General features: G+C 73.0%; 57 protein-coding genes (2 of these 57 cut by a window edge). 23 read left to right on the top strand and 34 right to left on the bottom strand.

What is annotated here, in order from left to right; genetic code table 11:
* A protein-coding gene (locus ABEB12_RS35490) for a TIGR03084 family metal-binding protein (protein WP_185065182.1) crosses the window boundary here: on the bottom strand, positions 1–157 show its 5' portion. 632 nt of this gene lie to the left of the window's left edge; 157 of the gene's 789 nt are visible here — the first part of the coding sequence; the start codon lies at positions 155–157; its stop codon lies off the left edge, out of view.
* A gap of 27 nt (positions 158–184) precedes the next feature.
* Complete coding sequence (locus ABEB12_RS35485) at positions 185–460, bottom strand: hypothetical protein (RefSeq protein ID WP_185065181.1); 276 nt, start codon at positions 458–460, stop codon at positions 185–187.
* Positions 461–682: 222 nt separating this feature from the next.
* Between ABEB12_RS35485 and ABEB12_RS35480 the strand changes: the two genes are divergently transcribed.
* On the top strand, positions 683–901 hold the full coding sequence (locus ABEB12_RS35480) for a hypothetical protein (RefSeq protein ID WP_185065180.1): 219 nt from the start codon (positions 683–685) through the stop codon (positions 899–901).
* A gap of 460 nt (positions 902–1,361) precedes the next feature.
* On the opposite strand, the gene ABEB12_RS35475 is transcribed toward ABEB12_RS35480, so the two are convergent.
* The 3 genes from ABEB12_RS35475 to ABEB12_RS35465 form a co-directional block, all read right to left on the bottom strand.
* Positions 1,362–2,603 (bottom strand): class I SAM-dependent methyltransferase, encoded by a 1,242-nt coding sequence (locus ABEB12_RS35475; protein ID WP_185066124.1) that lies wholly within the window; start codon positions 2,601–2,603, stop codon positions 1,362–1,364.
* Between the two features lie 5 nt (positions 2,604–2,608).
* Positions 2,609–4,021, bottom strand: coding sequence for an FAD-binding oxidoreductase (locus ABEB12_RS35470; protein ID WP_185065179.1), 1,413 nt, complete (start codon positions 4,019–4,021; stop codon positions 2,609–2,611).
* 79 nt (positions 4,022–4,100) lie between these two features.
* A complete protein-coding gene (locus ABEB12_RS35465; protein WP_185065178.1) occupies positions 4,101–5,150 on the bottom strand; it encodes an alpha/beta fold hydrolase in 1,050 nt (349 codons plus the stop codon).
* 37 nt (positions 5,151–5,187) lie between these two features.
* On the opposite strand from ABEB12_RS35465, the gene ABEB12_RS35460 reads away from it, so the two are divergent.
* Positions 5,188–6,339 (top strand): acyl-CoA dehydrogenase family protein, encoded by a 1,152-nt coding sequence (locus ABEB12_RS35460; protein WP_185065177.1) that lies wholly within the window; start codon positions 5,188–5,190, stop codon positions 6,337–6,339.
* Positions 6,339–7,085, top strand: coding sequence for a dihydrofolate reductase family protein (locus ABEB12_RS35455; protein ID WP_185065176.1), 747 nt, complete (start codon positions 6,339–6,341; stop codon positions 7,083–7,085). Before ABEB12_RS35460 ends, ABEB12_RS35455 begins: the two co-directional genes overlap by 1 nt.
* Here the strand turns inward: ABEB12_RS35455 and ABEB12_RS35450 are convergent.
* Complete coding sequence (locus tag ABEB12_RS35450) at positions 7,049–7,399, bottom strand: DUF1330 domain-containing protein (protein WP_185065175.1); 351 nt, start codon at positions 7,397–7,399, stop codon at positions 7,049–7,051. The two genes, ABEB12_RS35455 and ABEB12_RS35450, sit on opposite strands and share 37 nt — an antisense overlap.
* Before the next feature lie 227 nt (positions 7,400–7,626).
* On the opposite strand from ABEB12_RS35450, the gene ABEB12_RS35445 reads away from it, so the two are divergent.
* Genes ABEB12_RS35445 through ABEB12_RS35435 form a run of 3 tightly spaced genes read left to right on the top strand, consistent with a single transcriptional unit; the run spans position 7,627 to position 9,827 of the window.
* The gene (locus tag ABEB12_RS35445) at positions 7,627–9,204 is read left to right on the top strand and encodes an alpha/beta fold hydrolase (RefSeq protein ID WP_185065174.1); all 1,578 of its coding nucleotides are present in this window, start codon (positions 7,627–7,629) and stop codon (positions 9,202–9,204) included.
* A 32-nt stretch (positions 9,205–9,236) separates the two neighbouring features.
* Entirely contained in the window at positions 9,237–9,443 is a 207-nt protein-coding gene (locus ABEB12_RS35440) for a ribbon-helix-helix protein, CopG family (RefSeq protein WP_185065173.1), read from the top strand.
* Positions 9,444–9,827: a type II toxin-antitoxin system death-on-curing family toxin gene (locus tag ABEB12_RS35435; protein WP_185065172.1), complete on the top strand. Its 384-nt coding sequence runs from the start codon at positions 9,444–9,446 to the stop codon at positions 9,825–9,827.
* Here the strand turns inward: ABEB12_RS35435 and ABEB12_RS35430 are convergent.
* Positions 9,824–10,663 (bottom strand): NAD(P)H-binding protein, encoded by an 840-nt coding sequence (locus ABEB12_RS35430; RefSeq protein WP_185065171.1) that lies wholly within the window; start codon positions 10,661–10,663, stop codon positions 9,824–9,826. The two genes, ABEB12_RS35435 and ABEB12_RS35430, sit on opposite strands and share 4 nt — an antisense overlap.
* Positions 10,660–11,097, bottom strand: coding sequence for a nuclear transport factor 2 family protein (locus ABEB12_RS35425; protein ID WP_185065170.1), 438 nt, complete (start codon positions 11,095–11,097; stop codon positions 10,660–10,662). The genes ABEB12_RS35430 and ABEB12_RS35425 overlap by 4 nt, the downstream gene beginning before the upstream one ends.
* 101 nt (positions 11,098–11,198) lie before the next feature.
* Between ABEB12_RS35425 and ABEB12_RS35420 the strand changes: the two genes are divergently transcribed.
* Complete coding sequence (locus tag ABEB12_RS35420; protein WP_185065169.1) at positions 11,199–12,023, top strand: MmyB family transcriptional regulator; 825 nt, start codon at positions 11,199–11,201, stop codon at positions 12,021–12,023.
* Here ABEB12_RS35420 and ligD read toward each other — a convergent pair.
* A complete protein-coding gene (gene ligD / locus ABEB12_RS35415; protein ID WP_185065168.1) occupies positions 12,020–13,045 on the bottom strand; it encodes a non-homologous end-joining DNA ligase in 1,026 nt (341 codons plus the stop codon). The genes ABEB12_RS35420 and ligD overlap by 4 nt on opposite strands.
* A 23-nt stretch (positions 13,046–13,068) precedes the next feature.
* Here ligD and ABEB12_RS35410 point away from each other — a divergent pair, with 23 nt between their 5' ends.
* Positions 13,069–13,374, top strand: coding sequence for a hypothetical protein (locus tag ABEB12_RS35410; protein ID WP_185065167.1), 306 nt, complete (start codon positions 13,069–13,071; stop codon positions 13,372–13,374).
* A gap of 107 nt (positions 13,375–13,481) precedes the next feature.
* Entirely contained in the window at positions 13,482–13,892 is a 411-nt protein-coding gene (gene msrB / locus ABEB12_RS35405) for a peptide-methionine (R)-S-oxide reductase MsrB (protein ID WP_185065166.1), read from the top strand.
* A gap of 11 nt (positions 13,893–13,903) precedes the next feature.
* Here the strand turns inward: msrB and ABEB12_RS35400 are convergent, their stop codons facing one another.
* Genes ABEB12_RS35400 through ABEB12_RS35385 form a run of 4 tightly spaced genes read right to left on the bottom strand, consistent with a single transcriptional unit; the run spans position 13,904 to position 17,494 of the window.
* The gene (locus ABEB12_RS35400; protein WP_185065165.1) at positions 13,904–14,188 is read right to left on the bottom strand and encodes a hypothetical protein; all 285 of its coding nucleotides are present in this window, start codon (positions 14,186–14,188) and stop codon (positions 13,904–13,906) included.
* Positions 14,189–14,193: 5 nt separating this feature from the next.
* Positions 14,194–15,675 carry an MFS transporter gene (locus tag ABEB12_RS35395; RefSeq protein ID WP_185065164.1) on the bottom strand — a complete coding sequence of 494 codons (1,482 nt, stop codon included), beginning with the start codon at positions 15,673–15,675 and terminating at the stop codon, positions 14,194–14,196.
* Entirely contained in the window at positions 15,672–16,916 is a 1,245-nt protein-coding gene (locus ABEB12_RS35390) for an MFS transporter (RefSeq protein ID WP_185065163.1), read from the bottom strand. Before ABEB12_RS35390 ends, ABEB12_RS35395 begins: the two co-directional genes overlap by 4 nt.
* Before the next feature lie 5 nt (positions 16,917–16,921).
* Positions 16,922–17,494, bottom strand: coding sequence for an NAD(P)H-dependent oxidoreductase (locus ABEB12_RS35385; RefSeq protein WP_185065162.1), 573 nt, complete (start codon positions 17,492–17,494; stop codon positions 16,922–16,924).
* Positions 17,495–17,599: 105 nt separating this feature from the next.
* Between ABEB12_RS35385 and ABEB12_RS35380 the strand changes: the two genes are divergently transcribed.
* Complete coding sequence (locus ABEB12_RS35380) at positions 17,600–20,839, top strand: AAA family ATPase (protein ID WP_185065161.1); 3,240 nt, start codon at positions 17,600–17,602, stop codon at positions 20,837–20,839.
* A 185-nt stretch (positions 20,840–21,024) separates the two neighbouring features.
* On the opposite strand, the gene hemQ is transcribed toward ABEB12_RS35380, so the two are convergent.
* The 4 genes from hemQ to hemE all read right to left on the bottom strand — a co-directional run bounded on the left by hemQ (position 21,025) and on the right by hemE (position 25,377).
* Positions 21,025–21,720, bottom strand: coding sequence for a hydrogen peroxide-dependent heme synthase (hemQ, locus tag ABEB12_RS35375; RefSeq protein ID WP_185065160.1), 696 nt, complete (start codon positions 21,718–21,720; stop codon positions 21,025–21,027).
* A 27-nt stretch (positions 21,721–21,747) separates the two neighbouring features.
* Positions 21,748–22,578: an isocitrate lyase/phosphoenolpyruvate mutase family protein gene (locus ABEB12_RS35370; protein WP_185065159.1), complete on the bottom strand. Its 831-nt coding sequence runs from the start codon at positions 22,576–22,578 to the stop codon at positions 21,748–21,750.
* A 130-nt stretch (positions 22,579–22,708) separates the two neighbouring features.
* Positions 22,709–24,211, bottom strand: coding sequence for a protoporphyrinogen oxidase (hemG, locus tag ABEB12_RS35365; protein WP_185065158.1), 1,503 nt, complete (start codon positions 24,209–24,211; stop codon positions 22,709–22,711).
* Complete coding sequence (hemE, locus tag ABEB12_RS35360) at positions 24,208–25,377, bottom strand: uroporphyrinogen decarboxylase (RefSeq protein WP_185065157.1); 1,170 nt, start codon at positions 25,375–25,377, stop codon at positions 24,208–24,210. Before hemE ends, hemG begins: the two co-directional genes overlap by 4 nt.
* A 62-nt stretch (positions 25,378–25,439) precedes the next feature.
* Here hemE and ABEB12_RS35355 point away from each other — a divergent pair, with 62 nt between their 5' ends.
* The 3 genes from ABEB12_RS35355 to ABEB12_RS35345 all read left to right on the top strand — a co-directional run bounded on the left by ABEB12_RS35355 (position 25,440) and on the right by ABEB12_RS35345 (position 28,320).
* Positions 25,440–26,027 (top strand): DUF3000 domain-containing protein, encoded by a 588-nt coding sequence (locus ABEB12_RS35355; protein WP_345703424.1) that lies wholly within the window; start codon positions 25,440–25,442, stop codon positions 26,025–26,027.
* 344 nt (positions 26,028–26,371) lie between these two features.
* Positions 26,372–27,025 carry a response regulator transcription factor gene (locus ABEB12_RS35350; RefSeq protein ID WP_221498753.1) on the top strand — a complete coding sequence of 218 codons (654 nt, stop codon included), beginning with the start codon at positions 26,372–26,374 and terminating at the stop codon, positions 27,023–27,025.
* A gap of 29 nt (positions 27,026–27,054) precedes the next feature.
* A complete protein-coding gene (locus ABEB12_RS35345; RefSeq protein ID WP_185065154.1) occupies positions 27,055–28,320 on the top strand; it encodes an HRDC domain-containing protein in 1,266 nt (421 codons plus the stop codon).
* On the opposite strand, the gene ABEB12_RS35340 is transcribed toward ABEB12_RS35345, so the two are convergent.
* The 5 genes from ABEB12_RS35340 to dxs all read right to left on the bottom strand — a co-directional run bounded on the left by ABEB12_RS35340 (position 28,317) and on the right by dxs (position 33,338).
* Positions 28,317–29,444, bottom strand: a complete 1,128-nt coding sequence (locus tag ABEB12_RS35340) for an ATP-binding protein (RefSeq protein WP_185065153.1) — start codon at positions 29,442–29,444, stop codon at positions 28,317–28,319. The two genes, ABEB12_RS35345 and ABEB12_RS35340, sit on opposite strands and share 4 nt — an antisense overlap.
* A 4-nt stretch (positions 29,445–29,448) precedes the next feature.
* Complete coding sequence (locus ABEB12_RS35335; RefSeq protein WP_185065152.1) at positions 29,449–30,114, bottom strand: response regulator; 666 nt, start codon at positions 30,112–30,114, stop codon at positions 29,449–29,451.
* Positions 30,115–30,136: 22 nt separating this feature from the next.
* The gene (locus tag ABEB12_RS35330) at positions 30,137–30,619 is read right to left on the bottom strand and encodes a hypothetical protein (protein WP_221498752.1); all 483 of its coding nucleotides are present in this window, start codon (positions 30,617–30,619) and stop codon (positions 30,137–30,139) included.
* Between the two features lie 68 nt (positions 30,620–30,687).
* Positions 30,688–31,356, bottom strand: coding sequence for a cyclic nucleotide-binding domain-containing protein (locus ABEB12_RS35325; RefSeq protein WP_185065151.1), 669 nt, complete (start codon positions 31,354–31,356; stop codon positions 30,688–30,690).
* Positions 31,357–31,394: 38 nt separating this feature from the next.
* Positions 31,395–33,338, bottom strand: a complete 1,944-nt coding sequence (gene dxs / locus ABEB12_RS35320) for a 1-deoxy-D-xylulose-5-phosphate synthase (RefSeq protein WP_185065150.1) — start codon at positions 33,336–33,338, stop codon at positions 31,395–31,397.
* Positions 33,339–33,424: 86 nt separating this feature from the next.
* Here dxs and ABEB12_RS35315 point away from each other — a divergent pair, with 86 nt between their 5' ends.
* Entirely contained in the window at positions 33,425–34,444 is a 1,020-nt protein-coding gene (locus tag ABEB12_RS35315) for a UbiA family prenyltransferase (RefSeq protein ID WP_185065149.1), read from the top strand.
* A 396-nt stretch (positions 34,445–34,840) separates the two neighbouring features.
* On the opposite strand, the gene ABEB12_RS35310 is transcribed toward ABEB12_RS35315, so the two are convergent.
* A complete protein-coding gene (locus ABEB12_RS35310; RefSeq protein WP_185065148.1) occupies positions 34,841–36,010 on the bottom strand; it encodes a TRAM domain-containing protein in 1,170 nt (389 codons plus the stop codon).
* Positions 36,007–38,073: an amino acid permease gene (locus ABEB12_RS35305; RefSeq protein WP_185065147.1), complete on the bottom strand. Its 2,067-nt coding sequence runs from the start codon at positions 38,071–38,073 to the stop codon at positions 36,007–36,009. The genes ABEB12_RS35310 and ABEB12_RS35305 overlap by 4 nt, the downstream gene beginning before the upstream one ends.
* 98 nt (positions 38,074–38,171) lie before the next feature.
* Here ABEB12_RS35305 and ABEB12_RS35300 point away from each other — a divergent pair, with 98 nt between their 5' ends.
* Both ABEB12_RS35300 and ABEB12_RS35295 read left to right on the top strand, forming a co-directional pair.
* Positions 38,172–38,834 (top strand): NAD-binding protein, encoded by a 663-nt coding sequence (locus ABEB12_RS35300; RefSeq protein WP_185065146.1) that lies wholly within the window; start codon positions 38,172–38,174, stop codon positions 38,832–38,834.
* A gap of 4 nt (positions 38,835–38,838) precedes the next feature.
* Entirely contained in the window at positions 38,839–39,495 is a 657-nt protein-coding gene (locus ABEB12_RS35295; RefSeq protein ID WP_185065145.1) for an NAD-binding protein, read from the top strand.
* Positions 39,496–39,635: 140 nt separating this feature from the next.
* Here the strand turns inward: ABEB12_RS35295 and ABEB12_RS35290 are convergent, their stop codons facing one another.
* Positions 39,636–39,947: a hypothetical protein gene (locus tag ABEB12_RS35290; RefSeq protein WP_185065144.1), complete on the bottom strand. Its 312-nt coding sequence runs from the start codon at positions 39,945–39,947 to the stop codon at positions 39,636–39,638.
* A 188-nt stretch (positions 39,948–40,135) separates the two neighbouring features.
* Between ABEB12_RS35290 and ABEB12_RS35285 the strand changes: the two genes are divergently transcribed.
* Complete coding sequence (locus tag ABEB12_RS35285) at positions 40,136–41,755, top strand: DHA2 family efflux MFS transporter permease subunit (protein WP_185065143.1); 1,620 nt, start codon at positions 40,136–40,138, stop codon at positions 41,753–41,755.
* Between the two features lie 55 nt (positions 41,756–41,810).
* On the opposite strand, the gene ABEB12_RS35280 is transcribed toward ABEB12_RS35285, so the two are convergent.
* Both ABEB12_RS35280 and ABEB12_RS35275 read right to left on the bottom strand, forming a co-directional pair.
* Entirely contained in the window at positions 41,811–42,506 is a 696-nt protein-coding gene (locus ABEB12_RS35280; protein ID WP_345703423.1) for a DUF3159 domain-containing protein, read from the bottom strand.
* Positions 42,503–42,880, bottom strand: a complete 378-nt coding sequence (locus tag ABEB12_RS35275) for a single stranded DNA-binding domain-containing protein (RefSeq protein ID WP_185065142.1) — start codon at positions 42,878–42,880, stop codon at positions 42,503–42,505. The genes ABEB12_RS35280 and ABEB12_RS35275 overlap by 4 nt, the downstream gene beginning before the upstream one ends.
* 105 nt (positions 42,881–42,985) lie before the next feature.
* On the opposite strand from ABEB12_RS35275, the gene ABEB12_RS35270 reads away from it, so the two are divergent.
* The gene (locus tag ABEB12_RS35270; protein WP_185065141.1) at positions 42,986–43,756 is read left to right on the top strand and encodes an alpha/beta hydrolase; all 771 of its coding nucleotides are present in this window, start codon (positions 42,986–42,988) and stop codon (positions 43,754–43,756) included.
* Here ABEB12_RS35270 and ABEB12_RS35265 read toward each other — a convergent pair.
* Both ABEB12_RS35265 and dut read right to left on the bottom strand, forming a co-directional pair.
* Positions 43,701–45,779 carry a DUF3710 domain-containing protein gene (locus ABEB12_RS35265; RefSeq protein WP_185065140.1) on the bottom strand — a complete coding sequence of 693 codons (2,079 nt, stop codon included), beginning with the start codon at positions 45,777–45,779 and terminating at the stop codon, positions 43,701–43,703. The genes ABEB12_RS35270 and ABEB12_RS35265 overlap by 56 nt on opposite strands.
* The gene (gene dut, locus ABEB12_RS35260; RefSeq protein WP_345703422.1) at positions 45,780–46,316 is read right to left on the bottom strand and encodes a dUTP diphosphatase; all 537 of its coding nucleotides are present in this window, start codon (positions 46,314–46,316) and stop codon (positions 45,780–45,782) included.
* Between the two features lie 25 nt (positions 46,317–46,341).
* On the opposite strand from dut, the gene ABEB12_RS35255 reads away from it, so the two are divergent.
* Positions 46,342–46,848 carry a DUF3093 domain-containing protein gene (locus tag ABEB12_RS35255; protein ID WP_345703421.1) on the top strand — a complete coding sequence of 169 codons (507 nt, stop codon included), beginning with the start codon at positions 46,342–46,344 and terminating at the stop codon, positions 46,846–46,848.
* Positions 46,849–46,881: 33 nt separating this feature from the next.
* Here ABEB12_RS35255 and ABEB12_RS35250 read toward each other — a convergent pair whose 3' ends face one another.
* Entirely contained in the window at positions 46,882–47,181 is a 300-nt protein-coding gene (locus ABEB12_RS35250; protein ID WP_185065138.1) for a DUF4193 family protein, read from the bottom strand.
* A gap of 266 nt (positions 47,182–47,447) precedes the next feature.
* Here ABEB12_RS35250 and cei point away from each other — a divergent pair, with 266 nt between their 5' ends.
* A complete protein-coding gene (gene cei, locus ABEB12_RS35245) occupies positions 47,448–48,077 on the top strand; it encodes an envelope integrity protein Cei (protein ID WP_185066120.1) in 630 nt (209 codons plus the stop codon).
* 50 nt (positions 48,078–48,127) lie between these two features.
* Here the strand turns inward: cei and ABEB12_RS35240 are convergent, their stop codons facing one another.
* Complete coding sequence (locus tag ABEB12_RS35240; protein WP_185065137.1) at positions 48,128–48,952, bottom strand: inositol monophosphatase family protein; 825 nt, start codon at positions 48,950–48,952, stop codon at positions 48,128–48,130.
* A gap of 234 nt (positions 48,953–49,186) precedes the next feature.
* Here ABEB12_RS35240 and ABEB12_RS35235 point away from each other — a divergent pair, with 234 nt between their 5' ends.
* Entirely contained in the window at positions 49,187–50,557 is a 1,371-nt protein-coding gene (locus ABEB12_RS35235) for an RNA polymerase sigma factor (RefSeq protein WP_185065136.1), read from the top strand.
* Between the two features lie 78 nt (positions 50,558–50,635).
* Positions 50,636–50,833: a DUF7455 domain-containing protein gene (locus ABEB12_RS35230; RefSeq protein WP_185065135.1), complete on the top strand. Its 198-nt coding sequence runs from the start codon at positions 50,636–50,638 to the stop codon at positions 50,831–50,833.
* Here ABEB12_RS35230 and ABEB12_RS35225 read toward each other — a convergent pair.
* The gene (locus ABEB12_RS35225; protein WP_345703420.1) at positions 50,811–51,713 is read right to left on the bottom strand and encodes an EamA family transporter; all 903 of its coding nucleotides are present in this window, start codon (positions 51,711–51,713) and stop codon (positions 50,811–50,813) included. The two genes, ABEB12_RS35230 and ABEB12_RS35225, sit on opposite strands and share 23 nt — an antisense overlap.
* A 305-nt stretch (positions 51,714–52,018) precedes the next feature.
* Here ABEB12_RS35225 and ABEB12_RS35220 point away from each other — a divergent pair, with 305 nt between their 5' ends.
* Positions 52,019–52,201 carry a DUF7455 domain-containing protein gene (locus ABEB12_RS35220; protein ID WP_345703419.1) on the top strand — a complete coding sequence of 61 codons (183 nt, stop codon included), beginning with the start codon at positions 52,019–52,021 and terminating at the stop codon, positions 52,199–52,201.
* Between the two features lie 39 nt (positions 52,202–52,240).
* Here ABEB12_RS35220 and ABEB12_RS35215 read toward each other — a convergent pair whose 3' ends face one another.
* On the bottom strand, positions 52,241–53,470 hold the full coding sequence (locus ABEB12_RS35215) for a cysteine desulfurase-like protein (RefSeq protein WP_185065134.1): 1,230 nt from the start codon (positions 53,468–53,470) through the stop codon (positions 52,241–52,243).
* Positions 53,471–53,688: 218 nt separating this feature from the next.
* Positions 53,689–54,416, bottom strand: the 3' portion of a protein-coding gene (locus ABEB12_RS35210; RefSeq protein WP_345703418.1) for a DEAD/DEAH box helicase. Its footprint extends 991 nt past the window's final position; 728 of the gene's 1,719 nt are visible here — the last part of the coding sequence; the start codon falls outside the window, past its right edge; its stop codon occupies positions 53,689–53,691.

Genomic DNA, 54,416 nt, shown 5'->3' with positions numbered 1-54,416 from the left:
CGAAGTAGGCCAGGTGACTCACCTGGTCACGGATCGCCCAGCCCTCGGACGGGGTCGGCCGTTCCCAGTCCCCCGGGTCCAGGCCGGCCAGCACGGCCCGCAGCTCGGCCGTCTCCTCGGCCAGGTCACCGGCCACGTGGTCGATGTTCACCGCCATGGCACATACCGTGCCACAGCGGACCGGTCACGGCCTGCGGAACGGCGGCCGGAACGGGCCGGGGCGGGCGCGCCAGTACCAGGCGAGCAGCACGCAGCCGATGAGCGATGTGGCGATCAGCAGCGGCCCGATCAGGCCGTGGCCGATCAGCGCCACGCCGACGCCGAACACCAGTGCGGCGCCGACGAGGCAGAGTACGAGGGCGAATCGGCCGCGGTGCGGCTGGATCGTGCCGACGCTGGCGTCCTCCAGACGCAGCCGCGTGACGATCTCATCGAAGTCCGCACGTTCCTTCGGGCTCAATGGCATTGCGTCGGAGCTCCTCGAACTCGTAAATGATTACACCCAATCGGGTGGTTTCACACTGGTAGCCCCTTCACCACCAGCATCGATGGCCGCAAATTAGGTTACCTGACCGTGATGCGGGCTCGATTTGGGGGACCCCCTATCAGGTGGCGATCACACCCGAACGGGTAAGGGTGGACCCGGATGCGGCCGCCCGCCCCGCCCTGTCAAGCTGACCGGGTGCGAAACAACGCCGCCGAGCCCACCCTCGGGCACGTGATCATGACCGGCGCGATGGCGGCCGGCTGGCTGGTGCTATTCCTGATCAACCTGGCCGCGTTCAGCCCCACCACGAAGTGGTACCTGCTCGCGGTGTTCAGCGGGGTGGCGATGCTGGGTTCCGCCGGGTTCTCCGTCCTGCTGTGGGTGCGGATGAACCGGCGGAAGACCGGTTCCTAGCACGGCGGTCCGCTGGCCCGGGTACCGCCGGCCGCGGCCTTCGGGTCTCTCACCGAGCGTGATCGCCGCTCGGCATCGAGGCCAAGCTCAGTCCGCTCATTCCATGATTGAAACCGGACCCACCTTGCGCTCGGCGTGGGTAACCGCCCTACACAGCCGGCTCACCGTCTCAATCGTCCCACCCGCACCCCGATGGTCACTCAGGGTGAGTGTCGGGCGGTCTGCGCCGGTGGTCCCCGGCGTCGCGCCCGCCGAGTGGCAGCTCAGTCGCCTTTTGATCATGCATTCGGGCGACTGTGCTGCCACTCGGCGAGGCGAACCCGGGGGAGCCACCCCTGCCGGCTACGCTCCGCAACTCGACATGACGGCGGCACCCGAGCGAGCGGACCACCCAGTCGGCGCCGTCCAAGCCGATCTTTAACCGATACCCGAGCTTCCAACGGAGCGCACGCGGGAGGTACTAGGAACCCCAGTCCGGGCGCAGCGGCATGCCGGAGGCGGCGCGCTCGCCCAGCTTGACCCCGAGCACCTGGTGCAGCTGGATGTTGTTCAGCTCGAAGCCCAGCCGGCAGGCGGCCAGGTACAACTTCCACACCCTGGCCCGCTGGTCGCCCACCTCGCGGACCGCTTCCTCCCAGTGCTTGTCCAGGTTCTCGCACCAGGCGGCGAGCGTCTTGGCGTAGTGCTCGCGCAGGTTCTCCTCGTGCCGCACCTCGAAGCCCTGGGCGTTCATCTCGGTCACCAGCGTCCCCACGCCGTGCAGCTGGCCGTCCGGGAAGACGTAGCGGTCGATGAACGGGTCCACCCCGTCCGGCGCGTGCGCGGTCGGTTGGGTGATGCAGTGGTTGAGCAGCCGGCCGCCCGGCTTGAGCTTGCCGTACAGCCGGGCGAAGTAGGCCGGTAGCTGGGCCTTGCCGATGTGTTCGGTGAGCCCGATGGAGGACACCGCGTCGAACCCGGTCTCCGCGACGTCCCGGTAGTCCAGGTGGCGCACCTCGGCCAGTTCGCCCAGCCCGCGCCGCTCGATCTCCGCCCGCGCCCACGAGGCCTGCTCGCGGGACAGCGTCACCCCCAGGGACTTCACGCCGTGTTCGGCGGCCGCGTGCATGACCATGCCGCCCCAGCCGCAGCCCACGTCCAGCAGCCGCATCCCCGGGCGCAGCCCGAGCTTGCGCGCCACCAGCTCGTGCTTGGTCCACTGCGCCGTCTCGAGGTCGGCCTCGGCGTTCGGGTAGACGGCGCAGGTGTAGGCCATCGACGGCCCCAGCACCCAGGAGTAGAACAGGTTGGACACGTCGTAGTGGTGCGAGATGGCGCCCGCGTCCCGGCGCTTCGAGTGCAGCCGCCCCCTCGGCGGCCGGTACTCCACCTCCGGGATCGGCGCCCGGTGCCGTAACCGGTGGCCGATGAGGGTGCGGGCCAGCTGGCGCCGCCGGGCCGCCGGGATCGAGTGCAGGGTGATCTCGGAGAACGCGTCGAGCAGCGGATACAGCTCACCGTCGATCTCCAGGTCGCCGGCCACGTACGCCCGGGCCAGGCCGAGGGTGCCGGGCGCGGAGGCCAGGTAGGCCAGCGCCCGCGGCGATCTGACGCGCAGGCCGAGCTCGGCGTCCGGCGGTCCCTCGGCGCTACCGTCGTACGCCGTCACCCGCACCGGGCTCCCCGGCCCCATCACGCTCGCAAACAGCTCCGCCACGCGCATCGCCATCACCGCTCCCGTACACACTTGTCATAGAGATCCGGTAATCGGCCGGCCGGGTCGTATCCCTTCTTCAAGACCCGGTAGGCCGGTCCGTTGTAATGCCGGTCGAACTCCTCGGCCGTGTAGTAGGAGTCCGAGTACAGCGACTTGTGCCCATCGAGGTCGGCCACCAGCCGCTCGATGCGTCGGTTGTGCGTACCCATTTCCTGGCCGTCCACCAGTGGCACGGCCGACCAGAAGCCAACGTTCACGTAGAGCCGCCCCGGCTCCATGGGGTACAGCGGCCACCCGGCCGGGTTGCGCAGCCGCACCGGGCAGAGCCAGACCGGGGAGATGCCGATGTCGGCGTGGAACGCGTCCAGGAACTCGGGCAGCCGCTCCACCGGCACCTCGATGTCCTGGATCACCGGCTCCTCCGGCGGCAGCCCCTGCCACCCGCGGACCCGCCCGGAAAATCCGTACCGGCGGTCCAGCGCGACCAGTCGCCGGTAGGTGTCCGAGCGGCGGTAGCGGCGCGGCCACAGCCGCCGGCCCAGCGGGTGCTGCGCGCCGAGCGCCCGGGAGCACCAGAACCAGTCGGTGTCCCATCGCCACAGGTAGTCGCGGGTGGTCAGCACGTCCTCGGCGCGGGACTGGATGGACCGGTAGTAGATCCGCTGGCCGGTGTAGTCGCTGGGCGGCTGGGCCGCCTCGTCGGTGAACCGGCCGAGCGTGAGGTACTGCTCCCCCGCGCCGAACACCGTGCCGTCCAGGAAGTCCACCGGCTCGCCCTGGTGGCTGCCGTCCCGGCAGATCCCGGCGATCGCCTCGGCGCAGCCCGCCGCGTCGGCGAACCGCAGGTGCCGCAGCGCGACGTAGCGGCGCACCGGCTGCAGCTCGACCTTCAGCGAGACCGCGTAGCCGAGGGTCCCGTAGGAGTTGGGCAGGCCGGCGAACAGATCCGCGTGCTCGTTGTCCGGGGTGGCGGTGACCAGCCGGCCGTCGCCGGTGAGCACCTCCACCTCGAGCACCGACTCGTGGGCCAGGCCGTTGCGGAACGAGGAGGACTCGATGCCCAGCCCGGCCAGCGCGCCGCCCACGGTGATCGTCTTCAGCTGGGGAACCACGTGCGGCATCAGGCCGTGCGGCAGCGTGGCGTCCACGAACCGTTCGTAGGTGGTCATGCCCTGCACGGTGGCGGTGCGGGCCTCCGGGTCGACGTGCAGCACCTCGCCCAGCGCGCCGGCGTCCAGCCGGCTCACCCGGTCGGCCGAGTCGCGGAACCGGAACAGGTTCGAGGTGGGCTTGGCCAGCCGGACCCTGTGTCCTTCGGGCAGGCGCGCGTACCGCGCCCGCAGGTCAGCCGCCGCGGCCCTGTGTCGTTCGACCGGCCCCCTGATCGCACTCACAGAACCGACGCTAGATCCTTGCGCGCCCATTTTCCTAGTCTTTCCCGCTATCGGTGGGGCCCGGTGAAATTGATTCCCCGTTCCGGCGGCCGGCTGAGAGATCCTCAGCTCACCGGGCCGGATCGCGCTCGTCCAGGAAGGCGTCCAGGTACGCCCAGGTGGTGTCGCGCGAGCGCCGGCCGGTGAGCACGCCGAGGTGCCCGCCGGGGGCGGTGTGATAACTCACCCCCGGGGAACCGGTGAGCAGGTCCACCCCGTGCCGGACCGCCCGCAGCGGCGCGATCACGTCGTCCTCGCCGGCCACGATGAGCACCGGAACCCGCACGTCGGCCAGCTTCACCTGCCGGCCGCGCAGGTCCAGCGCACCGCCGCCGAGATCGTTCGCGCGCAGCATCATGTGATAAATCTGACCGAAGGTGCGGCCGGGATAGCCGTGCATGTGGTTCATCAGGTAGTCCACGGCCTCGATCTGCTCCAGCACGTCCCGGTCGTCCAGCCGGGACAGCACGGTCAGCGGCTTGGTCAGGTACTTGTCCACCGTGGACAGCTGGAAGGCCCACTTCACCACCGGCGCCGGCACGCTGCCCAGCGCCTGGTAGATGGACGACACGACGCGCCCGCCGGTGATCTGGGCCAGCGGCCGCAGCGGGGCGACCAGCGGCACCGACGCCACGTCGAACGGGCTGGCCACCGCGGTGATGCCGGACACCGGCAGGGTCGGCCGGTCGGCGGCGGTGAGCAGGGAGAACAGCCCGCCCATGCACCAGCCGACCAGGTGCACCTCGGCACCGCCCCGGTACTCGCTGACCCGGTGCACCGCCCGGGGCACCACGTTCTCCACCCAGAACTCGATGCCCAGGCCCCGCTCGGCGAAGGAGATCGGCCCGTAGTCGACCAGGTAGACGTCCCGGCCGGCCAGCAGCAGGTGCTCCACCAGGCTGCACCCCCGGCGCAGGTCGTAGGCGAAGTCCGGTGCCCCCAGCGGCGGCACCAGGAGCACCGGCAGCCCGGTCGGCTCCCGCCCGTCCGGTGGCAGGTAGCGGTAGAGCATCGCGTTCGGCGCCGAGTCGATCAGCTCGCGAGGCATGCGGCGCAGGTCGGCGAGGTAGCCGGTGACCGTCCTGTCCCGGACGTTGGCGACGGCAGCCTGGAGATCCATGCGCTCAGGTTACCGACAGGTATGTGACACTCCGTCCATGCAGCGGAACATCTTTGCCGACGACGCCGACGGCTTCGGCTCCTTCCGTGATCTGGCGCGCACGTTCGTGGCGCGCGAGGTGGAGCCCCACCACGAGCGGTGGGAGGAGGAGGGCCAGGTCAGCCGGGAGGTGTGGTTGGCGGCCGGCAAGGCCGGGCTGCTCGGCATGGAGGTGCCCGAGGAGTACGGCGGCGGCGGGGTCGAGGACTTCCGCTACAACGCCATCCTGAACGAGGAGCTGGTCCGGGCCGGCGCCAGCGGCATCGGCTTCCCGCTGCAGAACGACGTGGTGGCGCCGTACCTGATGCGGCTGTGCAACGACGAGCAGCGCCGGCGCTGGCTGCCCGGGTTCTGCTCCGGCGAGCTGATCACCGCGATCGCCATGACCGAACCGGGCACCGGCAGCGACCTGCAGGGCATCCAGACCACGGCGGTCCGGGACGGCTCCGACTGGGTGCTGAACGGGGCCAAGACGTTCATCACCAACGGCATCATGGCCGACCTGGTCATCGTGGTGGCCAAGACCGACCCGGACGCCGGCAGCCGCGCGTTCACGCTGCTCGTGGTGGAGCGGGACATGCCCGGCTTCGAGCGCGGCCGGCGGCTGAAGAAGGTCGGCATGAAGGCGCAGGACACCGCCGAGCTGTTCTTCACCGACGTGCGGGTGCCGGAGTCCAACGTGCTCGGTGAGCTGGGCCAGGGCCTGATCTACCTGATGCAGAACCTGCCCCAGGAGCGGCTGTCCATCGCGGTCAGCAGCACCGCCGGGGTGGAACGGGCGCTCGAGCTGACCGTCGACTACACCAAGGAGCGGAACGCCTTCGGCAAGCCCATCTCGGCGTTCCAGAACACCCGCTTCGAGCTGGCCGAGATCGCCACCGAGGCCCAGGTGGCCCGGGTGTACACCGACCGGTGCCTGGCCGAGCACGTGGCCGGCAAGCTGTCGGCCACCGACGCGGCGATGGCCAAGTGGTGGACCTCCGACCTGCTCAAGCGGACCGTGGACCGGTGCGTGCAGCTGCACGGCGGCTACGGCTACATGCTGGAGTACCCGATCGCCCGGGCGTTCGTGGACGCCCGCGTGCAGTCGATCTTCGGCGGTACCAACGAGATCATGAAGGAGATCATCGGGCGGAGCCTGTTCGCCTGATGATCAGTTTGCTGCCCCCGGGGAGCGGCGAGGTCTCCGACGCCGATCTGGCCCGCCGCTACGCCTATCCGGAGGCGCTGGACCGGCCGTACGTGCGGGTGAACTTCGTGGCCAGCGCGGACGGCGCGGCCACGGTGGGCGGCGTCTCCGGCGGGCTGTCCTCGGCGCCGGACCGGCGGGTGTTCGGGGTGTTGCGCCGGCTGGCCGAGGTGATCGTGGTGGGCGCCCAGACGGCGCGCGCCGAGGACTACCGCGGTGCCCGCAAGCCCAACCTGCTGACCGGCGTGGTGCCGAGGATCGCGGTGCTGACCGCGACGGCGGCGCTGGACCCCGGGGCCAAGCTGTTCACCGACACCTCGGTGCCGCCGTTGATCCTGGCCGCCTCGACGGCGCCGCCGGACAACCTGGGCCGGCTGGCCGACGCCGGCGCCGAGGTGGTCACCGTGGCCGGGGACCGGGTGACCCCGGAGCTGATGGTCGCCGAGCTGGCTGCCCGGGGGCTGCACCGGGTGCTCTGCGAGGGCGGGCCCCGGCTGTTCGGCGACCTCGTCGTGGCCGACGCGGTGGACGAGCTGTGCCTGACCATCGCCCCCGCGCTGGCCGGTCCGGGCGCCGGCCGGATCGTCGGCGGCCCGCCGGGCGCGGTGCAGGAGCCTCGGACGTTGCGGCTGGTCAGCGCGTTGTTCGAGGACGGATCCCTGCTGCTGCGCTACGGCCGGGACGGCAGCGTCGCGCGCATCGCCTGAGCGGTGCGCCTCGGGTCGTAGCCCTCGGGCACGCCCTCGATCAGGATGATGTCGCCCTTGATGTGCCGGGAACGCAGCGGCGCGATCTCCTGATAGGCGGGCGAGTCCCACCACGCGCGGGCCTCCTCGACGCCGGGGAAGCCGATCATCACCACGTTCCCGGCCCAGCTGCCCTCCTTCACCTCGTGCTCGGTGACGTGCACCAGGAAGCGGCCGCCGTACGGCTCGAACGTGTCCCCGATCCGCTCCACGTACTCGGCGATCTCCGGGTGCGGCTCGGCGTTCCGCAGGTTGGCGATGACGTAGGCGGGCATGTCGTCCTTCCGGTCCAGGCTGTCCTCGTTGCCCCCCCGAGCGTGGCATTCCACTGTGTCCCGAGTCGATAACCTGGCAGGTAAGCAGGCACCGTGAACGCGCCTTACCGAATCCTCACCCCGCGCGCGGCAGGCTGTACCGTGCGGCGCAATCCGCGCCTCAACTGGAAGCACCTCGGGAGACAGGCGTGCCGCGTTCGGCTGGTCGACTTGGCGGACCGGCGGGCTTGACGGGCGCTGTCACCGTGCTGGCCGTCGCGGTCGGGCTGCTGGTCAGCTCGTGCGCCGTCGGGCCCTCGGTGCGCCCCCCGGTGGCGGTGCACGGCAGCAGTGCTGTGGACGGCGCCCCGGAGCCGCCGGCCCACCCCGCGCCGCCCGCCGCTCCCACCGTCCCGGTGCCGGACGTCGGCCCGGCCGACCTGGTCGACTTCGTGGACTGCACCGAGGACATGAAGCCGGTCCTGCCGGTCCCGGTGCCCACTGACCGGCACCTGCGGTTCGACTGCGCGGACATCCCGGTCGACTCGGACATGGACACCGGCCGCCGCCGGCAGTCCTCCATCGGCCTGATGCGCATCACGCAGGCCGGCAAGCCGCCGGGCGCCCGTCCCCCACTGCTGGTGCTCGGCGACAGCGACGGCGAGACCGGCACGCAGCGCGCCGCGCGGCTGGCCGCCGAGGTGCCCCTGCCGGTGCTGCAGCAGTTCGACCTGATCGGCATGGACCGCCGGGGAGAGGGCACCAGCCGGCTGGACTGCGCCCCGCCGGAGGTCCGCTCGGAGATCCTGGACACCGACCTCACCGACGCGGACCAGGAGGACCTGGACCGGCTGCTGGTCGAGGTGCGGCAGATCGTGCAGGAGTGCTACCTCACCGAGGGCGAGACCCTCACCAAGTACGACACGGCGCACACCAGCCAGGACGTGGACCGGGCGCGCCGCCTGCTGGGCGTGCGCACGCTCAGCGCGATCGGCCTCGGCGACGGGGCCAGGGCGCTGGCGGTGTGGGCCAAGAATGCGCCGACCACGGTGGGCCGGCTGGTGCTGGACTCGCCGCCGGACCCCACCCAGGACGCGATCGGCGCGGCGATGGCCAGGGCCACGGCGGCCGAAGCGGCGTTCGACGCCTTCGCCGCGAACTGCACCTCCCGGCCCGGCTGCCCACTCGGCGGCAATCCCCGGGCCGCGGTGTCACAGCTGGTCGAGAAGCTGCGGGAGAACCCGCAACGAGGACCGGAGGGCACCCGGCTCAGCTCGGGCTCGCTGGTACATGCCATCTCGCTCGGCCTGGACGACCCCAACGAGTGGCCGGCGCTGGCTGGCGCGCTGGCCGCCGCCAACGGCGGCGACCCGGCCCCCATCCTGCGCTACCTGGACCAGCTGACCGGGCTGAACGGGCGGTTCGACCTGGCCCTGGCCACCACCTGCAACGACAACCCGCAGCGGGCGGCCCCGCCCCAGGTGCTGGACCTGCTGAACAAGTGGAAGACCAGCCACCCGCTGTTCGGCGCGATGGCGGCGGAGCGGCTGCTGCTGTGCAGCGCCTGGCCGGTGCCCGGCGCCCCGGCCACGCCCGGCCCGGCGGACGCCGCGCCACCGATGCTCGTGCTGGGCGCCGCCCGGAACCCGCGCCAGCCGCTGGACGGCTACCAGCGCGCGGCCGACCAGCTGGTCACCGCGAAACTGGTCAACTGGCAGGGCGCGGGTCAGGGCGCCTACCCGCGCACCGGCTGCGTCACCACCGCGGTGAACGGCCTGCTGCTGCAGGGCCAGGTCCCCCAGGCCAGCGTCCTCTGCCCGCCCTGACCGACTGGTATCTGACTGGTATCATCGCAGCCATGGCGATGACCCTGCGACTGACCGACGACGAGGCCACCGCGCTGCGCGCACAGGCCGACAGCGAGGGCAGGTCCATGCAGGACGTGGCCCGGGAGGCGGTCCGCGAGTACGTCTCCCGTCGAGCGCACGAAGCTCGGGTCCACAAGGCCGTTCAGCACGTGATGGCCAACCACGCCGAGGTGCTACGTAGGCTCGGCGAGGCCTGAGTGACCGAGTACCTCGATCTCGACGACCTGATCACGATCGCACGGGCGGCTGTGGGACCCGAGCCCCTGGTCCGTGACTACGGCCTGCTCGAGGCAGCCATTGCCCGCCCGAGGGCTACCGTGTTCGGTCAGGACGCCTACCCCGACCTACACCTGAAAGCGGCGGCGCTGCTGCACTCGTTGGTCTGCAATCACGCCCTGGTGGACGGCAACAAACGGCTCGGCTTCGCCGCGTGTGCGGTGTTTTTGCACCTCAACGGGTTCGCCCTGGAGGCGACAGAGGACGAGCGGGTCGATCTCGTGGTTGCGGTGGCGGCCGGGGATCTGGCCGACCTGGAGAAGATCGCGGAGCCTCTGCGCGCCTGGTCTGTGCCGGGCGGCTAGCCGGTCCACTCCCCGGCGTGTTCTTCGACGAACTCGGTGAAGGTGCGGGGCGGGCGGCCGGTGACGTCCAGTACCGAGGTGCTGACCAGGTCCTCCCGGCCGGCCCGGATGTCCGCGTCCACGCCGGCCAGGCTGGCGGCGAAGTCGGCGGGCATACCCGCCGCCCGATAGCGGGCGGCCAGCTCGTCGACGCCGATGTCCACCACCCGGACCGGCCGGCCGGTGCGTTCGGCGATGACCGCCGCCGCGTCCCGGTAGCTGAGGGATTTCGGCCCGGTCAGCAGCAGGTCGGGTCGGCCGGTGGTCGGGTCGGCGAGCAGTTCGGCGGCGACCGCCGCGATGTCCCGGGTGTCGATCCAGCCCAGCCGCCCGGCGCCGGCGGCGGTATGGATCTCGCCCTGCCGGCGGATCCGCTCGGCCACCGGGTGCGCGCCGGTGAAGGTCTGCATGAACCCGGAAGGGCGCAGCACCACCCAGCCGGGCCGGGACCGCACCCGGTCGGCCAGCTCCACCGTGCCCGGCGCGTCCCGCAGCACGGCGGCCGAACCGAGCAGCACCAGCCGGCGCACGCCCCGGCGGTCCGCCTCGGCCAGGAACGGCCCGACCACCGGCATCGGGTCCACGCACAGCAGCGGCGGCACCAGGTAGACGCGATCCACCCCGCGCAGCGCGGCCTCGTGGCTGGCCGGGTCGTACCAGTCGAACCGGACCGCGCCCGGCTCCTCGGGCGGCGGCTTGCGGCTCGCCGCCCGCACCGGTACGCCCCGTTGCCGGAGCAGCCCGGCCAGCACCCGCCCGGTCTTCCCAGTGGCCCCGGTGACCAGAACCCCGGTCACGCGGTCACCTCCGGGCTCAGCGCGGCGAGCAGCTCGGGCAGCGCGCCGGCGGCCGAGGCGGCGGCCAGCGGGTTCCAGTAGTCGCGGTAGGCGGTGATCAGCCCGTCCCGGGTGGTGATCACCGCGATGTAGTCCAGCCGGTAGGGCCGGCCGGTGCGCACCGTACGGCCGCTCGCGGTGAACTCCACCACCACGGTGTCCGGTCGCTCGGTGTGGTGCACGGTGACCGCCGGAATGTCCCGCACGTCCATCCGGTCCGGGTAGCCGGACAGGTACCCGCGGACCGCCTCCCGGCCGGTCAGCCGCTTCGGCCAGCCGCCCTCGGCGAACGGGAACTCCGCCGTGCCGTCCCCCGCCCACAGGTCGGCGATCCCGTCCATGTCCTTGGCCAGCAGCAGCTCGAGCAGCCGCCGGAAAGTCTGTTCTGGTGTCATGCCGCCAGGCTGGCCCCGGTGGGCACCGGCGCGGAACGGACCGGTCAGCCCCGGACCGGCGGTCCGTGGCAGGACCGCCGGCTACCTGCGAACCTGGCCGGGTGAGCCGCCGTGAACTGGCCGACTTCCTGCGCCGCAGGCGGGAGGCACTCCGCCCGGAGCAGGTGTCCCTGCCCCATCCGGCCGACCGGCGGGGGCGGCGGACCCCCGGCCTGCGCCGGGAGGAGGTCGCCGCGCTGGCCGGGATGTCCGCCAACTACTACGAGCGCCTGGAGCAGGCCCGCGCACCCCGGCCGTCCCCGCAGGTGCTGGCGGCGCTCGGCGCCGCGCTGAGGCTCACCGGGACCGAACGGGAACACCTGGCCCGGCTGGCCGGCCAGGCTCCCACCGACGGACGCCCGACCGAGCCCGCCGAGGTCCCCGCGCACGCCCGGCGCCTGCTCGACCAGCTGGCCCCGATCCCCGGCTACCTGGTCGACGAACGGCAGGACATCGTCGCGTGGAACGCCCAGGCGGCCGCACTGATCACCGACTTCGGCCGGCTGCCGGCGCGGGAGCGCAACGTGGTGCGGCTGTCCATCCGGCTGGGCGGCACGGTCTGCGCCGCCCCGGACGGCGCCGGCACCGAGTTCGCCCGGCAGGCGGCCGCCGAGCTGCGCGCGGCCACCGCCCGGCACCCGGCCCGGCCGGCCCTGGGCGAGCTGGTGAACGAGTTCGCCGCGCACGACCCGGACTTCGCCGCCAGCTGGCGGGAGCACGACGTGCGGCCCCGGCCGGTGCTGCGCAAGCTCGTGCGGCACCCGGAGCTGGGCGAGCTGGAGCTGGACTGCCAGACCCTGCTCATCCCCGGGTCGGACCTGCGCCTGGTGATCTACACCGCCGACCCCGGCAGCCCCAGCGCGGCCAAGCTGGCCCGGCTGGCTTAAGTGTCTTTGCGCGCTCGGGAGGGCTGCACGCGCTTGGGTTCGCCGGGCATCTTGGGGTAGTCCGGCGGGTACGGGAGATCGCCGAGGCCCTCGGCGGCGTCCTTCTCCGCCCAGTCCAGCACGGTCTCCAGGCCGCCGGGGTGCTGGTCCATGTCGGCGTGCGCGTCACCCCGCTCGGCCAACAGGCCCGGCACCGAGCGCAGCTCGAACTGCTCGGGGTCCACGTCGGCCAGCTCGTCCCAGCGCACCGGAAAGGAGACCGTGGCCCCCGGTCGGCCGCGCACCGACCAGGCGCTGGCCACGGTGCGGTCCCGGCACGCCTGATTGTAGTCCAGGAAGACCCGCTCGCCCCGGCTCTCCTTCCACCACTCGATGGTGGCCCGGTCGGGCACCTTCGAGGTCACCCGGCGGCCGATGGTGATCACTGCTCGGCGCACCTCGGTGAACGTCCACTCCGGGCGGATCCGCACGTTCACGTGCACGCCGCGCCCGCCGGAGGTCTTCGGCCAGCCGACCAGGCCGGCCTCGTCCAGCACCTCACGCAGCACGCCGGCCACGGCGACCGCGTCGGCGAAGTCGGTCCCGGGCTGGGGGTCCAGGTCGATGCGCAGCTCGTCGGGGTGGTCGGTGTCGGTGTCCCGCACCGGCCAGGGGTGGAAGTCCAGTGTGCCCAGGTTCGCCGCCCAGGCCAGCACGGCCGGCTCGGTCGGGCAGACCTCGTCGGCCGGCCGCCCGCTGGGAAAGGTGATGCGAGCGGTGCGCACCCAGTCGGGGGCGCCCTTGGGCAGGCGCTTCTGGTAGAACGGCTCGCCGGTCACCCCGTCCACGAACCGCTTCAGCGTGGTCGGCCGGTGTCCGATCGCCCGCAGCAGCGGCTCGGCCACGGCCAGGTAGTACTCGACCACCTCGCGCTTGGTGATCCCCCGGTCCGGGAAGTACACCTTGTCCGGGTTGGAAACCCGGACGGTGCGTTCCCCCTCCGGACCCGGCACGGTCAGCTCAACCGCCGGCGATCGACTCATTCACCAGACGCTACCGTGGTGGCATGCCGAGCCGCGATCCCGCCGAGCCGACCCGCCCGGCCCCGCCGTTCGACGACGAGCTGATCGGCCTCGACCCGGACGACCCCGAGGCCCAGGCCTTCGCCGCGCACCTGGACCGGATGCGCCAGGACCGGCCCACCTTCACCGTCGAGGGCTACCTGGACGGGGTGTCCGACTTCGCCGACTCGGCCAACCGGGCCCGCGGCGGCCGGCGGCTGCTGGCCATCGTCCTGGTCGGGCTGATCCTGCTGGTGGCCGGGTTCCTGATCACCGACGCGCTCGGCTTCGTGATCGCCACCTGGCTCTGACCGGCGTGGGTGGTCCGCCATGCCGTCATCCGCCGGTCGGTTGAAGGCGGGCGATCCGGGCCGTACTCGCGGAGCTGCCCACCCGAGATTCGTATTAGCGTGTAGGCATGGAAGAAGCCAAGGTCGTCAAGTCCGAGCAGGAGTGGCGCGAGCAGCTCACTCCGGAGGAGTACCACGTGCTCCGCGAGGCCGGCACCGAGCGGCCGTTCACCGGTGAGTACACCGACACCAAGACGGTCGGCATCTACAGCTGCCGGGCCTGCGGCACGGAGCTTTTCCGCAGCGAGACCAAGTTCGAGTCCCACTGCGGCTGGCCGTCGTTCTTCACCCCGCTGGCCGGGGACGCGGTGATCGAGCGCACCGACAACAGCCTGGGCATGGCGCGCACCGAGGTGCTGTGCGGCACCTGCCACAGCCACCTGGGCCACGTGTTCGCCGGCGAGGGCTACGACACCCCCACCGACCTGCGCTACTGCATCAACAGCGTGTCCCTGCGGCTGGTGCCGGACGAGGGCTGACCCGGACGCTCTCAGTTCGGCGCCAGCCGCCGGGCCAGCAGGTAGGCGGCCAGCGCGGGGACCACGAAGATCACCAAGTGGATGAGCAGCTCCTCGCCGAGCGAGTAGCCGGCGTTCACCCCCGCGTAGGTGTCCACCGCGCAGGCCACGAACCAGACGGCGATGAACCCGGCGAGGGCCCGGCCCCGCCAGGCCGGGTTCGACCGGGTGACCATGACCACCACGACGGCCAGCACCAGGCCGATGACGATTGCGAGCACGGTGCGCATCCGCTCAGCATCGACCGGTTCCGGCACCTCGATCAATCCCTCAGACGGAGCATGGCCAGCGCGGCGAGCAGCAGGACCAGCGCCGCCGCGACCACCGAGACGGCGTTCAGCCCTTCGGTGAACGCGGCGCGCGCGGCATCCAGCAGCGGTCCCGGCTCGGCGATCGCCGCGAGGCCCTCCCGGGCGGTCGCCGCCGCCTCGGCCGGGGTGCCGGGCGGCCGGGTCACCTCCAGCCGGGACCGGTAGACGGCGGCGGCGACGCTGCCCAGCAGGGCCAGCCCGACGGCCACGCCGAACTCCCCGCTGGTCTCGGACAGCGAGGAAGCCGCGCCCGCTCTCTCCGGCCGGGCGGACTCGACCACCAGCCCGATACCCAGCGCACCGAACGGCCCGGCGCCCAGGAAGGCCACGGTCAGCCCCGCCAGCACCGGGACCAGGCCGGTACCCGGCCCCGCCAGGGCCAGCGAGCCGAACCCGGCGGCGGAGACCACCAGCCCGGCGCCGATCGCGGTGCCGGCCGAGGTCCGCCGGGCCAGCCACGGGGCCAGCATGGTCCCCGCGATCATGGCCAGTGCGGACGGCACCATGGCCAGCCCGGACAACCACGGCGACAACCCCAGCACCAGCTGCACGTACTGGGTGAACACCAGGAACATGCCGCCCACCGCGACCATGCCGAGCATGATCACCACCAGCGCGGCGCCGACCTTCCGTTCGGCGAACAACCGCAGGTCCAGCAGCGGGCTGGCCAGCGAGCGCTGCCGGCGCACGAACCAGTAGCCGATTGCCGCGCCACCGGCGGCCATCATCAGCGCGACCGGCGCCGAACCGCCCTGGGCGATCTCCTTCAGACCGTAGACCACCGGCAGCACCGCGCCGAGGGAGAGAGCCACGCTGCCCAGGTCCAGCCGCCCGGGCGTGGGATCCCGGTACTCCGGCAGCAGCGCCGGCGCACCGACCAGCAGCAGGACCATCACCGGCACCCCCATCAGGAAGGCCGCGCCCCACCAGAAGTGCTCCAGCACGGCCCCGCCCACCAGCGGGCCCAGCGCGGTGCCGGCGGAGAAGCAGCTCATCCACACCGCGACCGCGAGCGCGCGCTGGGCCGCGACGGCGAACATGTTCCGGATCAGCGCCAACGTGGCCGGCATCAGGGTGGCCGCCGCCACGCCGAGCAGCGCCCGGGTGGCGATCAGCATCTCCGCGCTGGCCGAGTACGCGGCCAGCACCGAGGCCGCCCCGAATGCCGCCGAGCCGATCATGAGCAGCCGGCGCCGGCCGATCCGGTCGCCCAGCGTGCCCATGGTCACCAGGAAGCCGGCGATCATGAAGCCGTAACTGTCCATGATCCACAACATCTGCCCGGCGGTGGGCCGCAGGTCGGCGGCCAGGTGCGGCGCGGCCAGGAACAGCACGCTCTGGTCCAGCGCCAGCAGCAGGGTGGGCAGCGCCAGCACGGCCAGCCCGAGCCATTCCCGCGGGCCCGCGCGGGCCGGAGTGATCTGCTCGCTCACGTGGTCGCTCCCGCCGCGATCGCCGGGCCGAACGCCGCGCCCAGCAGGTAGCACAGGTTGAACAGCCCGATCGCGGTCGGCCGCGCGGCCTCCGGAACCGCACCGCCGGCCCGCAGCGCCAGCGCGCCCTGGCCGGTCGCCGCGCTGAGCGAACCGAGCAGCATGGCGGCGAACAGCAGCGGGGTCGACCCGGTCAGCGCCGAGCCGACCGCCGCCGCGACCGCGGCCAGGCACCCACCGGCCAGCGCCGCGACCAGCACCGGCAGGCGCAGCCGCGCGGAGGCGGCCACCAGCGGCCAGGAGCCGAGGCCACCGGCCAGGTAGGGCACCAGCATTCCGATGCCGATCAGCGCACCGGACCAGCCGGTCTGCTCGCCCAGCAGCCCGGGCACCGCGTACACCACGCCGAAGTTCACCAGCGCCAACCCGAAGGCCAGCAACGCCGAACCGGCGAACACTCGGCTGGACAACACCTCCACCGGCGCGAACCCGTCCGGCCGGCGGCGCAGCCACCAGCCGAGCAGCGCCACCGCGAGCAGCCCGGCGACGGCCGCCGCCAGCGGCCGGTGCGGCAGGAACACCAGCGCGGTGACCAGGCCGACCACCAGCACCGCGCCCAGCGGGTCCGCGCCCGACCGCTCGCCCGGCCTCTCCCCGGCACCCGAACCGAGGGTGCCCGAACCGGCACCCGAACCGGTGCTGCCGCGCATGGCGGCGGGCAGGGCGAACAGGCTGAGCAGCGGCAGCGCCAGGGTCACCTGCCAGCTCGTCGCCGCGCTCACGTGCGTGCCGATCAGCGGGGCGACCGCGCCGATGCCGGCCAGCGAGGACGTCACCAGACCCATCGCCGGCGGAGACCCGGCCAGGCTCATCGCCACCACGGTGAACCCGGCGCCGGCCAGCGCCTGCAACGCCGAGCCGACCACCAACGCGGGCAACCAGCGCACAGCCAGGATCAGCGCCGCGCCGGCCACCACCAGGACCGCACAGGCCGCCAGGGTGGCGCGGGCGCCCCGGCGGGCGAGCAACCCGCCCAGCAGCGGGGTGCCCACCGCAATCCCCCAGCCGAACGCGGTGACCAGCGCCGCCGCCCCGGCCACCGGCACGCCCAGGTCGGCGGCCACCTCCGGCAGCACCAGCGCGGGTCCGGTGATGCCGAAGGACAGCGGCCCGGCCAGCAGGGCCAGCCAGCCCGGCCAGACCCGCTCCGGGGCCGTCTCGATCAGGTCGTGGGAAGTCATCGCGGTCAGCCGGCGTAGGGGCGGACGGCGCGGGCGTCGCGCAGCGCGTGGGCCCACCAGGTCAGCTGGTCCAGCATGGTCTTCGCCGCCCGGCCCGCGCCGGCCGAGTCGCGCACCCAGCCGTTGTCGTCCACGCCGCCGTCGAACAGGTTCACGCTTACCCCGTCCCGCATGGTCACCGCGTGCAGCTCGGCGAACACGCCGCGCAGGTGCTCCACCGCGCGCAGACCCTGGGCCATGCCGCCGTAGGACACGAAGCCGACCGGCTTGGCGAACCACTCGGCGTGCACCAGGTCGATGGCGTGCTTCAACGCGGCCGGGTAGCTGTGGTTGTACTCGGGGGTGACCACCACGAACGCGTCCGCCTGATCGATCCGGCGGGTGTAGGCGGCCGTGGCCGCTGTGACTTCGGCGGGGTGGTGCACCGGCAGCGACTCGTCGACCAGGTCGATCACGTCCAGGTCGATGTCCGCGCGCTGCTGGGCCTGGGTGAGGAACCAGCGCGCGATGGTCGCGCCGGCCCGGCCCTCTCGGGTGCTGCCGATGATCACGGCCACTTTGATCGGGTTCTCGGTCATTTCGTCCTCCGATGGGTTCTCAGCTGCCAGGTAGGCTCACCCGGTAGGCGTAAGAAGCCGTCTCACACCCCGCGAGACCGAATCTCACAGCGCTGGAAGGACCGGGTGGCGTCTCTCCTCATCGGCCGCGAACACCCGGTCGGCGTGCTGCACCGGGACGTCGCGCGCGTGCTGGACGGCCAGGGCGGGCTGGCCCTGGTCGCCGGCGAGGCCGGCATCGGGAAGACCACACTGGTCACCGAGGTGGCCGCCGAGGCCCGGCGGCGCGGCGCCCGGGTGCTCAACGGCGCCTGCTGGGACGGCGAAGGCGCCCCCGACTACTGGCCGTGGGTGCAGGTGGCGCGCAACCTGGCCCGGGCGGCGAGCACGGCGGAGTGGTCGGCGGCCGCCGAGGCCGCCGGCGACGGGCTGCCCGCCCTGCTCGGCGATAGCGGCCCGGCCCCCGGCCCGACCGCGACCGACTCCTCCGCGTTCCGGCTGCACGACGCGATCACGAACCTGCTGGTCACCGCCGCGCGCGGGCAGCCGCTGGTGATCGTGCTGGAGGACCTGCACTGGGCCGACCCGGCGTCGGTGCGCCTGCTCGACTTCGTGGTCCGTCACGCCTGGCTGGAGCCCATCCTGGTCGTCGGCACCTACCGGGACGTGGAGCTGGACGCGCCGGAGCACCCACTGCGGCCGCTGATGGCCCCGCTGCTCCCCCGGGCCACCACGGTGCGCCTGGGCGGTCTGGACGCCGACGCGGTCGGCGAGCTGATCGCGCGGGCCACCGGCGCACCGCCGGACACCGAGCTGGTGGCCGAGGTGCACCGGCGCACCGGCGGCAACCCGTTCTTCGTGGAACAGACCGCGCAGCTGTCCGGCCCGCTGTCCGGGGCGGGCGTGCGGGACGCCATCGAGCGGCGGCTGGCCCCGCTGCCCGAGCCGGCCACCCGGCTGCTCAGCGTGGCCTCGGTGATCGGCCAGGAGTTCGACCCCACGCTGCTCGGCGCGGCCGCCGAGGTCCCGGCGGCGGAGGTGGACCGGCTCCTGGCGCCCGCCGAGGTGGCCCGCCTCATCACCCGGCAGCGCTCCGGGCGGCCGCGGTTCGTGCACGACCTGGTGCGGGAGTTCCTTTACGGCTCACTGAGCGATGAGGCACGAAGGGGCGGGCACGCCGCCGTGGTGCGCGCGCTGTGCGCACCGGACGCGCCGACCGCCGACCCCACCATCGGCTCCCGGGCCGCCACCCTGGCCCACCACGCCCGGCTGGCCATCCCGGTCCTGGCCGAGTCGGAGGCGGTGGAGCTGCTCCTCGCGGCCGCCTACGAGGCCTACCGCCGCCTGGCCCACGAGGAGTCGCTGCGGCACTACCGCGCCGCTCAGTCTCTGCTGAGCCCGGACCGGCGGGGGCAGCGGCTGGCGGTGAACCTGGACGTGGCTTTCGCGCTGGACCGGGCCGGCGAGCTGGAACCGGCCCGGGCGGCGTTCGGCGAGGTGATCGCCGAGGCGCGCGAGCTGGGCGAGGCGAAGCTGCAGGCCTGGGCAATGCTCGGGCTGCACCGCCTGGGCAACGCCAGCGCCGACCCGCGCGAGGAGCTGGACCTGATCGACGAGGCCCGGGAACGCCTGGCGGCCTCCGGGGAGAACGAGCCGGCGCTGGCCGCGCAGCTGCTGGCCGCCGCGAGCATGTCCCGGGCCCACCAGGTGGTCGAGGCGGAACGGGCCGCCGAGCTGGGCGAGCAGGCCGTCGAGCTGGCCCGCCGGGAGGCGGACGCGGAGACCCTGGGCTGGTGCCTGCTGGCCCTGCACGACGCGATGTGGGAACCCGGCACCGCCCGGCGGCGCCTGGACGTGCTGGCCGAGATGACCGCGGTGGCCCACCGGGCGCACGACCGGGAGTTGGAGTCGCTGGCCAGCTGGCTGCGCAGCCTGGCTCTCCTGGAGCTGGGCGACCCGGCCGCACACACCGAGTTCGCCGCGTTCATCGCGCTCACCGAGCGGACCCGGCTACCCCGGCACCGCTTCCTCGCGGTGTCGCGGGCGGGAACCATGCTGTCCCTGGCCGGCCGGTTCGACGAGGCGCACGAGCGGTGCGACGCCGGGCTGGCGTTCGGCGAGCAGGTGGGCGAGACCGACCGGGTCCGGGTGTGGCGGGACCAGATCTGGTCGCTGGAGCTGCTGCGCGGCGACCCGGAGGCCGCCGCCCGCGCGCTGGACGCCACCCCCGGCGACCGGTACACCGAGCTGCTGGCCGCGCTGCTGCCGGACGGGGTGCCCGCCCCCGGGGAGGCCGCCGGCCGGCTGACCGCCGCCGAGCCGCTGTTCGAACGCCTGCCCGGCCGGTTCCGGTCCATCCGGCACGCGCTGCTGGCGCAGCTGGCCCTGGGCGGGGACGCGGAGCTGGGCCGGCTGGCCCGCGATGTCCTCACCCCGCTGGCCGACCAGTGGGCGGTGGTCTCGGGCGGGATCATCCTGGGGCCGGTCAGCTACTGGCTGGGCCAGGTGGACGCCGCGCTGGGCGACCCGGCCACCGCCGTCCGGCGGTTCCGGTACGCCGGCGAGGCCGCCGACCGGCTCGGCGCCCGGCCGTACTCGGTGCTGGCCCGGGCCGCGCTGGCCCGCTCGCTGCGGGTGCTCGGGGAGGCCGGGGAGGCCGAAGCGGCGTGGACCTCGGCGCACCGGGAGGCCGAGGAGCTGGGCATGACCGGCGCACTGGCCCCGTTCGCCCCTCGGCCGGCATCCCTCGAAGAGGCTCGCGAGGAGGCACCCGGGGCACCGGAACGGCCGGAACCCCCGGAGCCGGCGGCCGCCGCGCCGGGCCAGGTGTTCCGGTTCGACGGACCGGTCTGGACGCTCCGCTACGCCGGCCGCACGGTGCACGCCCCGGACGCCAAGGGCCTGCGCGACCTGCACACCCTGCTGGGGCGGCCGGGCGTGGAGATCCCCGCCGCCCAGCTGCTCAACCCCACCGGGGAACCGGAGGTGGCCCGCACCCAGCACCTCGGCGCCGACCCGATGCTGGACGAGCAGGCTCGCGCCGCGTACAAGAAGCGGTTGCTGCGCATCGACGAGGACATCCAGGACGCCCTGGACCGGGGCGACGACCGGCGGGCCGGTGCGCTGGACCGGGAACGCGAGGCGTTGCTCGCCGAGCTGCGCGAGGCCACCGGCCTGGGCGGGCGGGCCCGGCGGCTGGGCGACTCCGGCGAGCGGGCCCGCCAGGCGGTGACCGCCCGGATCCGGGACAGCATCCGCCGGCTGCGCAAGCTGCACCCCGAGCTGGCCGAGCACCTGGCCGGCGCGGTTTCCACCGGGGCACACTGCCGCTACCAGCCGGCCGAGCCAACCCGCTGGACCCGCTGACCGGCGGACTGGTCTGATCGCCGGGTGCGGACGGATCAGCCGGGCCGGCTGGGCGAGCTGGAACTGACCGACGGTCTACCGGTCCCCCGGGTTCGCGGCGGCCTGCCGGAAGGCGATGGGCGAGGCGTTCGCCCAGGGAGCGGCGGTGCTGTGGACGCACGCCGGCCCGATCCCGCGGGCTCTGCTCAGGGGAGACTCGTGACCAGGTCGGCGATGTCCAGGCGGGGACCGGTGTAGAACGGGATCTCCTCCCGCACGTGGCGGCGCGCCTCGGTCTCGCGCATCAGGCGCATCAGGTCCACGATGCGGTGCAGCTCGTCGGCCTCGAAGGCGAGAATCCACTCGTAGTCGCCCAGCCCGAAGCTGGCCACCGTGTTGGCCCGGACGTCGGGGTGCTCGCGGGCCTTGCGCCCGTGCTCGGCCAGCATCCCCCGGCGCTCCTCGTCGGGCAGCAGGTACCAGTCGTAGGACCGCACGAACGGGTACACGCACAGGTACCGCTTCGGGTCCTCACCGGCCAGGAACGCCGGGATGTGGCTCTTGTTGAACTCCGCCGGCCGGTGCAGCGCCACCTGGCTCCACACCGGCACGCTGGCCCGGCCCAGCGCGGTGTCCCGGCGCAGGTCGGTGTACGCGGCCTGGAGCGGCTCGATCTCCTCGGCATGCCACCAGATCATGTAGTCCGCGTCCGCGCGCAGGCCGGCGAGGTCGTACACGCCGCGCACCACCACGCCCTTGCCGTCCAACGCCCGGACGAAGTCCGTTGCCTGCTGCCCGGCGGCGGACCGGTCCTCGCCCAGCCGACCCGGTTCCACCCGGAACACCGACCACATGGTGTAGCGGATGGTGTCGTTCAGCGCGTTGAAGTCGAGTCGGCTCATACCGCCATCGTGCCACTCCGGCCCGGGTCAGCCCGCCACCAGGCCGTTGATCTCACCGAAGCCGAGAGCGCCGTCCAGCGTGGTGTACCCGCCGGTGGTGAGCATCTCGGTGGCCGCCTTCTCGACCAGGGTGTAGGCGGCCTGGGCGATCCCGGTGCCCACGCTCACCCGGCGCACCCCGGCCGCGCGGAACTCGTCCACGGTGGGCGCTCCCGGCCAGGCCATGACGCTGATCGGCAGCGGCGCCCGCTTGACCAGTTCGGCCAGGGCGTCCAGGTCGATCAGGCCCGGCACGAACAGGCAGTCCGCGCCGGCCTCGGCGTAGGCGTCGGCCCGGGCCAGCACCTCGGCCGGGCGACCCGCCGCCTCGCCGATGCCGAACAGGTACACGTCGGTGCGGGCGTTGATCACCAGCTCGGGCAGGCCGGCGCGCTCGGCGGCCTTACGGCCGGCGCGCAGCCGGTCGGCCTGCTCGGACGGTGTGAACAGCGGACCGCCCGGGGCCCGCGAGTCCTCCAGGTTCACCCCCACCGCGCCGGCGGCGACGATCGCCTCGACGGTGGCCGCGACGTCCTCCGGCGCCGGGCCGTAGCCGCCCTCGACGTCGGCGGTCACCGGGACGTCCACCACCGACGCGATCCGGCGCACCTGGTCCACCATCTCGTCCCGGCGGAGGCCGTGCCCGTCGGACCGGCCCTGCGACCACGCCACTCCCCCGCTGGTGGTGGCGACCACCCGGGCACCTGCCCGGGCGACCAGTGCCGCGCTCGCCGCGTCCCACGCGTTGGGCAGCACGAGGACGCCCTCCCGGTGCAGCGCCCGCAGCGCCTCGGCCTTACTCCGCTGATCAGTCGACATGCCCGAACACTTACATACCGACAGTCGGTCTGTCGACACGCCCCAGGGTGATGTCCGATTCCCGCCACCCCACCCCAGCGATTTAGTCACTCCAGCAGCGTGATTCAGTCACTTCAGCAGGGCGATTCAGTCACTTCGGCACCGACACGCGGGCCGAGTCGCCGGGCCGGGTGGCCAGCTGCGCGACCAGCCGCTCGGCGGCGGCCCGGCCGGTGCCGATGCACGCCGGCACACCCACCCCGTGCAGCACCGCACCAGCCACCGCCAGCCCGGGCTGCTCGGCCACCGCCCGCTCCAGCTCGGCCACCAGCTCGCCGTGGCCGACCCCGTACTGCGGCAGCCCGCCGCCCCAGCGCTGCACGTGCGCCGACACCGGCGCCGCCGCGACCCCGGTGAGCGTTTCCAGGTCGGCCCGCACCCGGCCCACCAGCTCCTCATCCGGAACACGCAGCGTGGCCGACTCACCCGCCCGGCCCAGCGACGCGCGCAGCCGCAGCAGCCCGTCGGTGGCCTCGGCAGCCAGGTGCGGCCACTTACGCGCGCTGTGGGTGAACGCCTTCGCGTACAGCGGCTCGTCCGCCGCGATCAGGATGCCCGAGGTGTCCGGCAGGGTGGCCGCGTCCTCCGCCCGGTACGCCAGCGCGACCACCACCGGCGAGGCCAGCTCGACCGCTCCGGCGACCCGGGAGGCCGAGGGGGCCGCGTCGGCGAGCAACTTGCGCAACACGGGCGCCGGCACGGCGAGCAGCACGGCGTCCACGTCCAGCGCCTCCGGCGCCACGGCGGTGCCGATCTCCAGGCGCCAGCCGTCCAGCCGGCGGGCCAGCCCGCGCACCGGCAGACCCAGCCGCTGCTCCACGCCCGAAGCCGCGCGCAACGCATCCACCAGGACCCGGTAGCCACCGCGCAGCGCGCCGAACACCGGTCCGGGACTGCCAGGGTGACTGAATCGGCGTGCTGGAGGCACTGAATCACTGTGCTGAAGGCACTGAATCACGCGGGGTGGGGGTGAGGGTGGGAGGAGGGTGTCGGTGGCGGCGGTTAGGGAGGGGGCGCCGGCGTCCAGGGCGGCGGCCAGGGTGGGGATGGTGGCGCGCAGGCCCAGGGCGTCCACCCGGCCGGCGTAGACCCCGCTGAGCAGCGGGTCCACCAGACGGTCGGCCACCTCGTCGCCGAACCGGGCCCGCAGCAGCCCGCCGACCGCCACGTCCTCGCCGGGTGACCAGCGCAAGGGCCGGTCCCGCTCCCCCGCCGCCTTCGCCAGGCCGGCCTCGGAGAGCAGCGCGGAAAGGTCGCTCGCGCTGCTCGGCACGCCGAGCAGGGTGCGGCCGGGCAGCGGCACGGTACGGCCACCGGCCCGCACGCTCGGCGCCACGGCCGCGGAGGGGTGCACCAGCTGTTCGGTCAACCCCAGCTCGGCCAGCAGCGCCGGGACCTCGGGGCGGCGGGCCAGGAAGGCCTCCGCACCCACGTCCACCGCGACCCCGGCCAGCTCCACGGTGCGCAGCACGCCGCCCAGCCGGTCGGCCCGGTCCACCAGGGTGATCCGCGCGGAAGGGCCGAGCAGGGTACGCAACCGGTGCGCCCCGGCCAGCCCGGAGATGCCCCCGCCGACCACCGCGACATGGGTCACAGCGTGTGCACCAGCTCCACGATCCGGGTGAGGACGTCGGGATCGGTCTCCGGCAGCACGCCGTGACCCAGGTTGAACACGTGGCCCGGGGCCGCGCGCCCCTCGGCCAGGATGCGGCGCACCTCGCCCTCCACCGCCGGCCAGCCGGCGAACAGCACGGCGGGGTCCAGGTTGCCCTGCACGGCCTTGTCCGGCCCGATCCGGCGCACCGCCTCGTCCAGCGGCACCCGCCAGTCCACCCCGACCATGTCGGCTCCCGCCGAAGCCATCGCGCCGAGCAGCTCGCCGGTGCCCACCCCGAAGTGGATCCGGGGCACCCCGGCGTCGGCCAGCCCGGCCAGCACCGCCGCCGAGTGCGGCAGCACGAACCGCCGGTAGTCCCGCTCGGACAGCGCGCCGGCCCAGGAGTCGAACAGCTGCACCGCGTCCACGCCGGCGGCCAGCTGGGCACGCAGGAAGGTCAGCGTCATCTCCGCCAGGTGCCCGAGCAGCGCGTGCCAGGTGTCCGGGTCGGAGTACATGAGCGCCTTGGTGCGCTCGTGGTTGCGGCTGGGCCCGCCCTCCACCAGGTAGGAGGCCACGGTGAACGGCGCGCCGGCGAAACCGATCAGCGGCGTGTCACCCAGCTCGCCGACCAGCAGCCGGACCGCCTGCGCCACCGGCTCGACAGCCTCCGGGTGCAGCGCGGGCAGCGCGGCGACGGCGGCGGCGTCACGGATCGGCGAGGCCACCACCGGCCCCGTGCCGGGGACGATCTCCACGCCGACCCCGGCGGCGGCCAGCGGCACCACGATGTCGCTGTACAGGACGGCCGCGTCCACCTTGTGCCGGCGCACCGGCTGCAGGGTGATCTCGCAGACCAGCTCCGGCTCCCGGCACGCGGCCAACATGGACGAGGTCTGCTTGCGCAGTTCCCGGTACTCCGGCAGCGATCGCCCGGCCTGCCGCATGAACCACACCGGCGTGCGCGCGGGCCGCTGGCCTCGCGCGGCCGCCAGGAATGGCGCTTCCCGCAGGTCACGGCGGTTTCCTCGGCCATCACGGGCTGGCGGACCGGGTGATCTGCTTGCTACCGTGTGCCCGGTCACATTCGGCGGCTCGCCCGGCGTACCAGCAGGCCCTCCGGGGGCGCCGGTCCGGGTCGCGGATGAGGCTAGCTCTGACATGTCCCGGTCATCCTCGCACGATCCGCGGCGCGCCTGCCCGCCGCGGTGGGATCAGCCGCATAGTGTCGACCGCCGTGAGTCCACCGACAATTTTCCGCCAGGCCGTGGAGGCGCTACGCGCCGTCCAGCCGCGGCCGGAGCTGCGCCTGGTGGATATCTCCGCGCCACGCCGGCTGGCGCCGCACAGCTTCGCGCTGGGCGTCGAGCTGGCCGAGGGCGTGGTCACCGACTCCACCAGGGTGGAGAGCGACGTCGATGTCACCGGCCGGCTGGTGCTGCTGCACGACCCGGAGGCCAGGGACGCATGGAACGGCACCTTCCGGGTGGTCTGCTACCTGCGCGCGCCGCTGGACCCCGAGCAGGCCGACGACCCGCTGCTGCTCGCGGTCGGCTGGTCCTGGCTGACCGATGCGCTGGACCACTGCCGGGCCAGCCATGCGGCGCTCGGCGGAACCGTCACCCGCACGTGTTCCGCCCGATTCGGTGAAATTCCGGGACCCACCCGGAGTGACGATGTCGAGCTGCGCGCTTCGTGGACGCCCACCGATACGGAGTTCGGCCGCCACGCGGAGGCCTTTTACCGTCTTGTGACCCACGCGATCGGGTTACCAGAGGTGGGCGTATCTTTGATGACGGACCGTCACAATTGATCTCCAAATACGTGCTCCCCGGGAGATCGATCGGTGAAGGACCTCGTTGTGAGTCACCCTGCGAAGTTGATGTGGTAGACCATTAGGGTGATACACGACGACCAACGCCGTAGATCTCGAAGGAAAAACTTTCGCCGAATCCGCGCGATTAGGCCGCTCGGGGGTTACCCTGCGTCCACGACACCTCCTCGGACGCGCGGCCTACGTGCCGATCGGACGAGGTCCCGGTGCCGGTCGGGGGGCACGACCGACTCCAGGGAGGTAGTGACGTGGCTGTAGTCGGCCAAGGCACTCCTATGCGCACTAGTGCGTCGCACAGTGCGCATACTGTGCTGCCGCCCGCCATGGTCCCGCATCCGCGGGAAGAGATGTTCTCGGTGCTGGTGGTTGATGACCACCCGCTGCTGCGCGAGGCCATCTCGGCACGTTTACGCACGATGGGCGCCGGCACGGTGCACGAGGCCGCCACGGTTGCCGAAGCAAGGGCCAGGGCACAGTCCAGCGGGCCCTGTGACCTCGCGGTGCTGGATCTGGGGCTGCCGGACGGCAGCGGCCTGGATCTGGTCACCGAGTTGCGGTCACAGGGGTGGAACCGGCTGGTGGTGCTCGCCTCGTCGGACGACCCGTACGCGGTTCGTTCGGCGTTCCAGGCAGGCGCCCAGGCATACCTGCTGAAGTCGGCGTCGGCGGCGATAGTCACCGACGGCGTGAAGCGGGTACTCGACGGCGGCGTTTACGCCGACCCGACGGTCGCTCCCCTGCTCGCCACCGGGACCCGCGTGCCGGGCACCGACAACACCCCGCGTGAGCTTTCCGCGCGCGAGGTGGAGGTCCTGCAGCTGGTTGCCGACGGGCAGTCGAACAAGGAGATCGGCGAGGCGCTGAACCTGTCCGCACTGACCGTGAAGAGCCACCTGTCCCGGATCGGGCGCAAGCTCGGCACCGGGGACCGGGCGCAGATGGTGGCTCTGGCCATGCGTGCGGGAGTCATCCGCTGAACTCGTTAGGTCCGGCCAGCCGCGCACCGATGCAATCCGGTGACGCGGCGGCCGGCATTCTTGACGCCACAACAAACGGGTCAGGAGCCGAGGAGAACCACACCGTCGAGCCGGAGCCGCTACTGGCGCCGGCCGACGGCCTTCCCGAGGTCACCGAAACCCCGGCCGCGATGCGCGCCGTGGCGGACGCGCTGGCCGCCGGGGAGGGGCCGGTGGCGATCGACGCGGAGCGCGCCTCCGGCTTTCGCTACTCGGCCCGCGCCTACCTGGTCCAGCTGCGGCGGACCGGGGCGGGCAGTGCGCTCATCGACCCGATACCGGTCCGCGCGGAATTCGGCCCGCTGGCCACCGCGCTGGACGGCCCGGAGTGGGTGCTGCACGCCGCCTCCCAGGACCTGCCCTGCCTGGCCGAGCTGGGCCTGCGCCCGGCAAAGCTGTTCGACACCGAACTGGCCGGGCGGCTGGCCGGGCTGCCCCGGGTGGGCCTCGGCCCGATGGTCGAGCAGCTGCTCGGCCTGCGGCTGGAGAAGGGCCACGGCGCGGCGGACTGGTCCACCCGTCCCCTGCCGGAGGACTGGCTGGTCTACGCCGCGCTGGACGTCGAGGTGCTGATCGAGCTGCGGGACGTGCTCGACCAGCTGCTCACCGAACAGGGCAAGCGGGAGTGGGCCGCGCAGGAGTTCGAGGCGGTACGCACCGCGCCGCCGCCCCCGCCGCGCACCGACCCGTGGCGGCGCACATCCGGCATCCACCGGGTCCGCCGGCCCCGCCAGCTGGCCGCCGTGCGCGAGCTGTGGCAGGCCCGGGACGAGCTGGCCGCGCAGCGCGACATCGCGCCGGGCCGGGTGCTGCCCGACGCGGCGATCGTGGAGGCCGCCGTGGCCGCCCCGGACTCGCCGGCCGAGCTGGTCAAGCTGCCCATCTACCGCGGCCGGGCGCAACGCCGGCTGGCCGACTACTGGTGGTCCGCGCTGCGCCGGGCCGGCAAGCTGCCGGCCGACCAGCTGCCGCCGGGCACGCTGCCCTCGGACGGGCCGCCGCCGGTGAACCGGTGGGCGGACCGGGACCCGGACGCCGCCGCCCGGCTGGCCGCCGCCCGCACCGGCGTGGCCGAGCTGAGCGAAACGCACAACGTGCCGGTGGAGAACCTGCTCCAGCCGGACCTGCTGCGCCGCATCTGCTGGCAGCCACCGGACTCCTCGGCGGCCGAAGCACTGCGCGCCGGCGGCGCCCGCGAGTGGCAGGTCGACCTGATCGCCCCCCTGCTGGAGCACGCCCTGCTCTCCCGCGCCTAAGCGGCCTCACGCAGCTTCACGGTGACGGTGAGGCCGCCGCCTTCCACCGGTTCGGCGGTGACCGTGCCGCGGTGGGCGCTCACCACCGCGCGCACGATGGACAGGCCCAGGCCGGAGCCCGAGCCGGAACGCCGCGCCCCGCGCCGGAACGGCTCGAACAGTCCGGCCAGCTCCTCCTCCGGCACCACGCTCCCGCTGGAGGAGACCCGCAGCCACACCCAGTCCTCATCGACGCGGCCGGTCTCCACCCGCAGCCAGCCCCCGGCCACGTTGTGCCGCACCGCGTTCTCCACCAGGTTGCCGGCCACCCGCTCCAGCAGGGCCGGATCGCCGTGGGTGGCGGCCGCATCGACCGCCAGCGACACGCGCAGCCTGCGCTCCTCGGCCTCCCCGCGCACCGCCGCCAGCGCCGGCTTGACCAGCGCGGCCAGGTCCACCCGGGCCGACGGCCCGGCCAGCCCGGCCTCGGTCCGCGCCAGCAGCAACAACCGCTCCACCAGCGCATCCGCCCGGTAGGTGGCGGCCCGCACCACCTCGGCCATGCGGCGCAGCTCGGCCACGTCCGCCCCCGGGTCGGCCAGCGTGACGTCCACCTCGGTGCGCATCACGGTCAGCGGGGTACGCAGCTCGTGGCTGGCGTTCGCCACGAACCTCCGCTGCACCTCGAACGCGGCGTGCAGCCGGTCCAGCATGGCGTCGAAGCTGTCCGCGAGCTCGGTCACCTCGCCGTGCCGGCCGCGCAGCTCGATGCGCTCGTCCAGCGACTCGGCGGACAACCGGCGCACGGTGCCGGTGACCTGGCGCAGCGGCCGCAGCACCCGTCCCACCGCGACGTAGGCCAGCACCGCGGCGGCCGCCACCACCAGCGGGAACGCCAACAGGCCGGTGCGCAGCACGTCGGCCCGGGCGGCATCGGCCAGCGCGTGGCCGAGCTGCTCGGCGGGCACCGGCAGGTCACGCACCCGGACCGTGGTACCCGGCGGCAACGCCGGCACGGCGGCCACCACGCCCCCGACCAGCAGCCAGCCCAGCCAGAGCAGCAGCGCACTGACCAGCCCGGCCACCGCGGTGCACAGCACGGTGAGCCGCAGGCGCAGGCCGTGGCGCCGCGAGCGGGACGCCATGGCGCTACCCGGCCGAGGGGACCCGGTAGCCCGAGCCGACCACGGTCTCGATGATGCCCGGCTCGCCGAGCTTCTTGCGCAGCGTCATCATGGTCACCCGAACCGTGGTGGTGAACGGGTCGGCGTGCTCGTCCCAGACCCGCTCCAGCAGGTCCTCGCTGCTCACCACGGCGCCCCCGGCGGACAGCAGCACCTCCAGCACGCCGAACTCCTTACGGGTGAGGTCGACCAGGTCCCCGGCCCTCCGCACCGTGCGCCGGGCCGGGTCCAGCACCACGTCACCGGCCGAGAGCACCGGGGGCGTGGCCGGGGTGGCACGCCGGCCCAGCGCGCGCATCCGGGCCACCAGCTCGGGGAAGTCGAAGGGCTTGGCCAGGTAGTCATCGGCGCCGATGGACAGGCCGGCCACCTTGTCCGCCAGCGTGCCGCTGGCCGTCAGCATGATCACCCGGGTGATGCCGCCGTCCTGGGTCAGCTCGGCGCACAGCTCGTCGCCGGACATCCCCGGCAGGTCGCGGTCGAGCACCACCACGTCGTACCGGGTCACGGTGGCCTTCTCGTGGCCGGTGTCGCCGTCGTAGGCGACGTCCACCGCCATCCCCTCGCGGCGCAGGCCGCGGGCCAGGGCATCCGCCAGCGGTCGCTCGTCCTCGACGATCAGTACTCGCACTCCGCCAGGGTAGAGCCAGCCGTCAGGGGATCACCGCCAGCATCACCGCCGCGATGGCCAGGGCCAGCCCGTGCAGGGCCTGGTCGCTCAGGTACATGCCGTTCATCCCGTTCGCCGCCAGCTGGGCGAACGCCGGCTTGCCGGTGCGCTCCAACAGCCACCGCACCGGCCAGCGGCGGTCCAGGAAGGCGTGCGTGGCGGCCGACCAACCCAGCGCGCACGCCACCCCCAGCGGCGACCAGTCCAGCGGCAGCAACAGCCAGGCGCCGAACCCCAGCACGACCAGCGTCACGTGGTACTGCGCCACGTGGGCCAGGTTCGCCGACCAACCCCGGTACCTGCTGACCCCGGCCGCGACCTCCTCCGGGCACGGCGCCGCCTTGTTCGTCGCCTGCCAGTCGCTCTGCCCGGTCACGTGGTCGGCCACGTTGTGCCCCACGGCGAGCACCACCCAGCTCGCGCCGAACGTGGCCAAAGTGATCAACTGTTCACTGCTCGCGCTCACCGGACACCTCCGTCCCCGGCGCCCAGCATGGTCGGCCGGATCGGCACCCGATGTCCGCCGTCGGACAGCTAGACTGTGATGCGCGCCACATCAGTCAGCCGCCGCAGGTCGGCTACCACGACCCTCGGCCCGGGCCCCAGAATCCCCTGCCGGCGCAGCACGGTGATCTGCTCGGCCACCGTGCTGCGCGCCAGGCCCAGCGCATCCGCGATGCCCACCTGCGAGAGCGGCACCGGTATCGGCTCCGCCGTCGCCTCGGCCAGCGCGATCACCTCGCACAGCAGCAGCGCGATGCGCCGCGCCGGCGGGAACCGGGCGAACTGCAGCTGGTAGAGCAGCTTGTCGGCCAGCTTCGACATCAGGTACTCGGTCAGCGCCTGATGGCCGTCCACCGCGTCGAGGAACCGGCGGAACGCGTCGGAGGACAGGTACCGGGCGGTGCAGCGCTCCAGCGCGACCACCGTGGCCGTCCGCGCCGCGCGGTCGGGCATGGCCAGCTCACCCAGCAGGTCGCCGGGCCCGCGCAGGGCGTGCAACAGCTGCGTGCCGTCCGGTTCCAGCGCCGAGATGCGCACCCGGCCGCCGGTCAGCACCAGGACGTACCCGCCCCGGTCACCCTGCCGGAGCAGGTACTGCCCGGGGCGGTAACTGCGCCCGGTGCCGGCCGCGCACAGCTCCAGCCAACGCTGGCCGCCGAGCAGAGCGCGAAACCCACCCCTCCGCACGTCCGCGCTCACGCGTCGAGTAGTACCACCCGAACGCCGGTTACGGGGACTCAGCTCTCCCTGGGCCGGCTGGCCGAAGGGGCGTCGTCGGGCGCCAGGTCGCTGCCGGGCAGCGCGGCGGTCCACTCGGTGACCCGGCGGGCCACGTCCTGCGCGGTGAGGCCGACCGAGGAGAGCACGTCGCTCCGGCTGGCGTGGTCCAGGAACCGCTGGGGCAGGGCGATGTCCCGCAGCGGCACGTCCAGCTCGGCCGCGCGCAGCGCCGCCGCCACCGCCGAACCCACGCCGCCGTGCCCGCCGCCGTCCTCCACGGTGACCACCAGCCGGTGCGTTCCGGCCAGCTCGACCACCGCGTCCGGCACCGGCAGCACCCACCTCGGGTCCACCACGGTCACGCCGATGCCCTGGTCGGCCAGCCGGTCGGCGGCGGCCAGACCGAGCTCCGCGAACGAGCCGACGCACACCAGCAGCACCTCGGTGCGCTCGGCCGACGCGGTCGGGGCCGGCTCGCGCAGCACGTCCACCCCGCCCTGTCGGCGCACCGCCGGGATCTCCGGGATGACCGCGCCCTTGGGGTAGCGCAGCACGGTCGGCCCGTCGTCCACCGCCACCGCCTCGCGCAGCTGCTCACGCAGGCCGACCGCGTCGCGCGGGGCGGCCACCCGGATGCCGGGCACCACGCCGAGCAGCGAGAAGTCCCACATGCCGTTGTGGCTGGGGCCGTCCGAGCCGGTCACGCCGGCCCGGTCCAGCACCACGGTGACCGGCTGCCGGTGCAGCGCCACATCCATCAGCAGCTGGTCGAACGCGCGGTTCAGGAAGGTGGAGTAGAGCGCGACCACCGGGTGCATGCCGGCCATCGCCAGCCCGGCGGCCGAGGTGAGCGCGTGCTGCTCGGCGATGCCCACGTCGAAGCAGCGCTCCGGGTAGGCCTCGGCGAACGGGGCCAGCCCGACCGGGTGCAGCATCGCGGCGGTGATGCCGACGATGTCCCGGCGCTCGGCGCCCAGCGCCACCATCTCCTGGCCGAAGACCTTCGTCCAGCCGTCCTTGGCCGGGCCGACCGGCTCACCGGTGGCCGGGTCGAACGCGGACGGGCTGTGCATCTGCTCGATCTCGTCGTTCTCGGCCAGCGGGTAGCCGTAGCCCTTGCGGGTCACCGTGTGCACGATGGCGGTGCCACCGAAGTCCCGGGCCCGGCGCAGCGCGGCCTCCAACGCCACCATGTCGTGCCCGTCCACCGGGCCGAGGTACTTCAGGCCGAGGTCGGCGAACATCGCCTGCGGGGCCAGCGCGTCCTTCACGCCGGCCTTCAGCGCGTGCAGCCCCTGGTAGACCGTCTTGCCCACCACCGGGGTCTGGTTCAGCGCCCGCTTGCCGGCATCCAGCACGCGCTCGTAGCCGGGTCGCAGGCGCAGCGCGGCCAGGTGGTCGGCCAACCCGCCGATGGTCGGCGAGTAGGAACGGCCGTTGTCGTTGACCACGATGACCAGGTTGCGGTCCTTGCGGGCGGCGATGTTGTTCAGCGCCTCCCAGCACATCCCGCCGGTCAGCGCGCCGTCGCCGACCACGGCGACCACGTGCCGGTGCGCCCCGGTCAACGCGAACGCGTTGGCCATGCCGTCGGCGTAGGACAGCGCGGTGGAGGCGTGGCTGTTCTCCACCAGGTCGTGCTCGCTCTCCGCCCGGCAGGGGTAGCCGGAGTACCCGCCGGCGGACTTCAGCTTGGCGAAGCCGTCCCGCCGGCCGGTGAGCAGCTTGTGCACGTAGCACTGGTGTCCGGTGTCGAAGATGAGTGCGTCGTTCGGCGAGTCGAAGACGCGGTGCAGCGCGATGGTCAGCTCCACCACGCCGAGGTTGGGACCGAGGTGACCGCCGGTGCGGGAGACCGTTCCGACCAGGAAATCCCGAATCTCCCCGGCGAGGATCTGCAGCTCAGCGGGGTCGAGTCGTTTGAGTTCGGCCGGACCGCGCAGGCTTCGCATGTCGGACATTTTCCCGAGTCTACGGAGGCCCACCAGCCCCCCGAGTCACGGGCAACGCACTGACCAGGCAGGCTACCCGGAGTAGCATCCCGGACGTGACGGACGCCACCAGCAGCACCCGATCCCGCCTGTCCTCCTGGGCGTATGCGCTGCGCACCACCAACCCGCCGCCGGGCCCGGTGGCCGAGCTGGACGCGGTGACCCGGTGGATCGTGGTGAGCCGGGCGGCGGTGCTGCCGATGACGTTGGTGGCCGGCCTGGTCGCGGCGCTGCTCGCGGTCGGCCGGCCCGGGCTGGACTGGCGCTGGCTGGCCCTGGCCATCCTGGGCATCACCCTGGCCCACCTCGCCAACAACCTGATGAACGACCTGTACGACACCCGCGCCGGCTCGGACACCGAGCAGTACCCGCGCGCGCTCTACGCCCCGCACCCGATCCTGGCCGGGCTGGTCACCCGCCGGGCGCTGCTCACCGCCGTGGTACTCGTGAACCTGGCCGACCTGGTGATCCTGGTGGTGCTCGGGCTGGCCCGGGGTTGGCCGATCGTGGCGTTCGCGGTGGCCGGGTTCGTGCTGAGCGTGGCCTACACGGCGCCGCCACTGCGGCTGAAGAAGCACGGGCTGGGCGAGCCGGACGTGCTGGTGGTCTGGGGGCCGCTGATGGTGTGCGGCACCTACTACGCCGGCGTCGGCACCGTGGACTGGCCGATCCTGCTCGCCTCGCTGCCCTACGGCCTGCTCTGCGTCGCGGTGCTGATGGGCAAGCACACCGACAAGATCCCGTTCGACCAGCCGCTGGGCATCCACACGGTGCCCGTGCTGCTCGGGCCGGTCCGGGCGCGCGCGGTCACGCTGGGCCTGATGGTCGCGTTCTACCCGCTGGTCGGGCTGGCCGTGCTGGTCGGCGCGATGCCGTGGCCGGCACTCCTGGTGCTGCTCGGACTGCCCCGACTGGTCAAGGTCTGGCCGCACCTGCGCCGCCCACCGCCGGACGCGCCGCCGAAGAACTTCCCGGTCTGGCCGCTCTGGTACGCCGCAATAGCCTGGCTGCACACCCGCCAGGCCGGCGCCCTGCTGGTCGTGGGCCTGGCCCTGGGCCTGCTCACCCGCCCCTGACGCCCGCGCCCGTCGCTCTCTCCACCCCGAATGCCTCCCACACCGCTATGGCTCTGCGTGGCAATACGCGACATCGAGACTGTGGCTGGTGCGGCGCTAAAGGCGAGTTGCCGAGTGCTGACCTGCCGATTTGCCCAACGCTCGGGCGGCCGTTGACCGATGTCCGCCCCCGCGAGCGACCTGGGACACCGGCGTCCACGGGTTGCTCCATGATCAGCATGACCTGAGGGTCGCTTCGAGAGTGTCGGTGCCGCCGTCATGTCATGCTGACCATGGATTCCGGCGGTCCAGTGCGGCCGCGACGGGACTCACCAGCCTAGATGCCCCTCACTGTCGCCATATTTCCACGCAGAGCCATACCGACGTCGGGAGCACTCGGGACAGGGAGAGCGGATCTCAGCTGTCGGGGGTGAAGAGGGCGACCGACTCGAAGTGGTGGGTCATCGGGAAGGCGTCGAAGGCGCGCAGGTCGGCGAGCCGGTAGCCACGCGCGGCGAGCAGACCGACGTCGCGGGCCAGTGCGGCCGGGTCACAGGCGACGTAGACCAGGCGGTCCGGGCCGGCCGACACGATTGCGTCCACCACCGCGCGGCCGAGGCCCTTGCGCGGCGGGTCGGCGACGACCACGTCGGGGCGGCCGGCCGCCAGCAGGGCGGGCAAGATGCGCTCCACCCGGCCGGGCCGCCAGTGCACACAGGGCAGGTCGGCCAGCGCCTCGCGGCCGGAGCGGACCGCCGCCCGGTCGGACTCCACCACGAGCACCGCACCGGTCGGCCCGACCCTGTCGGCCAGCACCGAGGCCAGCACCCCGGCGCCGCCGTACAGGTCCCAGGCCCGCCCGCCGGCCGGCAGCGCCGACCACTCCCCCACCACCGCGCACAGCGTGTCGGCCAGCTCCGGATGCACCTGCCAGAACGCGCCGGGCGACAGGCGCCACTCCCGGCCGGCGGCGCGGTGCACAACCGGACCCGCGTCCGGGCCGGCGTGCGCGACGCCGTCCGCGTCCAGCTCCACCGCCACCTCGTCCCCCGGCGGCCAGTGCCGGTCCAGCACCGGCGGCAGCAGCCCGGCCGGCGCCAGCGAGCAGTCCGCGATCGGGATCACCTCGTGCGAACGGTGCGCGCGCAGCCCGGCGCGGCCGTCCGCACCGACCGCCAGCCGCAGCCGCCGCCGCCAGCCCAACGCTCCCCCGGGCAGCTCCTCCACCTCGACCGAGCGTTCTACGCCGCCCAGCCGGCGCAGCTGCTCGGCCAGCACGTCGGCCTTCAGTGAACGCTGCGCGGGCGGGCTGGCATGCTGGAAGTCGCAGCCCCCGCAGCCGCCGGCGCGGGCCCACACGCACGGCGCCGGCACCCGGTCCGGCGAGGCGCGCAGCACGCTCACGGCGTCCGCCCGGCAGAACCCGCCGTGCCGGTCCTCGGTGACCACCGCCCGCACCCGTTCCCCGGGCAGCGCATGCCGCACGAAGACCACCCGGCCGTCCAACCGGGCCACACAGTGGCCGCCGTGCGCGACCGGGCCGACGTCCAGCTCGAGCACCCGGTCCAGCCAGTTCGGGTCCGTCACGTGCTGCGGGCCGACTTGCGGCGGGTCTTCGCCGGACGCTCCTCCGCGTCCCCGTTCCCGGCGATCCCGGGGTAGCCCCGGCGCACCGCGCCCGGCGCGCTCTCCGGCCGGCGGCGGGCGATGGCCCGCTGCTTGGCCCGCTCGGAGGAGGCCAGCTGCCACGGCACGCTGGTCACCATGACGCCCGGTTGGAACAGCAGCCGGCCCTTCAGCCGCAGCGCGCTCTGGTTGTGCAGCACCTGCTCCCACCAGCGCCCGACCACGTACTCCGGGATGAACACGGTGACCACGTCGCGCGGGTTGTCCGTACGGATGCGCTTGACGTAGTCCAGCACCGGGCGGGTGATCTCCCGGTAGGGCGACTCGATCACCTTCAGCGGCACCGGCAGGGAGCGGTCCTCCCAGGCCTTGGTGAGCTCGCGGGTGTCCTTGTTGTCCACGTTCACGGTGACCGCCTCGAGCCGGTCCGGGTGGGTGGCGCGGGCGTAGTTGAGCGCCCGCACGGTGGCTCGGCTCAACCCGGAAACCAACACAATCGCATGGTTGCGCGAGGGCAGCAGCTGCGGCTCGTCTCCGAGGGAGAGCTCGTTGGACACGGTCTCGTAGTGCCGACGGATCGCCGTCATGAGGCCGAAGAAGGCGGCCATCGCCGCCAACGAGATCCAGGCGCCCTGGGTGAACTTGGTCACCAGGACGATCACCAAAACCAGGGCGGTCATCAGGAAACCGAAGCCGTTGATCGTCTGCGAGCGCCGCATCCGCCGTCGCGCCGCCGGATCCTGCTCGGTACGCAGCAGTCGTGCCCAATGTCGGACCATGCCGCTCTGGCTCAGCGTGAACGACATGAACACGCCCACGATGTACAGCTGGATCAGGCGGGTGACCTCAGCGTTGAAGCCGACGATGAGCAGGATCGCGAACGCGGCCAGGAACAGGATGCCGTTGGAGAAGGCCAGCCGGTCACCCCTGGTATGCAGCTGGCGGGGCAGATAACGGTCCTGGGCCAGGATCGAACCGAGCACCGGAAAGCCGTTGAACGCGGTGTTGGCGGCGAGTACCAGGATGAGCCCGGTCATCGTCAGGATGTAGAAGTACGCGGGCGGGAAGCCGTCGAAGACCGCATGCGCGAGCTGGGCGATCAACGTCTTCTGTTCGTACCCGGCAGGAGCGCCCACCAGTTGGTGCGCCGGGTCTTCGGCAACCTTGGCCCCGGTGAGCCGGGCCAGCGCGATCAGGCCCAGGAACATCGAGATGGCCAGCACGCCCATCATCAGCAGCGTGGTGGCCGCGTTCCTGGACTTCGGCTTGCGGAACGCCGGCACCCCGTTGCTGATCGCCTCGACACCGGTCAGCGCGGCGCTACCCGAGGAGAAGGACCGCAGCAGCAGGAACACCAACCCGAGGCCGGCGAGGTGCTGGCCCTCCTCGACCAGGTGGAACCCGGCGCTCTCGGCGGCCACCTGCTCACCGGCCACGAACACGCGCCACAGCCCCACCGCGATCATGCCGAGGATGCCGATCACGAAGGCGTAGGTCGGGATCGCGAACATCGTGCCGGACTCCCGCACGCCGCGCAGGTTCATCGCGGTGAGCAGCAGGACCGCGCCGACCGCGAACGCGACCTTGTGCGTACCCACGAACGGCACGGCCGCGCCGATGTTGGCGGCGGCGGAGGCGATGGACACCGCGACCGTGAGCACGTAGTCCACCAGCAGCGCGCTGGCCACCACCAACCCCCAGGCCGAGCCGTGGTTCACGGTGGCGACCTCGTAGTCACCGCCACCGGAGGGATACGCCCGCACGTTCTGCCGGTAGGACGCCACCACCGCGATCATCACCACGGCCACGAAGAGCCCGATCCACGGGCTGAACACGTACGCCGAGGCGCCGGCGACGGAGAGCGTCAGCAATATTTCCTCGGGCGCATACGCGACGCTCGACATGGGGTCGGAGGCGAAGACCGGCAGCGCGATGCGCTTCGGCAGCAGCGTCTCGGACAGCTTCTCGCTACGCTGCGGTCGCCCCACCAGTATCCGCTTGATCGCGGTGGTCAGCTTCGCCACGCGCGCAGCCTATGCGCAGCGTCTCAGAACCGGCGAAGTGGTCTGGTTAGGCGCTACTGTCTCGCCAAACGTACACCCCGCAAGAGGAGGCAACGCCCGTGTATGTGGTCATCATGGGCTGTGGTCGGGTCGGCTCGTCGCTGGCCGCGGGCCTCGAGCGACAGGGGCACGAGGTCGCCGTGATCGACCGGGACGCCACCGCCTTCCGCAGGTTGTCCGCCGACTTCCGGGGCCAGCAGGTGTGCGGCATCGGCTTCCACCTGGACGTGCTGCGCCGGGCCGGGCTGGACAAGGCGTCCGCGTTCGCGGCGGTGTCCAGCGGCGACAACTCGAACATCATCGCCGCCCGCGTGGCCAGGGAGAACTTCGGTATCGAGCGGGTGGTGGCGCGGATCTACGACGCCCGCCGGGCCGAGGTGTACGAGCGGCTGGGCATCCCCACCGTGGCCACCGTGCCGTGGACCACCGACCGGCTGATGCGGATGCTGCTGCCCGACGGGGTGAGCAGCGCGTGGCGAGATCCGTCCGGCACCGTGGCCGTGCTCCCGCTGCCCCTGCACGAGGGGTGGACCGGCCGGCCGGTGGCCGAGCTGGAGCAGACCACCGGCGCACGGGTGGCGTTCATCCTGCGCTTCGGCTCCGGGGTGCTTCCCGAGGAGGACAGCGTGATCCAGGCCGAGGACACCGTGTACGCGGCGGTGGTCTCCGGCACCGTCGGCGATGTCACCGCCGCCGCGGCCCGAGAACCCGAGGGGAGCTGAGGTCATGCGGGTCGCCATTGCCGGAGCCGGGGCGGTCGGCCGGTCCATCGCCGCCGAATTACTGGACAACGGTCACGAGGTCATGCTGATCGAGCGGGATCTCTCGCAGATCGAGCCGGAGGCGGTCGAGCGCGCGGAGTGGGTCAACGCGGATGCCTGCGAGCTGTCCTCGCTGGAGGAGGCCGGCCTGCAGGACTGCGACGTGGTGATCGCGGCGACCGGGGACGACAAGGTCAACCTGGTGGTGTCGCTGCTGGCCAAGATGGAGTTCGCGGTGCGCCGCGTGGTGGCCCGGGTGAACGACCCGCGCAACGAGTGGCTGTTCGACGACAGCTGGGGGGTGGACGTGGCGGTGTCCACGCCCCGGATGCTGGCCGCCGTGGTGGAGGAGGCGGTGAGCGTCGGCGACCTGGTGCGGCTGATGACGCTGCGCCAGGGGCAGGCCAACCTGGTCGAGGTCACCCTGCCCGAGGCGACGCCACTGGCCGGGCGGCCGGTCCGCGACCTGAAGCTGCCCACCGGCGCCGCGCTGGTCGTGGTGCTGCGCGGCGGCCGGGTGATCCTGCCCCAGCCCGACGACCCGCTGGAGGGCCTGGACGAACTCCTCCTGGTCGCCTCCCCCGACGTCGAGGAAGACATCCGCCAGGCCCTCGGCCACTAACCCCAGCCCATATCGCGGGCTCCACCAACCCATATCGCGGATTCGACCGGGTCATGTCGCGGATTCGACCGGGGCCAATCCCGCGACACAGGCCGGCCAAACACGCGACATGAGCTGGTGAGAGGCGCGATATGAGGGGGTTACCAGCGGCGGTGGTGGCAGAACCGGTCGGCGGCACGGTCGAAGCCGACGTTGTAGCCGCGCTGGAACCCGTCGCGCCAGCCCCGGTCGTAGTCGCCCCGGCGGGACTCGATGCGCGCCCGGTCGTCGTACCGGTTGTGCCGGCGGCACTCCCGGCGGGCATCCTCCCAGCCGTCCCGGCTGCCGGCGTCGAACCCGACCCGGTAGCCGCCGCGGTAGGGCGAGTCCCGCTCCGAGGCGGTTGCGGCGGCGGCCGGCGACGCCACGAGCATCGACAGCGCGACCCCCATGAAAGCAACTGGTAGAAGCATGCGACGCATCCCTGGCTCCCGCCTCTTGGTGCCGATCTTGCCGAAGTGTTGATCAGCGTATGAGGTCCGCACCGGGCGCGCCCGTTTAATTCGGCGCCAAAACAGCCCTGGAAATCGTGGCATTACGCAACTATTATCGTTACCAATGCTAAAGAACGATCCGTACTCTATTACCGGCCGGCTGCCCGATGACCACTAGCGGTCGCGGTGCCGGCTGGGCGCTTCCCCTACTGGTACTGGTGCTGGGCACCTTCCTGAGCGCGCTCGGCACGAGCATCATCAACGTGGCGATCTCCGCCATCCAGCGCGACTTCGGCGGCGGCATGGACTCGGTCCGCTGGGTCAGCACCGCCTACCTGCTCACCCTGGGCATCTCCACCGCGACCAGCAGCTGGTTCACCGAGCGCTTCGGTGCGACCCGGGTGTTCCTCGCCTGCATGGTGGTGTTCACCATCGCGTCGGCGCTGTGCGGGATCGCCTGGGACCTGCCCACGCTGATCGGGTTCCGCGTGCTGCAGGCCATCCCCGGCGGCATCATCCCGGTGGTCGCCATGCAGCTGATCTACCGCCTGGTCCCGGCGGAGAAGATCGGCGGCGCGATGGGCATCTACGGCATGGGGGTGATCCTGGCCCCGGCGCTGGGGCCCGCCCTGGGCGGCTGGCTGGTGGAGGACACCTCGTGGCACCTGGTGTTCTTCATCAAGGTTCCGGTGGGCATCATCGGCATCATCGCCGCGCTGGTCATCTTCCCCAGGAACGCGGAAACCAGCCGGCCGAGGTTCGACCTGCCCGGCTTCGCCGCCATCGCCACCGCGCTGGCCACCATGACCGTGGCCGCCGACCGGGGCCCGGACTGGGGCTGGACCAGCTACGGCATCCTCATCCTGGCCACCGTCAGCGTGCTCTGCTTCGCGCTGTTCGTGGTGATCGAGCTGGAGGTGGACCAGCCGCTGATCAACATCCGGGTGGTGCGCACCCTGGTGTACAGCAACTCGCTGGTGCTGATCGCGATCAGCGCGGTCGGCCTGTTCGCGCTGCTCTACTACGTGCCGCTGTACCTGCAGACCAACAAGGGCTTCTCCTCGCTGGACGCCGGCCTGCTGATGATGCCTTCGGCGCTGACCATGGCGGTGCTGGCGCCGGCCGCCGGCCGGCTGCTGGACCGCTTCGGCGGCCGCTGGCCTATCACCATCGGGCTGGCCGTCGCCGCCTACGGCTCCCTCCTGCTGGCCCAGATCACCCCGGACGTGCCCCGCGAGCAACTGGTGCTCTGGACCACGATCCGCAACATCGGCGTCGGGCTGTCCATGATGCCGATCATGGCGGCCGGCGTGAGCGCGCTGCCCCCGGCCCTGATCAACGCGGGCAGCACGCTGGCCAACGTGGTCATGCGGACCGCCTCCAGCCTCGGCGTGGCCGTGTTCGGCGGCCTGCAGACCGCCCAGCAGGCGCAGCTGATGGCCGACCGGGGCGGCCTGATCACCCACGACCCCGCCTCGCCGGCGCCGCTGCTGGATGCGGCCGCGAAGGGCGTGGCCGGGCTCGCCCCGCTGTACAAGCAGCTGGTGAAGCACGTCGGCACCACCACCTACGCCAACGCGTTCTACGTGGTGGCCGTGATGACCGGGATCGGCGCGGCAATGGGGCTGATGATGCGGGGGAAGCCCCGCGCGGCACCCGCCGCCAAGCCCGCAGCACCGGCCGCCGCACCGGCGAAGGCCCGCGCGGACGCCCGCTCCGCTCCGGTGCGTGTGCCCAGCCCGCACAACGGCCGGATGGACACCCCCGCCCCGGCCCGGCGCCGGTGACCGCGGTGTCTCCCGCGCGCCCAACCGGGCGCGCGCTCGCCAAGCGCGTTCCGCGCTAGGCCGGGCTGACCTGGGTGCCCCGGCGACGGGCGCGCTGCACCGCCCAGATGGTGCCGAGCAGCGCCAGCCCGGTCAGCGGGTAGCCCATGGCGATCCGGGCGAACGCCAGCCAACCGGTCTGGTCGGTGTCGTACAGCCAGTGCTGCACCACGAACTTGGCGCCGAACACCAGCACCCACAGCAGGCTGGCCAGGGTGTATCCGCGCAGCAGGTAGCGGTCCTGGCGCCAGCCCTGCCCGTCGCCGTTGATGCCGTGCCAGATCACCCCGGCCAGCGGCCAGCGGACCAGCACGGAGATCAGGAACACGCTGGACAGCAGCGCGCTGTACCAGATGCCGAGCAGGAAGAAGTCCTTCGCCTGGCCGGTCCGGTAGGCGATGAACGCGCCCACGCCCACGCCGAGCAGGCCGGACACGGCCGGCTGCAGCGGCTCCTTGCGGACCAGCCGCACGACCGCGATGAGCAGGCCGACCCCGACCGCCGCGATCACCGCCGGCATCAGCGAGGTCAGCGAGTTGACCAGGACGAACACCACCACCGGTATGGTGGAGTAGATCATCCCGGAGACGCCGCCGAGCTGCTCGAGAATGGTTTGGGGGGCGGCCTTCTCCCGCTGCTCGTCACCGTCCGCGCCGCTTTCGGGGGCGTGCGGTTCGTGCGGGCTCTTCGGGCGCGCGTGGCGACCGGTCACGAGGCCTGACGCAGTTCGTAGTAGGGGTTGTAGAGCACCTTGCGGCCGTCGCGCACCGCCATCCGGCCGCGCACCTTAATCCGGCGGCCCGGCTCGATGCCCGGGATCCGGCGGCGGCCGACCCAGATCAGGGTGACCCCGTCGGTGCCGTCGAACAGCTCCGCCTCCAGGGTCGCGGCCGCGTCCTTGGGACTCAGTTCCACGGAGCGCAGCCTACCCACCATGACGACCTCGTCCCCGCACCGGCAGTCACATGCGCGGTTGGCTCCGGACCGGTCGGTGTCCCGGGTCAGGTCGTCGGCGTCGAGATCCTCCACGTCGGAGGTGAGTCGTCGGATGAATCGCTTCAGGAGGCCACCGTCGGTGGATCCCATGCCCTCTCCCGGGGTGTGCGGAGGGAACCGACCCACCCGGTCGGTTACGCCGCCCCAGGATAACCGTTTGAAGGCCACTTCAAACATTCCGGCATCCTGCTGGTCATGCGGACGAAACAAGACCGGCCCGGGCTGGCCGTGCTGCTGCCCGGAACCGGTTCCGACGAGGTGTTCGTACGGGCCTCGTTCGAGGCTCCGCTGCGTGCGGTGGGCATTCCGCTGCTCGCCCCTCCCCTGCTGGCCGGGGGGCGGGTGCCGGATGGTTACCGCCGCGCGCTGGACCGGGCGGCCGCCGACCCCGGCGCGCGGCCTCTCCTGGTCGGCGGGGTGTCACTGGGTGCCCAGGTGGCCGTCCGGTGGGCCGCCGAGCACGCGGGGTCGGGGGCGGTGGCCGGGTTGCTGCTGGCGTTGCCCGCCTGGACCGGGCAGCCGGGGAACGCGCCGGCCGCACTGGCCGCGCGGCTCACCGCCGACGCCGTGGGCCGGGACGGCCTGGCCGTCACGCTGGCCCAGGCCCGGGCGGAGACCCCCGACTGGCTGGGCCGGGAGCTGACCAGGGCCTGGACCCGGCACGGCGCCGGCCTCACCGAGTCGCTGCGCGCGGCCGCCGCCGAGCCGGGGCCGACCGAGGCCGAGCTGGCCGGGCTGCCGTTGCCGGTCGGCCTGGTGGGCATGGCGGACGACCCGGTGCACCCGCTCGGCGTGGCCGGGCGCTGGCACGACCTGCTCCCCCGCGCCGCACTGGTGACCAGCACGCTCACCGCGCTCGGCGCGGACCGGGAAAGCCTCGGGCGGGCCGCCGTGCTGGCCTGGTTGCGGGCTACTCGCCGCGTGCCCGGCGCCGCCGTTCCACCCGGGGCAGCCGGTCCTGGGTGACCGCCGCGTCCTGGGTCAGCGCCAGGTGCAGGGCATCGGTGCTGTCGATCTGTGAGGGGCGCTCACGGTGGCCGCCCGGCTCCGGGATCCGCCCGTCCCGGCGCGGGCCCCCGTTGTCCGCCGCACCGCGGTTCGGCGGCGGCCAGGGGTCCCCGGGCCGCGCGGGCAGGCCGGGATGGCTGAGGTGCCCGGAGTGGCTCGGGTAGCCGCCCTCCGGCGGCCCGGGGCGCCTCGGGTCGCGCGGGCCCGGTTGGCCGGGCCGGGGCTCGGGCAGTCCGGAAGGGTCACGCGGCGAGCCGGACCAGCCGCCCGGCCGGCCACCGGCGCCGGTCGCCGGGTATCCGGGTGACGACGCTCCGGCGCGTGGCGGCCCGGAGGACGGTCCGCCGTGGCCCGGCCGGCCGTTCGCCCCGGCGCCGCCGGCGAACTGGCCGTTCGGCTGGGGGCCGGTACCGAACTGACCGTTCGACTGGCCACTGCCCGGGAACTGGCCGTTCGGCTGAGGGCCGGTACCGAACTGACCGTTCGACTGGCCACTGCCCGGGAACTGGCCGTTCGACTGAGGTCCGGTACCGAACTGCCCATTCGACTGCGAACCGCTCCCGAACTGACCGTTCGACTGGCCGCTACCCGGGAACTGGCCGTTCGACTGAGGTCCGGTACCGAACTGCCCATTCGACTGCGAACCGCTCCCGAACTGACCGTTCGGCTGAGAGCCGGGACCGAACTGGCCGTTCGCCGGTGCGATATTCCCGAACTGGCTCATTGCCGGGGCCGCGTTCCCGAACTGGCTGTTCGGTGGCTGCCCGGCGCCCCGGTGGCCGTTCGCCCCGGGGTGGCCGCTCGGCTGACCGGCACCGGGGTATCCGCCGGCCGGGGCGCCGGCGCCGGAGTGACCACCGGGCGGGCGATGCGACGGCGGGGCCGCGTTCGGCCGGTGGGCCGCCGGCCGGCGCCGGGGCGGCTCGGGCCAGAACGACGGGGCGGCGGACAGCTGCGCCCAGGCCGGCTGCCGGGCCACCTGCTCGGCGCTGACCACCGGCTTCGCCATGGACCACGTCGACTCGATCCCGGCCCGGGGGATGCCGTTGGTCTCCTGGGTGGCCAGTGTGGGCACCGGGGGCAGGCCCGGCCGGGTGGCGCTGGGGTCCGGGGACTGGGTCCAGCTCGGCGGCTGCGCCGGCGCCGGCGGGACCCGCGGCGCGGGAGCCGCCGGGTGTCCGGGCGCCCGGGCGGGCTCACCGGGGTGGCCGTTGACGTGGGCCGCCGGCTGCCGGGAACCGGGTGGCGGCGGGACGGGCGCCGGGAGCTCGCGCACCGGGCCCTGGTCCGCGCGGCCGATGCTGCGCCGCCGGCCGGAACGCCGGCCGGCGGAAGCCGCCGCGCGGGCCTCGTCACGGGCCTGCTCGACCCGTTCGGCCAGATGCTCCGGCACGCGCAGCGGCAGCACGGTCTTCACCGGCAACGGCTCCGCGCCCCGGGTCACCACGGTGCCCCGGATCATCGCCCTCAGCGTCTCGGCCGCCTCTTCGGCGTCCTCCTCGGGACCGGTGGCGACGCCGTACAACATCCAGCGCGGCCCGTCCACGCCGATGAACCGGGAGAGCGCGCCCTCGGAGGCGGCCTGCACCTCGCGGCCCCACTCCCCCCATTCGGAGCGCACGCGGGTGCCGTCCTTGGCCAGCGACACCGAGATCTCCTCGGCCAGCTCCCGCCACAGCGGGCTGGACCGGGGCGCGGCCAGTGCGCTCAGGCTGACCCGGCCGGCGGGCACCAGCACGTGAACCGCCTTGAGCAGGCCGTTGGCCCCCGGTTCCACCTGGAGCTGCGCCCGGGCCGGCATGGGAATCCGGAGCGAGCCGAAATCGAGGCCGCCGTCGACGTCGTCCGTCTCGGGGTCGTCCACGTCGAACGGCCCGCCGCCCTCGGCCCGCCGGCGGGCCCGCTCGGCCGCCGGCCGTTTCGGCTCGATGGGCGGGAGGTCCTCGAGATCGTCGGACTCTCGCCGGGCGCGTCCGAACACCTACGGCTCCCGGCCGTCCGGGAACGACGCGGCCGACACCGCCGAGACGGCCGGTGCGGCACCCGCCGCGGCGGCGGCCAGGCCGGTCGACCCGTAGCCGCCGTCGCCCCGGACCGAGTCCGGCAGCTCGGACACCTCGAGGAAGCTCGCGTGCTCCACCCGCTGCACCACCAGCTGGGCGATCCGGTCGCCCCGGCGCAGGTTGATCGTCTCGCGCGGGTCGTGGTTGATCAGGCAGACCTTGATCTCGCCCCGGTAGCCGGCGTCGATGGTGCCCGGGGTGTTGACCACGGACAGGCCGAGCCGGGCGGCCAGGCCGGAGCGCGGGTGCACGAACCCGGCGTAACCCTCGGGCAGCGCCACGGCCACTCCGGTGCCGACCAGCACGCGCTCACCGGGGGCGATCACCACGTCACTGACCGTAACAAGGTCCGCTCCCGCATCACCCGGATGCGCATAGCTGGGCACCGGCACACCAGGATCGAGCCGGGTCAACAACACCCGGACGCCCTGCCTGTCACCACTTCCGGTACCCACGGCGGGCGAGACTACCCTGAGCGAGGTGAGCCAAATTCGCGGCGCCGCCAAGCGTGCGCCCTCCGGCGCCGTGCGATTCGACGAACGGTTGTCGGTGCCTTGGTGGTGGTGGCCGTCACCGCTCATCGTGATCGGCTTGCTGGAAATCAGCGTCCTTCTGGGGCATCCCGAGGTGCCCTGGTGGATCCCGGCCGCACTGCTGCTACCGCTCGCCGCCTGGTGGCTGGTCCGACTGGGCCGGACCAGGGTGACCCTCACCGAGACCGGCGACGGGGAGCAGGTGCTCCGGGTCGGCCCGGCCACGCTGCCGACCCGGTTCGTCACCGAGGCCCGCGCGGTCGCGCCGGCCGAGAAACGCGTCCAGCTCGGACCGGAGCTGGACCCGTCCGCGTACCTGGTGCACCGGGCCTGGATCGGGCCGATGGTTCGGCTCACCCTGGACGACCCGGCCGACCCGACGCCCTACTGGCTGTTCAGCGTGCGCCGGGCCGAGGCACTGGTGAAGTGCCTGCGTACCGGGGCCTCCGACTAGCGGCGGAGACCCCGGTACCGGGTTAGTTCTCGCTCAGGCACAGTCCCGGCACACCGGCTGGCCGTTGTGGTGCGCGGCCAGTCGGCTGCGGTGAATGACCAGGAAACAGCTCGAACAGGTGAACTCGTCCGCCTGCTTCGGCAGCACCTTCACCGTCAGCTCTTCCCCGGACAGGTCGGCACCGGGCAGCTCGAAGCTCTCCGCGGTGTCCGACTCGTCCACGTCCACCACGGCGGACTGCGCTTCGTTCCGACGCGCCTTCAACTCCTCGAGGGAGTCCTCCGCCATGTCATCTGTCTCATTGCGGCGCGGTGCGTCGTAATCGGTCGCCATTGTTCCCACCCTCAACAACTCTGTCTTGTGTCGTGCTGCGGCACAACGTCCCAGCTCGCCGGTTTGTGCCCGGGCGAAGGGGTGACGCGTGTCTCAATCTGAGCGGGGCGGCGGTCTTGTCGGCCCGCGCGAACGCGGGCTGTCCCCCGGTCACCGACCTCGCCAGGCGCAGAGGGTAGCTCAGGGAGGCGGTAAATCCCATCGCAATCCGACCGCGTCGCGACGGATTCACCGCAGGTCACATTAGGGTACCGGGCGTGAAGTCGATGTCCGCTGCTCAGAGCCGTGCCGCCCGTCCGGTTATCGCGCTGGTCACGGTGCTCACCATCGGGGCAGTGATCACCTGGTCGATGGTGCTGGGCAAGTCCTCCACCGACGCGGCCGGCACGGCGTGCCCCTCGCCGGCCGCCGGCGCGGAGGCCGCCGGGGTCGCCCAGCCTTCCAGCGCGCTGGACGAGGTCGCCCCGGCGGCGCCCGGCGCGGTGCGCATCCGGGTGCTCAACGGCGGCGGCCAGCGCGGCCAGGCCACCCTGGTGGCCAGCCAGCTGGGCGAGCTCGGCTTCACCGAGGCGGCACCGGCCACCAACGACCCGCTCTACCCCAACGGTGACCTGATCTGCCGGGGCGGCATCCGGTACGGCGCGGCCGGCGCGGCGGCGGCGCGCACGGTGAGCCTGGTGCTGCCCTGCGTCGCCCTGCTGCGGGACAACCGGCCGGACGACTCGGTGGACGTGGCGATCGGCAGCCAGTTCGGCGAGATCGCCCCGACCAGGGCGGCGCGCCAGGCGCTGGACCAGCTGGCCGGGCCGTCCGGCCAGACCAACGTCACCGAGGCCGGCGCCGCGCCGACCGCCGACCAGGAGCTCTTGACCGCCGCCCGCGACGTCGCCTGCTGAACCTCCCGCACGCGCCTGACCGGGCGCGTGCTCGGCCAGCGCCTTCGGCGCTAGATCTCGGCCGAGCCGAGCTCGCTGAGCGCCTCGGCCAGCGGCCCGCCGATGCCCGGCGCGGCGGCCACGATGGCCTCCCCGAACGGCGCGCGCGGGTCCGGCAGGTGCACCACCGCACCGGCCTCGGTGGCGATCAGCGCACCGGCCGCCCAGTCCCACGGGTTCACCCCGTGCTCGTAGTAGCCGTCCAGCCAGCCGGCGGCCACCGCGCACAGGTCCAGCGAGGCGCAGCCGGCGCGCCGGATGTCCCGCACCCGGGCCATCAGCGCGGTGGCCAGCTCGCCCTGCCGCACCCGCCGCTCCCGGTGGTAGCTGAACCCGGTGCCGATCAGGGACAAATCCAGCCGGCTCGCCCCGGACGCCCGCAGGGGCATCCCGTCCAGGGTGGCACCGCCGCCCAGCGAAGCGCTCCACACCCGCCCGGACGGCGGCTCCACCACCGCGCCGGCCAACGACTCCCCGTTCCGGGTGACCCCGACCGAGACCGTGTACCAGGGCAGGCCGTACAGGTAGTTCACCGTGCCGTCGATCGGGTCGACCACCCAGCACAGCCGGTCCCCCTCCGAGGCTGTCTTGTTCGACCCGCCCGCCCCGAACCCGCCCTCCTCGCCCAGCACCACATCGTCCGGACGCAGCTCGGCCAGCCGTTCCCGCAGCTGGCGCTCCACCTCGGTGTCCGCGGCGGTGACCACGTCGGTGTGCGTGGTCTTGGTCCGCACGTCGTTGATGGCCGCCGCGCGCAGCCGCGCCGCCTCCCCCGCCGCCTCGGTCGCGACGCGCACCGCGATGGCGCGCAACCCCTCCAGGTCAAGCCCGTCCATGCCCAGATTCCAACACATTCGAACGCGCCGGTGACCAACGACAGCACGGTCACGCGGTCGCTCGTTACAATGTCGTGTGCCCGCTTCGGAGCCGATCGGCCAGTCAGGCGAAACGCGGTTCGACGGGCAACCAGGAGCTGAGGGCAACCGACCAGTTCGGAATGTCGCTCGCCAAGCCGAATACGTCGCGAAAGGGCCCCTGTGGCAGCCGTAGAACCCGTAACCAAACCGGACATGACCGTCGACGGCGCGGCGGCCCCCGCGCGGCGGACCCGGCACGCCACGACCGCCACGAAGACCGCCACCCGGTCGCGTGGCGCGAGCAAGACCACGGAGAAGGCCGGCGGCAAGGCCAAGCCCACGAAGGCGAAGACCGGCAAGGGTGACGACGAGTCGATGGTGGAGGGCGAGGACCTCGACCTCGACTCGGCCAGCCCCGATGTGGAAGACCTCACCGATGTGGACGTCGACGACGTAGAGATCGAGGACGACGCCGACGAAGAGGTCGCCACGGCGTCCGACGATGACGACGATGACGACGGCGAAGAGGCCGAGGCGGAGCCCGGCAAGGCGGTAGCCAGCACCACCTCCTCGTCCACGGCGACCCGCAAGTCCGGTGACTTCGTCTGGGACGAGGAGGAGTCGGAGGCGCTGCGGCAGGCCCGCAAGGACGCCGAGCTGACCGCCTCGGCCGACTCGGTCCGGGCCTACCTGAAGCAGATCGGCAAGGTCGCGCTGCTCAACGCCGAGGAGGAGGTGGAGCTGGCCAAGCGGATCGAGGCCGGGCTCTACGCCGCCGAGCGCGTGCGCAAGATGACCGAGTCGGACAAGACCGCCTCCCCGCAGATGCGCCGGGACCTGCGCTGGATCGTCCGCGACGGCGAGCGCGCCAAGAACCACCTGCTCGAGGCCAACCTGCGGCTGGTGGTCTCGCTGGCCAAGCGCTACACCGGTCGCGGAATGGCCTTCCTGGACCTGATCCAGGAAGGCAACCTGGGCCTCATCCGCGCGGTCGAGAAGTTCGACTACACCAAGGGATACAAGTTCTCCACCTACGCCACCTGGTGGATTCGCCAGGCCATCACCAGGGCCATGGCCGACCAGGCCCGCACCATTCGTATTCCGGTGCACATGGTGGAGGTCATCAACAAGCTCGGCCGCATACAGCGCGAGCTGCTACAGGACCTGGGCCGCGAGCCCACGCCGGAAGAGCTCGCCAAGGAAATGGACATCACCCCGGAGAAGGTGCTGGAGATCCAGCAGTACGCCCGGGAACCCATCTCCTTGGACCAGACCATCGGCGACGAGGGCGACAGCCAGCTCGGTGACTTCATCGAGGACTCCGAGGCCGTGGTGGCCGTGGACGCGGTGTCGTTCACCCTGCTGCAGGACCAGCTGCAGTCGGTGCTCGCCACGCTGTCCGAGCGGGAGGCCGGCGTGGTCCGGCTGCGCTTCGGGCTCACCGACGGCCAGCCCCGCACGCTGGACGAGATCGGCCAGGTCTACGGGGTCACCCGGGAGCGCATCCGGCAGATCGAGTCCAAGACCATGTCCAAGCTGCGCCACCCGTCGCGGTCCCAGGTCCTGCGCGACTACCTGGACTAACAGCGTTAGGTAACACCTGACCCAGGAGTACCGACCATTCCGGTAGAGGCTCCCCCGCCGACCAGAATGGAGACGGCGATGTCCGCCACCGAGGCCGCATCGATCAGCGCCACCTTGCCCCTCAACGTCACCGACCGATGCGACCGGTGCGGCGCCAGGGCCAAGGTGCGCGCGGTGCTGCCCAGTGGCGGCGAGCTGTTGTTCTGCGGCCACCACGCCCGGGTCTACGAGGCGCGGCTGCGGCGGGACGCGGTCACCCTGGAGACGGTGAACTGACGGCGTCCCCGGGACCGTCCGGGTCCTCGGGGCTGTCGCCGTCGCGCGAGCGCAGCGCCACCGCCGCGACCACGGCCAGGATGCCGGCGGTCTCGGCGATGCCGGGCACCTGGGCCAGCACCAGCAGGCCCACCACCGTGGCGGTGACCGGCAGCAACGCCAGCAGTACGGCGAACCGCGCGCGGCCGACCCGGCGCAGCACCACCTGGTCCAGCACGTAGGGCAGCACGCTGCTCAGCACTCCCACCCCGACGCCGAGCAGCAGCAGCCGGGCGCTGGACCAGGCCGGCCCGGTGCCCAGCGCGAACGGCGAGAGAACCACGGTGGCCACCGCGAACCCGACGGCCAGCCCGTCCACCCCGTTGCCGTACTGGGCCACCCGTTTGGCCAGCACGATGTAGCCGGCCCACGCGGCGGCGGCGGCCAGCGCCCACAGCACCCCGGTGGGGCTGCCCGACCACCGCACGTCGGCGATGAGCAGCACGCCGAGCGCGGCGAGCAGCAGCGCGGCCCAGTCCCGGAGCAGCCGGGAGGACAGCGCGGCCACCGCGACCGGCCCGCAGAACTCGATGGCCACGGCGGTGCCCAGCGGGAGCTGGGCGATCGCCTCGTAGAACGCGATGTTCATCAGCCCGGTGACCACGCCGAACAGCCCGGCCAGCAGCAGCGGGCGGCCCCGCCACGCGGCCCGGCCGGGGCGCCGCCAGGCCACCAGGACCACCGCCGCGCCGAGCAGCCGCAGCCAGGCCACCCCGGACGGACTGAGCACCTCGAACAGCCCCACGGCGAGCGCCGCGCCCAGGTACATCGAGCCGCCACCCAGCAGGAACACCGCCGGAGCCGGAACACGCTCGAGCCCCGCCGAGATTTTTGTGTTCATCGTCCCTTTCCGTGTGTGGTCACGCCCTGTCACCTAGAGGAACCAACCGGACACTTGTTGTTACGGCAGATGCCGGATTGCCTGCACAACGGGTCGAGCGGATGATTGTTGGCAGCCGCAACGGGCGGTAACGGGTGTAACCGACACGCTAAGGGACAGTGACGGATGTCGCGTCTGAGTACGGAACACGTGCGGGGCGGCAATTCGTCTGGAAGAGTAGCGGGACCGAGAGGACACAAGTCGTCGCGGTGACGTCCCGCACGAGGGCACCGGTCCCGCCGGTGTCGGAGACGGAGGAGGCAGCCATGCCAGGAACACTTGTCCGGCCCGAGCTCACCGCCGCCGACCGCTGTGACCGCTGCGGAGCAGCGGCAAAGGTTCGAGCGGTACTCCCTTCCGGGGGCGAACTGCTCTTCTGCGGGCACCACGCCCGGGCACACGAAGCAAAGCTCCGCGAGCTGTCGGTAGACCTCCAGTCCGGCGCCTGAGCCGGCGAGACGAAAGACCACCGCGACGGGGCGGGGACTCTAACCGGGTCCTCGCCCCGTTGCGCATTTCCGGACCGCTTCGACCAGCCGGGATACGTCCGAGGAGTCGTTGTACAGGTTCACCGATGCGCGCACCGCGCCCCCGCTCCCGGCGATGCCCAGCGCCTCGGCGGCGCCCAGCGCGTAGGCCGTGCCGTGCCAGGCGTTGACCCCCGCCCGGTCCAGCTCCCCGGCCAGCTCGGCCGGTGACCAGCCGGCCAGGCGGAACGACACGGTCGGCGCCCGCCGCCCCGCCGGCTCCTCCCAGCCCGGCAGGAAACTGAGACCCGGCACGTCCCGCAAACCGGCCAGCAGCGCCCCGGCCAGCCCCCGCTCGTGCCGCACCACGCCGGCCATCGACCGGGCCAGCCGTTCCCGTCGGGCGCCCGGGCCTTCGACCAGGCCGGCCAGGTGGTCCACCGCCGCCGCCACCCCGGCCAGGGCCGGGAACGGGTTGGTACCCAGTTCGAACCGCGCGGTCCCGGTCACCGGGCGCAGGTTGTCCACCGCCAGTCCGTCCAGCAGCCCGGGCTCGCGCGCCACCACGGCCGCCAGGTGCGGCCCGTACCACTTGTAGGCGCTGGTCACGTACAGGTCGGCGCCCAGTGCCGGCAGGTCGACCACGGCGTGCGGGCAGTGGTGCGCGCCGTCCACGTAGGTCACCGCGCCCACCTCACGCGCCGCCGCGGCGATGGCCGGCACGTCCGGCATCGTGCCGAGCAGGTTGGACGCCGCCGTGACCGCGACCAGCCGGGTCCGGTGGTTCAGCAGCCCGGCGACGGTTTCGGTCCGCAGCGTGCCGCTGAGCCGGTCCAACGGGGCCATCCGCACCACCGCCCCGGCCCGCTCGGCCGCGCGCGCCCACGGCCCCACGTTGGCCTCGTGGTCCAGCTCGGTGAGCACCACCTCGTCACCGGGTCGCCAGCCGGCGGCCAGCGCACCGGCGAACCGGTAGGTCAGCGCGGTGGTGCTGGGGCCGAACACCACGCCGGCCGGGTCCGGGGCGCCGACCAGGTCGGCCACCGCGCGGCGGGCGTCGGCCACCAGCCCGCCCAGCCGGTGGCTGGTGGCGAACGCGGCGCCCTGGTTACCCAGCCCGGACCGGTAGACATCGGTGACCGCATCGATCACCGATTCCGGCACCTGGGTGCCGGCGGCCCCGTCCAGCCAGGCCCGGCCGTCGGCCAGCGCCGGGAACCGGGCACGCACGGCGGCCACCTCGAACCCCATGACCCCCGACGCTACCCCGCAAGCTCGAGCACCCACCCCCTGTCCGGGCGCCCGAAGAATCCCGCACGCCGGATGTTGCATATCTCCACGCAGAGCCAAAGGGTGCGCAACGCACTCCGGGGAGAGCGCCCGCCGGGTCGCCGAGCGACGCGTCCGGCGGTCAAGCGCGGGCCTAAGACGATCAGGCCGCACCGGTGGCGGGATCGGTCAGCTGGCGGTCAGCGCCAGGAGCGCAGCGTGGCGATGCGCTCCTCCAGCTGCTCGAGGGTGGCCATCGCCGTCGGCGGGCCGCCGCAGGTGCGGCGCAGGTCGCCGTGGATCACCCCGTGCGGCTTGCCGGTGCGGTGGTGGTGCAGCGCGACCAGCGTGTTCAGCTCCTTGCGCAGGCCGGCCAGGCGCTGGTGGGTGCTCGCGGGGCGCTCCGAGGGCTCGGGGGCGGGCGGCTTGGGCGCCTCGGCCACCGCCGACCGCTGCACCAGCTGCGTGCGCTGGCGCTGTTCCAGCAGGGCGCGCACCTGGTCCGGCTCGAGCAGCCCGGGCAGGCCCAGGAAGTCCTGCTCCTCGTCGCTGCCGGCGAAGGTGGCGGTGCCGTAGGAGGCGCCGTCGAAGATGAGCTGGTCCAGCTCGGCGTCCGCGCTTAACGCGGTGAACGCCTTCTCGTCCTCGCCCGGCTCGTCCTTCTGCTTCTGCGCATCGGCGAGCAGGTCGTCGTCCCAGCCCTCCTTGGGCCGGTCCGGCTTGGCCAGCACGTGGTCGCGCTGCCGTTCCAGCGCGCTGGCCAGCTCCAGCAGCGCGGGCACGCTGGGCAGGAACACCGATGCGGTCTCCCCCGGCTGCCTGGCCCGCACGAACCGGCCGACCGCCTGGGCGAAGAACAGCGGGGTGGACGCGCTGGTGGCGTACACGCCGACGGCCAGCCGGGGCACGTCCACGCCCTCGGAGACCA

Origin of the sequence: Actinospineispora eucalypti, assembly GCF_039543365.1 — a bacterium.
Classification (GTDB): Bacteria; Actinomycetota; Actinomycetes; order Mycobacteriales; family Pseudonocardiaceae; genus Pseudonocardia; species Pseudonocardia eucalypti.
The sequence above is the reverse complement of the archived record's forward strand: the minus strand, read 5'-3'. Positions and strand labels throughout refer to the sequence as shown.

What these genes read in the sequence shown, in the direction of transcription:
- ABEB12_RS35475 (WP_185066124.1), bottom strand. Translation starts at nt 2,603, where the DNA reads ATGCGCGTGGCGGAGCTGTTTGCGAGCGTGATGGGGCCGGGGAGCCCG.
- ABEB12_RS35470 (WP_185065179.1), bottom strand. Translation starts at nt 4,021, where the DNA reads ATGGGCGCGCAAGGATCTAGCGTCGGTTCTGTGAGTGCGATCAGGGGG.
- ABEB12_RS35465 (WP_185065178.1), bottom strand. Translation starts at nt 5,150, where the DNA reads ATGGATCTCCAGGCTGCCGTCGCCAACGTCCGGGACAGGACGGTCACC.
- ABEB12_RS35460 (WP_185065177.1), top strand. Translation starts at nt 5,188, where the DNA reads ATGCAGCGGAACATCTTTGCCGACGACGCCGACGGCTTCGGCTCCTTC.
- ABEB12_RS35455 (WP_185065176.1), top strand. Translation starts at nt 6,339, where the DNA reads ATGATCAGTTTGCTGCCCCCGGGGAGCGGCGAGGTCTCCGACGCCGAT.
- ABEB12_RS35450 (WP_185065175.1), bottom strand. Translation starts at nt 7,399, where the DNA reads ATGCCCGCCTACGTCATCGCCAACCTGCGGAACGCCGAGCCGCACCCG.
- ABEB12_RS35440 (WP_185065173.1), top strand. Translation starts at nt 9,237, where the DNA reads ATGGCGATGACCCTGCGACTGACCGACGACGAGGCCACCGCGCTGCGC.
- ABEB12_RS35425 (WP_185065170.1), bottom strand. Translation starts at nt 11,097, where the DNA reads ATGACACCAGAACAGACTTTCCGGCGGCTGCTCGAGCTGCTGCTGGCC.
- ligD (WP_185065168.1), bottom strand. Translation starts at nt 13,045, where the DNA reads ATGAGTCGATCGCCGGCGGTTGAGCTGACCGTGCCGGGTCCGGAGGGG.
- ABEB12_RS35410 (WP_185065167.1), top strand. Translation starts at nt 13,069, where the DNA reads ATGCCGAGCCGCGATCCCGCCGAGCCGACCCGCCCGGCCCCGCCGTTC.
- msrB (WP_185065166.1), top strand. Translation starts at nt 13,482, where the DNA reads ATGGAAGAAGCCAAGGTCGTCAAGTCCGAGCAGGAGTGGCGCGAGCAG.
- ABEB12_RS35390 (WP_185065163.1), bottom strand. Translation starts at nt 16,916, where the DNA reads ATGACTTCCCACGACCTGATCGAGACGGCCCCGGAGCGGGTCTGGCCG.
- ABEB12_RS35385 (WP_185065162.1), bottom strand. Translation starts at nt 17,494, where the DNA reads ATGACCGAGAACCCGATCAAAGTGGCCGTGATCATCGGCAGCACCCGA.
- hemQ (WP_185065160.1), bottom strand. Translation starts at nt 21,720, where the DNA reads ATGAGCCGACTCGACTTCAACGCGCTGAACGACACCATCCGCTACACC.
- ABEB12_RS35370 (WP_185065159.1), bottom strand. Translation starts at nt 22,578, where the DNA reads ATGTCGACTGATCAGCGGAGTAAGGCCGAGGCGCTGCGGGCGCTGCAC.
- hemE (WP_185065157.1), bottom strand. Translation starts at nt 25,377, where the DNA reads ATGTCAGAGCTAGCCTCATCCGCGACCCGGACCGGCGCCCCCGGAGGG.
- ABEB12_RS35350 (WP_221498753.1), top strand. Translation starts at nt 26,372, where the DNA reads ATGGTCCCGCATCCGCGGGAAGAGATGTTCTCGGTGCTGGTGGTTGAT.
- ABEB12_RS35345 (WP_185065154.1), top strand. Translation starts at nt 27,055, where the DNA reads ATGCAATCCGGTGACGCGGCGGCCGGCATTCTTGACGCCACAACAAAC.
- ABEB12_RS35340 (WP_185065153.1), bottom strand. Translation starts at nt 29,444, where the DNA reads ATGGCGTCCCGCTCGCGGCGCCACGGCCTGCGCCTGCGGCTCACCGTG.
- dxs (WP_185065150.1), bottom strand. Translation starts at nt 33,338, where the DNA reads ATGTCCGACATGCGAAGCCTGCGCGGTCCGGCCGAACTCAAACGACTC.
- ABEB12_RS35295 (WP_185065145.1), top strand. Translation starts at nt 38,839, where the DNA reads ATGCGGGTCGCCATTGCCGGAGCCGGGGCGGTCGGCCGGTCCATCGCC.
- ABEB12_RS35290 (WP_185065144.1), bottom strand. Translation starts at nt 39,947, where the DNA reads ATGCTTCTACCAGTTGCTTTCATGGGGGTCGCGCTGTCGATGCTCGTG.
- ABEB12_RS35285 (WP_185065143.1), top strand. Translation starts at nt 40,136, where the DNA reads ATGACCACTAGCGGTCGCGGTGCCGGCTGGGCGCTTCCCCTACTGGTA.
- ABEB12_RS35275 (WP_185065142.1), bottom strand. Translation starts at nt 42,880, where the DNA reads ATGGGATCCACCGACGGTGGCCTCCTGAAGCGATTCATCCGACGACTC.
- ABEB12_RS35270 (WP_185065141.1), top strand. Translation starts at nt 42,986, where the DNA reads ATGCGGACGAAACAAGACCGGCCCGGGCTGGCCGTGCTGCTGCCCGGA.
- ABEB12_RS35250 (WP_185065138.1), bottom strand. Translation starts at nt 47,181, where the DNA reads ATGGCGACCGATTACGACGCACCGCGCCGCAATGAGACAGATGACATG.
- cei (WP_185066120.1), top strand. Translation starts at nt 47,448, where the DNA reads ATGTCCGCTGCTCAGAGCCGTGCCGCCCGTCCGGTTATCGCGCTGGTC.
- ABEB12_RS35240 (WP_185065137.1), bottom strand. Translation starts at nt 48,952, where the DNA reads ATGGACGGGCTTGACCTGGAGGGGTTGCGCGCCATCGCGGTGCGCGTC.
- ABEB12_RS35235 (WP_185065136.1), top strand. Translation starts at nt 49,187, where the DNA reads ATGACCGTCGACGGCGCGGCGGCCCCCGCGCGGCGGACCCGGCACGCC.
- ABEB12_RS35230 (WP_185065135.1), top strand. Translation starts at nt 50,636, where the DNA reads ATGTCCGCCACCGAGGCCGCATCGATCAGCGCCACCTTGCCCCTCAAC.
- ABEB12_RS35225 (WP_345703420.1), bottom strand. Translation starts at nt 51,713, where the DNA reads ATGAACACAAAAATCTCGGCGGGGCTCGAGCGTGTTCCGGCTCCGGCG.
- ABEB12_RS35220 (WP_345703419.1), top strand. Translation starts at nt 52,019, where the DNA reads ATGCCAGGAACACTTGTCCGGCCCGAGCTCACCGCCGCCGACCGCTGT.
- ABEB12_RS35215 (WP_185065134.1), bottom strand. Translation starts at nt 53,470, where the DNA reads ATGGGGTTCGAGGTGGCCGCCGTGCGTGCCCGGTTCCCGGCGCTGGCC.